The organism is Halarchaeum nitratireducens (assembly GCF_017874695.1).
Lineage (GTDB): Archaea > Halobacteriota > Halobacteria > Halobacteriales > Halobacteriaceae > Halarchaeum > Halarchaeum nitratireducens.
In genome coordinates, this window is the sequence record NZ_JAGIKY010000014.1 from 1 (window position 1) to 57,671 (window position 57,671).

Sequence of the window (57,671 nt, forward strand, 5' to 3'; positions counted from 1 at the left end):
AGACGCTCAAAAGATCCACAAGCGACGACCAATCTTACAAGAGACGCTCGCTACCGCTACACAACCGAGGTGTGAGGCTTAACTAAAGACGGATGTGGAGACAACTATCTCAACACGCTATACACTGGCTCACTTAACGCGCTTGGACCAGATGGCACACTTGATGACTTCGAAAATCCAACGAGTCTCCGGGAGATAATTAGTGAGAATGAAGCCGATGACCTCTGGTTAGGTTTCTCGGTAGCTGAACGAGAGAACAAAGTCTATGAGATGAGTGAAAACGGGAGCAACAACGCGATGCAAATCGCAGACATGATCCTCGCTAACGATGGTTTGACTCGTCGCCTCATCGATTTCCGGGAACTCGTTCAGGCTGGAGATCGTGAACAAATAGATGACGAGATGCTCTCCTTTGCAGAAACCTTAGCAGAGACGTACGATGAGCAACGAGATAACCAGTGGGCTGAATGGGTATTTGGGGACAACGCGAAGCAATATCTTCGCGACGTGGCCCTTCAAGTTCTCCTCTATGATACGATTTCTCGTCCGATATTCCTACGCCGATTCCCTGAAGAAGCAACTGATGATTCATCTGAGAACCTCGCAGAGATTCGAAATACATTCGAAGAGTACCTGTTCGACCTTGATTCGGACACAACGAAGAAGGAAAACATCTACCGAATCGTACGCAACATGACCCAATACGAAGAAACTGGGACAAGTATTCCGGCAGGTGATGATGATTCTATCGTTTGGAGTCAGGCCCCCACTAAATCACAAATAGGGAATCTACTCGATGTACGGACTCCAACGCGAATTCTTGATTCGATGGTGGATGGAACGGCGGACTGTGAAGGCGGTATACTTGTGAAACAAGGAGACAAGTACGCAGTGCCCTCACCTGTCGCAGCGAGACTGGGTGAATTCCTCCGAGATCTCCCCGAAGATGTAGAAGTGGGGGAGACACAAGATACGTTCCAATCTTTTTAGGAAACTGTGATCGAGTAGGCCTATATCCGTAACTTAAAACGGGATGACGGCGCTACTCAGAATAGATGAGTAACGAAGAGCACGCCGATGCGGGGTCATATGTTTATACCCAACATGGGGATATTGAGATGATTCAACGTGGAGATAGTGTCTACCCAGATTTCCGGTTCGAAGATAACCCGGGGATGAGTGAGGTCCCTGGTGGGGAACTTGGGTATCCCATCGGCCCGGTTCCCAAAGGCGAGGACGTGGAGTATGCATTCCCCGGAGAGCCCGATGAGTATCCTGAAATGGATTTCCGTCGTTTAGCAAACGAACTTGACGACGGACGGACTATTCCAAATACCACATACCTCACGCACGGGATTCACAAGCACCCCGCTATATTCATCCCCCAGATCCCGAGTTACATCATTCGACGGTTCACGACACAAGAGAATGAGGATGGTGAACGTCCCCTTGTCCTGGACCCCTTCTCAGGTTCAGGAACGACGGGGCTGGAGGCGAAAGTCAATGGGCGTGATTATCTTGGTGTTGAAATTAATCCCCTCTCCAGACTCGTTTCTGAAGTTGCCACGTCACCAATTCCACCATCTGCTCTTGACGCGGCTGAAGATCACCTTGTTAAACTTCTCAAGGACACAGATGACCGCCTCTACGAGGAGTATGACGCTGAATTCCTTGATAGGACGGGGAAGGAGCATTGGTTTGAGCCCGATGCAATTAAAGGCCTGACACGAGTGCGTAAGGCACTGGCAGAGTTCAAGGAAAGCGACGAATTCGACCCATTCGAATCACTCTCCGAGCAGGAGCAAGCCGCTATTGACGACCTTGGTCGCGAAGGGCTACGTACCCGAATCAACCGTTGGCTTACACTCCTCATCGCAAACACTGTCTTCGAGGTTTCCAACGCGGATCCCGGCGTATCCAAGGCGTACAAATCGAAGAAGATGCGGCGTAAAATCGAGGAGGGTGACCATCCCCCCGATATACTGGAAACTCATCAGGAACAGATAGCCGAAACAAAGGGAGACCTCATCGAACTCTGGAACGACATTTACGGCACAAATTACAGCGGCGGAACAATTCAACGCACGCTTGGGGGATTCAATAATAGCCAAGACCAGCCATCTAGCAAGCCACTCGACGAGAACAACGCGCACGCCGCCAAAGTAGATATTCGGCTGGGTGATGCCCGTACTTTCGACTTCTCTGAATACAAGGAGCAAGTGGATCTTGCGGTGACCTCGCCACCCTACATCAACGCGATGAATTACTACCGTGGGTCCAAACTTCGCCTCTTCTGGCTCTACGACTTCCTTGAGGATGACGAGAAGTTCGACGCCACAGACTTGCGCAAATCGATCGTGGGGACCAATTCGGTATCAATGAGTGAAGTTAACCGCGAGCTCCCTGCAACACTTCAGAGCGTTTGGACCGGGAGTGCCGAGGAGTTCAACGAGACACGGCTCGAATATCTGGACGACGATATTGAGGCAATACACGCGCTTGATCATAACGAGGCCGAACGGAAAGCGTATGTCACGTGGAAATTCTTCGCAGAGGATATGCTGCAAAACCTATCGCGGGTATACGAGCACCTGAAACCCGGTGGATACTACTTCTTCGTCATCGGGGAGAACACGATTGGAGAGCGTCTCATCCACTCCCACAAATACATCGCGGACATCGCTCAGAACCTCGGCAAGTTCGAAGGCACGGGTGGGGATTTCGATGAAGACGAAGGATTCCGACTCGTTGCATCGGCGTGGGATTCTATCACCAACCGTGACCTCTTCCAAGGCCGTAAGCATGAGGGCGGTGTTATTGAGTGTGAATGGGTCACTATCCTCCAGAAGCCGCGGGAGGAGTAATTTCAGTCGGCTTTTTGCCAAGCTAAAAACCGCCCGATCTCTTTGCTTTTCACCTCTCCCTCGTTTTCAAGCTCTTTGAGACGTCGATACGCTAAGTTTTGGGTACATCCGACTATCTCTGCCACATCACTGGTAGCGAGAAAATCCCCCTCCTCCAAGGCATTAAGAAAGTCTTCGCGTTGGTATTGGGTGGTGAACTTTCCGGTCTCTTCATCTCTCTCACGCCCCATCATATAAGGCTTCAGTCGTCTACAGTATTAAACCGTTGAAGAATACACGAATGCTCTATGATAGATCTAATTCCTGTTGAAGCCCTTCTAGCTCCAATTCAGCTGTTTTCTTGTCATCTATTCCGGTAATAACCATCTTGCCGGAAGAGAAAACAAGGACCGTACAGCTACTGCTATCTGGCCTGTAGACGAGTCCTGGAAATTGCTCTGGTTCATACTCTGTCTTTTCCAGTCCTAAGCTGATAACTAACTGATTGAGATTTACGCCCTCTTGCCCCTTCAATTCTGCCGTGCATACGATATTTTGTACCTGAAACGGATCTATAATCTCCTTGGAAGGAGGGTTTGGGCTTGATATGATCCCCAACTCGGCGAGAGCAGACAATAACTCGCTCTTGGCATATTCTAATTTATTGTATGAATCGACACCTGTGAACATGTATACTCCGCTGGGTGCTAAGATGCTGAGAGTTTCTTGATCCGCGAAGTGAATTAGAAGTCTATTGCCGCTACGACGACTGTGTTCCGCGCTCTCAATTCCTTTCGCGTTGGGAAGATCTTCTGCAACGTTTGCCAAATCCAGTTCGACATCGAATTTACCTGAAGCAACTATATTCGCTATTTCTACCTCGGAGATTCGGTTTTCCTGTATTGTCTCATCCATTGATGAGACGTTGAACTTCAAGGGACAATACCGTTTTCCATGGAGTGAGGGCCTTTGATGTATGATTTTATCGGTGGGCTGAACTTCTATAGCGGTTCGGTTGCAAATACTCCATTCAGCATATACTGAATGGACAGAGTTAACTTGCTCCATTATCTATATGCTGAATGGATTCCATGCCTGGATACGATGTACATTTCACATCGTCGGAGGAAATGAGTGAGTTAGCGGAAGAAAGCGTCCAGACGATAGTTACCTCGCCACCCTACTATCAAGAGAAAAATTACGGCAGCCACGAAACTAATTTGGAAAACAGAGAATCATACGAAGAATATAAAGAGGGGTTAAAATCGGTCCTTGAGGAATGCTTTAGAGTTCTAAAACCAGACGGGAAGCTGTGTCTGAATTTGATGGATCCCTATACGACGGTCGATAATCACGATCGTTTTCAGCGTCTTCCGCTCACACAGGAAATGACTCTGTTTTTAGAGGAACTTGGAATAGATTATATGGAGACGGTTCGTTGGTGTAAAAAGAGATTCGGGAACAGTGGAACCGTCTTTGGTAGCTATCCACATCCAACAAATCTCTATTTTGCAGGGAGCTACGAGAATCTGCTAATATTCAGGAAATGGGTAAGTGAGGAGTACTATTCAAAGCGGGAGCTTCCAGACAAAGAGGTCAAGGAGGCCTCCAAGGTTACGAAAGAGGAGTGGAGAGAGTGGACTGATCCAACTTGGCAATTCGACGGTGTGGACACCAATGATGATCACCCGGCAAAATTCCCGTACGAACTTCCTTACCGTTGCATTAGGATGTTCTCGTTCGAAGGAGATACTGTCCTTGATCCGTTTTGCGGAAGCGGTACTGCTCTGAAAGCAGCTGTGGATACAGGCCGAAAAGCAGTTGGCTACGAGGTCGAGGAGAAGTACAAAGATACGATTGAAGAGAAATTAAGCCAGACTACTCTTCCACAGCACCAATAGATTATCAATATCTGGCTTGCGTTTTATATTGATCTCAGTGATTTTAGCGTGGTCCGCAACCAGTCACCTGCTGATCTTCTACACAAAGTAGGACACTCCTAAGCTGTCAGTCTCGCCAAGAGTGAAGTGAGACCGATATCTTGGTAGGGAGTGTTCGATGGATTCAACGCTTCTCACCGGCCCGAAACACGCCCGATTGGAACGACGGGCATTTCAGCGGGCTGATGACATTGCCACCGACTCGCTGGGGAGTATTCTCTACATAACGCGGAACGACGCTCGCCGGAGTATGGTCGAGGACCGCTGGGCCGCGTCCCACGAACCCCTCCGTCTTCGTGCCGAGACGCTCGACGCGGTCGTTCGGGAGTGGTACGAGGATCTCCACGGCCCAGTCCAGCCACTCTCCGGGCAGCTGAACCGCCGGTTGGCGGAGTACGCGCTTGACAGAACGACAGCCGAAACAGATGGCGCTCTTGCTGGCGAACCGGCCTCGGCCGCCCTCGCTGATTCGTTCAGTAGCCGCTTCTCACTCTTCGACGACGCCGGCGTCGGGACCCCCGACGCATTGGCAGCAGAGTTTGAGGGCTCCGTTCTCGAGGACCGTATCGCGAAAGCCACTGTCGACGCGTACCGCCACTACCGCGATCTCCACGCCGACTACGTCGACGAATGGGTCTGCACCCGGGGGGAAATGTTCAACGCAGTCGCGACGGCGGAGCAGTCACTATCTGCGTTCTCGCCGGAACTGGATGTCATCATCCTTTCCGGGTATCACGAGTTCCGTCCTGTCGAACGCCGACTCATCGAACGTCTTGTCGACGAACTTCCGATGTTCGCACTGCTGCCGCTCCACCAGGATGGCCGGAGCGGAGTCGACGCCGTTGCGGAGGACGCCTTGGAGGTCTACGACGCACTTGACTTTGAGACAGTAGAACTCGAGCCCGTCGACGAGTCAGGGCGGGCCTTTGGAACGATCACCGAGTCGCTCTACCGCCCGGACCCGGACACTGTCCCTGCTCCAGACGCGCTCCGGTGGCGTGAACTCCCGACGCCCGAGCGCGAAATTCGCTTCGTCGCTCGCGAGCTCCGGACTGAGTTGGCCAATGGTCGCGATCCCGACGACCTGGCTGTCGTCGTCCCGGGGACTGAGGCCTATTCGGGGTACGTCGAGGACACGTTCGATACGTTCGACATCCCGCACGTCACGACCGCCGCCTCACAGTTGAACCGGACGTTCACCGGGAGCGTCGTCCACGATCTCCTGAACCTCGCCGAACCCGAGCCCCGTGCTGAGGACCTCACGTCCCTGTTAGCGAATCCACTGGTTGACGTCGTCGACACCGACCAAGCCAACTCCGTCACGGCAGCTGCTCGCCGGCGTGACACGGTTTCTGTGTCACCCCTGCTCGATGACGTCGACGACCAGGCGGCGGCACTGATCGAGGAGCTGCTGGCCACGCTAGAGACGCTCCGAACAGGCGACGTCGAGGACGCAACCGAAACGCTCCGACGACTGTTGGATGACCGATTCGACCTGGAGGCGGCGACGGAGGACTACGCCAGCGGCGCCGAGCAAGCCGTCGAACAGCGAGCCTACGACCTCGTAGACGAGGTTCTCTCCTCGTTCGAGTCGCTGGCGGCGGTCAATAGCGATCTCTCTCCGTTGGCACTGTTCACCCGTGCGTTCGATGGCGTGCCGATTCGGGTTCCACAGCGCGCTGCTGGCGGCCACGTTGAGGTGATGGGGCTGCTCGACGCCCGGATGCGCTCGTTCGAGAAGGTGTTCCTCGTGGGCCTGACGAGCGAGCATTTCCCGGTAACGCCGGAACGCCCGGCCTTCTTCGAGGAGATGACCGACGCTCATCCGCGGTTCGACACTGGCGACGAGCGCCTCCGGGGGCGCTATCTCTTCGCGACGCTCCTCGCGAACGTCGACGAACTCACGATCACCACACCAGAGACGGGCGACGACGAATCCGCCGTCGTCCGGTCACCGGTGCTCGACGAACTCCAGCGCGTGACCGGCATCGAACCCGAAGATGGCGTCGACGACCGCGTGGGCTCCCGCGAGGACCTACAGCGGCATGTCGCTGCAACGGCCGACCGGCGTGCGGCAGTCAGCCGCGCCGGCGACCGAGGTGATCTCTCCCCCGAGCAGACCAAGCGCACGGATCGGGGACTCCACTGTGCGGACAACAGGGGAACGACTGGCCTCTCCGAACACGACGGCGTGTTGGATCCCGAGACGGTCGATGAGGTATACCCTCTGTCGGAGCGGGAACCCTACAGCGCGAGTCGAATCGAGCGATACGTCGAGTGTGGGTTCAAGTTCTACGCCGACGAAGTGCTCGGAATCGAGGATCCCGACGACGTCGAGGTCGTCCCTACGCCCCTCGAAACCGGATCGTACGTCCACGACGTCCTCGAACGGTTTTTCGCGGATCTGCAGGACGAAACCGAAGATGGTGTCGACCTCACCGAGTTCGACCGGGACGACCTGGCGATACACCTTCGCGAGATTGCCGTCGAAGAACTCCGGGATGCTGACTTCGAGTACGACGGCCTGTTCTACGAACGGTGGAAGGCGGAGCTGTTCGCGGGCCTGGGTGACGGCGAGAGTGCTCCGTACGAGGCCGGGAGCAAACCCCACGACGCACCGGAACAGGGGTTGTTCGCTACCTTCCTCGACAACGAACTCTCGCGGGACGGCGCCGCCCGCCCACACCTGTTCGAAGCCCCGTTCGGCGAGGGGCTGCCCGACTCGGATGCTGGGCCGTTCACGGTTGAGCGACCGGACGGCTCGACTGTCTCGATTCGGGGATACATAGACCGCGTTGACGTGGGTTTGGATGGCGAACAACCGACGCTCACGCTCTACGACTACAAGACTGGACGGGCACCGTATATGACGAAGACGACCGGCGGCACGAAGTTCCAGCTCCCCATCTATCTGCTCGCTGCCGCCGAAGTCGTCGACGGTGATATCTTCGAACAGGGCTCGCTCTCGGCGACGTACTATCAGGTTCGACCGCCCAACGACATCAAGGTTCCACGCGGTGTCGAGTCGAAGTTCGATTCCGAGGTCGAACTCCGTCGCTTCCTGAACGATGTCGTCCCGGAGTGGCTAGGCCAGATCGACGAGGCGATCGGCAACGGACGGTTCCACACGACGCTTCTGTCGGCCAGCGGAGCGAACTGCCGATACTGTGACTACCGTCGGGCGTGCGATGTCCGCCATCACCGCAAGCGGGAGTTCGTCGACGAGGTTCACAAGGACGACGCAGCGTATGTTCCGCTCCGTGTTCGCGACGACGAGGACATCGAGACGGTGATGAGCGGTAGGTCAGCCAACGATTAGCTTGGATGGCTTTCAGCGTGGACTCCCGCTCTAACCGAATCTGGTACGGACTGTAAGCCGTTCGCGTTCAACATCCCGCTGTTCAAGCGCACACCTACGGGTGCGCCTCCTTCGCCCCCAGTCTGGTTGCGAAGGAGTCGATAGCCGATGTTCTTCGCCGCGTTGTAGTCTGCATGGTTCTCGTATCCACAGGACTGACAGCGAAAGGTGTCCTGCGATTGGCGGTTTGACTCGTCTGTGAAGCCGCACGATGAACACCGTCGAGACGTGTTCTTCGGGTTTACCTGCTCAACCTGAACTCCTCGTTCCTCGGCCTTGTATGAAACGTAGTTGAACAACTGACGGAATGCCCATTCGTGGAACCGTCGAGCCTTTGGAATACGATTTCGTATGTCGGTCAGATTCTCAAACGCAATTACCGTACATCCGTTCGAGATCGCTTCTTCGAGCAGCTCGTTTGCTACGCGATGAAGTGATTGCTCGAACCGACCTGTCTTCTTTCGGCCGACCGCTTGAACGTTTTCGTGGGCCCACCTCGTTCCACACTCCTGTAGAGATTTCTGACGCTCAACGTACTCCCGTCGCCAATGGTTCAACTCGTCAGCAGACCAGAAGACGCCCGTCGAGGTGACGGCGATATTCTCGACCCCGAGGTCCACGCCGAGAACCGTTCCGTTCTCGTCGGGTTCAGGTGTTTCCACGTCCGCCTTTGTTCGGATGTGGAGGTAGAAGTCACCCCGCCGGTAGTGGAGTGTTGCACCGGTCTGTTCCCACTCGTCGTCTTGTAAGTACTCTGTGTGAGGAGTGTCTCGGTCCTCGTCAGGGAGGACATAGTTGGCCGTGATGCGCCCGTCGACGGTGGACAACGAAGCGTGGTCGTTGTGGAACGTGGCGTTGCGCTGATTGTAATCACAAAATCGTGAGGTGAATGTCGGCAACGAGGCGTACTCACCTTTGGACCACTTGCCAACCACACTTTGAATCGCGTCGATAGCACAGTCACGGGCTGATTGGACGTGGTTGCTGTGAAGCCGGGTCTTTTCACGTACGTCGTCGTACGTTTGCTCGTGCAGGATCGATGAGCGAGTCTCGGCCCACTCCCCATCCCATGCTGCGTCCACGACGTAGTTCGCTGCCCACAGGAACTCGTCAATCGTCTCGTGAAGGAGGCCGGCCTGCTCGTCGGTCACATCAAGTTTGACCTGGACGGTCCGGCGGACCTCCATACTACCAATTGCGTCTCTATGATGAATAAGAAATACGGTCCAGCAAGAAAATGGTAGAGCAATATGACTGGTAACCCGCTGTCTTACACCTTCTCCATCTATGACTGATGCCTCCGAGGAGATTCAGCTCACAGAGGAACAGGAGGACGCGCTCGTCCAGGGCCGGAACGTCGCGATCACTGCCGGCGCCGGGACGGGGAAGACGACAACGCTCACCGAGCGGTACGTGACGATACTGGCCGAGAACCCGTCGCTCACGCCGGAGAACATCGTCACGATTACTTTCACGCGAAAGGCTGCTGCCGAACTGACCGAGCGCGTTCGGGAGGAGGTGTACGACCGGCTCGAGGCTGTCGACTCACCAGAGGCCTACCACCGCTGGCGAAACGTCCTCGACGACCTGGAGGATGGCTACGTCCACACCATTCACGCGTTCTGTACGCGGCTCTTGCGAGAACGGGCCGTCGAGGCTCCGGTCCCGCTCGGCTTCGACGTGCTCGACGAAGACGGCGCTGCGACACTCCAACGCGAAGTCGTGACGGAGTTCCTCGAACGCAACCAGGACAATGACGACGTCGCGCTCCTCGCTCAGCTTTGGGGTCGTGACCAGCTGGTCGATGTACTCGCTGGATTACTCGATGAGCGCCCACAGAGCGAGGCGGTCCTCGAGGAGTGGCGTGATGCGGAGGTCGACGACTACGTCGATGTCTGCTGGGAGGTCGTCTGTGATCTCGACGCAGCCGACGCTCGACAGACGCTGTATGCGGACGGACTCCTTGAGCAGCTACGCACGGTCGCGGACCGCGTCGACCGCGAGGCCGATATCGCCGACGAGGACGGCCTTCGGGCCTACCGGACCTTTACCGAGGTCGTGATGACACTCCCTGCCGACCCGGAGGAAAGCGATCCCCGCGACTGTCAGCGGGCCATCCTCGAGCTGTACGAGGCCTGTGAGAAGAAGAACGGCGGCCTGTACAGCAGTTCGGGGTACGTCGTCGGTGACCGGGACGATTGGGGTGAGTACGGTGACGTCTATGACGACCTGAAAGACACCATCGACACGGTCATCGATGCCGTCGAACCGCACGCGGATGCAGTCGAGACGACGCCAGGGGAACTGGAAGCGAATAGCGCTCACTACGCGCTGGCTCTGATGCGGGTCTTCGACGACGTCCTCGCAACCTACACCGACGAAAAGGACCGCCGGGATACGCTCGACTTCCCCGACGTGATCGAGACAACCCTCGAGTTCTTGCGAGCGAACGATGCCGTCACGGAGCGGCTCCGAGAGCAGTTTGCGGCCGTGATGGTCGACGAGTTCCAGGACACGGACCCGCGACAGTGGGAGTTGGTCAAGCTCCTCACGGGCGTCGACGAGCAGACGGCGTCGAACGTCTTCCTGGTCGGCGACGAGAAACAGAGCATCTACGGATTCCGTGGGGCCGACGTGACGACGTTCGGGACGGCGCGAGCGGAACTCCAGACCGTCAACGAAGCCCGTGGGGTCGACGACGTCCCCGACAGCGACGCCGAGAGTCCGACCGCGCTCGAACTCTCCGGGAACTTCCGAACGCTAGACGAGCCGCTGTCGTTCCTGAACGAGCTCTTCGAGTACCTGTTCCAACCAGAAGGTGACACCCACGAACCCCACGAAGCGCCACCCCAGGCGCTGACCACACAACGCGACCGTATCGAGGACATCGAGGGGCTCACTGGCAGCGTCGAGTATCTCGCTGTGCCCGACGACGCCGACACGGCGGCGGAACTCTTCGGCGATGACCATCCGGTCGCCGAAGGCGCGCTCGACCACACCATCGAGGCCGAAGCGCAAGCGCTCGCTGCCCGACTGACCCACCTGTTCGACGATCCACCGACCGTCCAAGACCCCGACACAGGTGCTCATCGCGACGCCACGCCGGACGACACGGCAATCCTCCTCCGCCGGCGAACTCATCTGGATCGGTATCAGCGCGCCCTCGAGGAGTACGATATCCCCTACACTGTCGTTGGGGGTGTCGGGTTCTACGATACGCCCGAGGTCCAGGCGCTGACGAACCTACTCCGGGTACTTGGCGATCCGCAGGACGACGTCTCTCTCTATGGGGTACTTCGGTCGCCGCTGTTCGGCTTCACCGATGACCGCCTCGCACCGGCAGTTGCCGAGGCTGATTCAGTGTGGGACGCGCTGGCCGAGACGGACGATCCACAGCTCTCGGACGCGTTCAACCTCCTCACGACGTGGCGGATGCTTAGCGGCTGCGCGACGCTGTCTGAGGATGGCGTCCTCCCGTGGAACCGTCTGTTGTCCCGAGTGATCGACGACACGGGGTATCTGGCGAGTGTGAGTGCTGACGAACGCGGTCAGCAGGCCGTCGCGAACGTCGAGAAGTTCCGCGACCAGGTTCGCACTTGGAGCGAGAACGGTGTTCACACTGCTGCCGGGTTGCTCCATCGGATTGATCGCCAAGCCGAGATCGATCCCCGAGAGGGGGAGGCCGACATTCCCGGTGATGTTGAGGGAGTTCGGATAATGACGATTCACGCCGCGAAGGGACTCGAGTTCCCAATCGTCACTGTTCCCGATCTCGGAAGTGACCTCAATTTCGGGCGGTCCGTCGATGACCACGGCTATGTCCGCCTCGTCGAGGGGACGACTGATGCTCCACCGATTCCTGCCGTGGGTGGTCCCCACCCCAACGATGCGTTCTCAATCGAGAAGACGGCAGTCCACGAATATGCTAATCGTCGCTCGCTCCCGCAAGAGCGTGCGGAATCCAAACGACTGCTCTACGTGGCCTGTACCCGAACTCGGGACCACCTGCTGCTGTGTGGAACACACGACATCGATATCGATGAGTCTGGCCACATCGAACTCGGTGAGCCAGATGATTTCGACGACGCCAGTCGATGGCGGGATTGGCTCCAGCCCATTCTGTTTGACGACCATGAGCTAGTCGCTGAGACGTTTCACGATGGAGCTACAGACGCTCGAATTGGTGATGCCCAATACACCATTCAGGCGCCACCTCGGCCGGTTGAATGGCAATCTGAGGCTCCGACTGAAGAGTTAGACCCTGCGATTACTGTCCCTTCCCCGCCGGAACGTCAGGCTGCCGTTCGCGTTGCCGCGACGACCCTCGTCAGTGCTGTTGCGGATGCCTCCGAAGACGGACACAGCTACACGTCGGGGGATGGGACAGTCGGATTGAGTCCCACCACCTTTGGAACTGTTGTCCATCGGCTCAATGAGCTCCGTCCCCCACGAGAAGAGTGGCCCTCGTTTATTCGTCAATTGAGTCGTATGGGGAGCGAGGAACCGACGGATGACGATCTCCAAGCGGCCGTGAGCCATGCCCAGGATGCGATCCGGTTCGTCGATGAAACTGAGGCGGACCTCCCACTCGAAGCGACCTATGACGAGTACTCAGTTGTCGCTCGTCTTGATGATTCCCGCATAGTGGGTGATATTGACCGTCTTCTGGTCACTCCTGATGCGTATCATATCATCGACTACAAGACGAACGATCTGTCGTCGACGACGACTGATACCCTCGCTGACCACTATCGGCCGCAAATGCTTGCCTACGCTCTCGCGCTCTTCCAGCACGATCCCGCCCGGCAGGTACGTGCTTCACTCCGGTTTACCGATGTTGGGGTGGAAGAACGGTTTGAGTGGCAACGGAGTGAACTGGCTGATATCGAATCTGAACTTCGCTCTATGTTGGAGCTCGTCTCCTGAGCCACATTTACTGATTCTATCAAAACTATTCTAGAGTAGTGAACTATTCTGGAATAGCGTGTAGCTTTGGAATAGAATACTATTCGGACTATTCACCACAGAGTTAAGTTGAGAGGGGTTGATACTGCTGAATAGTATGAGTGGCTCAGATAGCAAGAATAGCATAGATAGAACGAATAGCCCAAATAGCCCATATGATTCGGTACAGACCGATGGGAACTCTCGGGCTGTTTCGGTGTGTATGCTGAAGGGAGGCGTCGGCAAATCGACGATTGCGGTCAACCTCGCCCGACAACTGGCCGCACACGAACACGATGTCCTCCTCATCGATCTTGACCCGAACGGCCACGCGTCCGTGGGGCTGGGGTTTAACGACCAATACCACAACACCGAGGAAACCATCGGCGACGTCTTCTTCAACGATGCTGACCCGACTTCAGTTGTCTACGATACCAGCTATGGGTTCGATATCCTCCCGTCCAGCGAAGACTTAGAACAGGTCGAGCGGGAGATCGTCGTCGGCGACGTATTCCAACCCTCTGCGCTGCTCAAACGGGAAGTCGTCGACCCACTCCTTGGGGACACGTACGATTATATCGTCACAGATTCGCCGGCGTACCGTTCCCGACTCACGGACAACGCGCTCGTCGCGACGGCGAACTTGGTGCTTCCGCTCGCCCCGGGGAACGAGGCGATGGCCGGCTTGGAGCGAACCATCGAGCGACAGATCTCACCGCTTCGGCAGCATATGGACGTCGACGTTCTGTCACTGGTTCCGAACATGTTGAGCGGCCGTATCGACCAGCAGACTCAAGATCGACAGCTCCTCGAACGTCTCAACTCGCACGATAACCTCCAGGACCGCATCCCGAACTTTGCGCGGATTACGGACTGGGAGGCTGTCGACGCCGGCGATCTCAAACCCTCACCGGGCATCCGTGACCGTACCAGCATCACGAAGGCCTATGGCGAGCGCAAACCCCTGCTGGACTACGACCCTGACTGTGACCAGTTGCAGTGTTTCGACGAGTTGGCGCACATCGTCGAGGCAGGTGAGGTGGTCCGCCATGTCTGACGACGATCCGTTTGCCGACCTCGGGGAGACACTCGAAGATGAACCGGACGACGAACCCCAGGATACGGATGACGCGTCTGAATCGGGAGGCGACGAGGAGACGCCCTCTCAGGAACCCGTCGAACGACAAAACCCGATGACCGATTCAGCGTTCAGCTATGAGGCCGCTAAACAGCGGCCTTTCTACGCCCGGGAGGCTACGATCGAGGACTTCGATTCCTGGCTGAAGTATGAACTGGAACGCGAGCTCAACCAGCAGGGCTACCAGAACATCGTCGTTCGGGAAATGACTGATGCTCTTCTCCGAACCGTCGTGGAGGAAGATCTCGTAGACGAAGTGGCCGAACGATTCGAACAAGCTCGCGAATCTGCTTCTTCAGAATCGACTGAATAGCGTACTATTCCAAAATAGAAAGCTATTCTACAATACCCCAACAGCAACCTCAGAATAGTCTGATTCCGCCTCTATACGGTGAACTCAGTTGAGACCGCCGGCTCACAGTAGTTGAGATTGGTCGTCTCAATGCATATGGCATTCTGGCGAAGTTCATAAATAGTATGAAGACGTAGTCTGGGATAGAACGATGGCTCGAATCACCGGCTCCTACCCAGATGACCTCGACCTCCTCATTGAGGGAGCTGTCGAGGCTGGTGTGTTCGGGGGAAAGAGCGACGCGTTGCGCGAGTTCGTGCGTGAATACTTCGAGGACCACGAGAACGAACGTATTGCAGCTGCGGTCGCCCTCTACGAACGCGAGCGGATCACACTCGGTGATGCCGCCAGACTCGCTGATGTCGACCGCTGGACGATGCGTGACATCCTCCGTGAGCATGGTGTTGAACTCCGCCTCGGACTCGTTGACGAAGACGACGCAGCCTACGAGGTAGAGGCAGCACGTGAACTCGAATTCGATGATGAGGACTCGCCTGATGAGGAGTCACGTGCTAAATGACAGGTAACGATCTCCCAGCGAACCCGAGCGTCTTGAACACGACTGTCCTCTCGAATTTTGCGTACATCGATCAGCTGTGGGTAGTTGCTTCCCTCTCTGGAATCTGTACGGTACCAGTCGTCCGTGAGGAGCTCGAACACGGCGTTGATAACCACTCATATCTCCAGGAAGCACTCGATATGCTTGATGACGAGATCCCGGTCGCGCCGATCTCGGATACTGTCGCAAACAGAGAAGCCGTTGTTGGTGGGCATCTCGACCCCGGGGAAGCACAGGCGTTCGCCCTCGCCGACGCACACGACGGTCGACTGCTGACAGACGACGGAGATGCCCGGTCGTTTGCGAAAGACCAGGGTGTGACCGTTGTCGGGTCAGTTGGCGTTCTGTTGGCTGCAATCGATGCTGGGAAGATCGATGAAGCGACTGCTGACGGGTGGCTGTCGACGTGGATCGATGAGATCGGTTACTACGTCCCGTATCGGACGATTTCCGAGTATCGATGACGGGCTTGCTTGTGTTCGAAACGCCTGATTAGTGTGCCCGTGAACACGTCTATTACCAATGAGTGAAGCCGACAGACGACTATCCGAAGAGAGTGAGCAACGGTTTCTAGACCTGTACGCCCATCTGTTGGTGTATGTCAACGACCGATTCGAGGTCATCGAAGAGATTGAAACGGTCGCTGATCTTGAACAGCACTATACTGACGAGCTTCTCCCGCTCCGAAACACGCTGTACAACGAGTCGACGACGGACCTGATAGAAGACTTTGTTGAAGAGAATCCTCCCGACCTGTCGGAGACTGATCTCGAACAGGTCGCAGCGTGGACTGACTTCGTCGCCGGAGAGTTCGTCGTCGTCCGCTATCGCGAGGACGACGCGATCTTCCTCGATTGGACAGAACCGCCGAAAGCATACGCAGTCCGCCCGGCTCGACTTCCGTTCGCCGAGGTGTGGGACGAGTCCGCACTTCCAGTCCCAGTTTCGAGTGTCGTCCTATTGCCGTTCGAGGACCAGATCGTCTACGACGGGTGGATCGGGGTCAAGAACATCATCTTCGGGGGCTCGCTCAGCACTGACATCGACGACGAGTATGAGGAGGCCAAACATCGCTTCGGCATAATCGACTCGCTTCCAGCACCCGAGGAAGCCGAAAAGACGGATGCTGAGAAGTTGCGCTTCTACATGAAGAACAAGCGCAACCGAGAGCGATACGCGTCGGAGATCGAGCAGTTACGGGAGAAAACCGACAAACTGGAGCGGATTTACCATCAAGAGATGGGGAAGGCCCGAGCTCGAAGTTTGGGTCGCGAACTGCGCGAGTTGGAACTCAACGAAGCCTATGTAGCGATCTACGATGATCGGATCATCACCAGTGCCCCCTCCGAATCCGAGGTTCGCGAGCTACTCGAAGAGATTATGCCCGCTGGGAAGGCTGACCACCCCTACATCTACCACTTCGATCCCTGACCGAGAGTCCACAGCCTACGAATGGAGTTGCGTGACAGTCGATGCGATTTCGCTCTTGGTCGGTTCGCTTGAGAACTCGAACACGCTGTCCCCGACACCGAAGGCGTACCTCTGGTAGGGGACGTCGACGTGAATCCAGCATTCGACATCGCTGTCTGTCCCCTTATACTCGGCTTCACCTGTATTCTCTCCGTGCTTCAGCACATCGAGCAGGTACTCTTCGATATGTGGCGCATTCGCGATCCGCAAGAGATGGTCGGCAGCGACGTTGTCCAACACGTCTGCTGGGGTTCCGTATCCGTCGCCGACGAGATAGAACTTGCCGTCGTACTCGTGTGACTCGATCTGAACACGGAGTGCGTACGTCTCAGCCATATCGGTATTTCCGAAGAGCCACGTATCAGACTGTCTGTTGAAGAGATGACCCGCTAGTGGCCGTGTCGTGAACAAGATTTAGTCGGAATGGCACGCAACCACTGTATATGTCTTTCACCGCCAGCTGGCACACGCTTCTCGAGGAACTCGACGACCTCCCCGAGAGTGCGACGCTCATCACGTCACTCTCCCATCAGCGATTTCGTATTACTGACGTGCAGGACGCTCGCGTCATCATTCAGTTCGAAGACAGCAACGAGACGCGGCCACTCCAGCGCGACCAGTTCGAAACGCTCTATCGACGAATTGAGGACGCCCCCGACGGGTTTGACCTTGATCGTCTCCCGCCGGATGCCGACCCATACCCGGCGGTGTGGAGTGTCCATCCACGATTCGAGGTTGATGAGGACGCTGGCATCATCACACAATCAGCGGTTGCGACGGCAACGCAGGTGATGGGTGCAGAGCAGGAACCAACGGACGAGGAACGAACTGAACCCGACGGACTTGATGTCTACTCGGATGCGCTCCTCCTCATTGACGCACTCGAACGTCACGATGTGACTGATCTCTCTGAACTGGAGACGGACGCGTTGGTGAATCTCTACACTCTGCTTTCGGATGTCCAGCGAGATGCTAACGAATTCCGCAAGGAGATCGCGGATGTCCTCCTCGCTCGGCTCCATCACGACCGTCCGGTTTCCGGGCAGTATGGCTCCGTCCAACGGACGAGTCGCCGTAACCGCTCGCTCAAAGACGATGAGGAGGTACTGGAACGCCTCGAGAACGCTGGCATCGACCGCGAACGTGTGCTGAGCGTCGACCGCTCGAAAGTCGATGAAGCGCTTGAAGTCACCACGCTCTCCGAATCCGATGTGTATGAGGTCGAAGAAAGCGAATACGTTCGCAAAGCAGAGGTCGATGAAGATGTCAAAGAGTCCCGATTGCAGGGGTTGAAAGACCGCCTTGCTGCCAGCGAGGACGACGAGGCGAACCAGCTCCGAGAGGAGATCGAGGACCTCGAGCAGCGTATCGACGACCTCACCAGCTTCCGCACAGGTACGGAGATGCAAGGATGACTGCCTACCGCTTTCGCGTCAAGTTCGCCCCCGACCCCACGTCGCTGTGGCGGGATATCGTCGTTGGTGCGGACAGAACGATCGCCGAGTTTCAGTCGGCGATCAACCCTGCGGTCGGACTCGATCAGGGCCACCTCTGGTTCGTCGGGGAGGATGAAGACTACTGGGACAGCGCCGTCAAATACCAGTGTCCGCAGGAGTACGAGGAGTCGCTTGGTGGTGATCCGGTATTGCGTACGGAACGGATTGAGAACGCTGACGAGGTGACGATCAGCGAGATGACTCGCCAGCTCGGCCTCGAACAGTATGACCGTATCTGCTACCTCTATGACTACGGCGACGAATGGCGGTTCTACGCAATCTTGAAAGAGATTCTCAGCGATGATCCGAGCGACAAACCACCCGAGGGTATGAAAGAGAAAGGCGAGTCCATCGACGACCAGTACGACGCACCAGGAGCCGCTGAAAGCGATTCGCCTCTCCCTGACCCACTCTATTCAGTGCTCCCTGAAACTGCTGTCCCTGTTACGGATCTGCGTGAGTTGGAGAAGCGAAATGGTATCGTCCACGTCATACCACTGCTCAGTCTCGAAACCGGATTCGGGGCGGTCTGCGAGCGGTTCGCGATTCAGTTCGAAGAGAGGGGATACGTCCTCGAAAACTTTCAGCCGGGGTGGCAGGTCGTCGAGGAAGTCGACGGGGTAGACAAGACGGAGGAAGAACTCCTCGCGGCCCTTGCGGACGCAGTACGTGGATGGCACGCTGAAATCGCGGAGATATCGGGGGCGATGACAGGGCAGCATTTCGACGAGGAGACTGTCGAAGCGATGCACGTCGAACTGGAAGCAGAACTCGAGCGCATAGGATACGGCCACCTGTAGGCTGCTCTCTTGACTGTCTGCCGAAGAGAACGAGTTCTTGGCTGTGAAATGTCCAGCGTCTCGTAGTGGCACCAACCTGTGAGTCTCGCCGGAGTGTCTTTCGTGGGATCGCCCGAAAATCGCACGTCGCGTGGCCGAAGTACGACTCGACACCGTTGTATGACCGAGGTTCGCTAGCCGGACTGGAGTCGGACGTTCGTACTGTTTCGGAAGCGTGGTTCGATCATGACGCCCATACCTCCGTTGAGCTGTTCGTCTGTACGGTTCCGCTGGCCTACTTTCGATTCAACCCTCACGATCGCTACGCGAACTCGACACGCTATGAGATGGCCACGCTCTTTCGCCTGTTCGTGCTGAAAGAACTCCACGGGTGGGACCACGAGACAGCACTCGTTGAGTACCTCAAACGTCGTTCTGACATCCGTGAGCAACTGAGTATCGAGTCGATTCCCGATCAGTCGACGCTGTGGCGAAGTTGGCACACACGCTTCACGGAAAATCTCCGAGAGACTATCGAAACGGTTGCTCGAACGATCCTCATCACCGCTCAGAACGCGGGCATCACGGTCCCGCGTGAACCGGATCGAACGCTCCGGCACCACGATACTGAATCCGGTCAGCCGGCGCCAGACGATGGAGACGTTCTCGACCAGGCGAGCAAGATCACCGACCACGTCAGCCACATCATCTTCCCCGCGTTCTCGCTTAATCGTGGTGAGGGCTGTGAGATCCACGAGAATGCGTTTTGGGACTTGCAAACGTATCTGGGATTGCGAGAGAATCTCGCCGCGAACGAGGGAGCTCGCAGTTTCATCCACGAGTCGACTCGTGACCGGACTCCGATGGGACACGCGCACCGTGACCATCTTCGTGATCTCTCGATCGAACAGATTCGAGAGATGTATCGGCAAGCGGTGGGTCGCCTCTTAGAAGAGGTCGCAGCGACGGAGGCGTTCTATCGTGCCGGGATCGTAGCGATCGATATCACTGAAGCCGATCCCTTCACAGGTGACCGAACGGGCCACGAAGACGAGATTATCGGGACGAAGGAGAAGACCGACGAATACGCCTACCAGTGGGCGACAGTCCAGCTAGTCGGCAACGCTGTCCCACTCGTCCTCGATGCTCGTCCCGTGCGGAAAGGCGTTACACGCAAGGAAATCGTCGAAGACCTGCTTGACTCTGCGGAGGACCTCGTTCACGTCGATAACGTGCTGATGGATCGAGAGTTCGACAGCCAGCACGTCTTGGAGATGCTCAGCCAGCGCGGGCTCTCGTACGTCGTGCCGAAACGAATGCAGACCAGCGAGAAAGCCCAGGCCAAGCGCCTTCTGCAACGTGATAAGGATCGGTATGAGACCAGCCGGAAGTTGCATCTCGGCGATAACAAGTGGCACCACACGACGCTGATCTACCGTCGAAAGGAGAACTCCGAGCATAACGATTACCGACAGTATTCGGTGTTTATGACGAATCGGAGGAGTGGCCACCTCACCGAGTATGGGTATCGGTGGGAGATCGAGAGTGGGTACAAGTCGATCAAGCGATTTATGGCCGCAACCACGTCGAAGCATTTCGGCCTACGGTTCTTCTACTTCGCGTTCGCGTGTCTCCTGTACTCGATCTGGCGAGCGGTGGATCTGCTCGTACAGGTTGAGTTGACCGGTGAGTACGAGCATTCGCCCATCGTCACAGCCGACAACACACTGACGCTGTTGAAGAAAGAAACGGGAATCGGATAGTGAGGGGACTCTCCCCGTGGTAGCGCGGCGTCTGAGTGGCTACACTATCCGAAGCCTCGGAAATGCCCCGGGTTAGTTTCCAGTTCAACAAGAACACGCGTTTCGAGAGCGATCTGAGGCAGATTCCGTTCGTCAAATCGGTCGAAACTACGCATCACAGGCCCGCTAAACCCACTGTAGTCTCAACTCCACGGCCCGACAGAAGATGAGACCGGCCTTCTCAATGCATACGGTTCTCGGACTGGTTTGTGGCTATGGACAAGGTGATCCTTCGACATTTTCGTCGATTTTACTTCTAATCACAGAAAGCCGGGAAGCTACCCATTCCAAGGCGACCAGTACATCGCGCTGACGTTGACATTAAAGTCGTAAACGTGCTAATACTGGTCTAACCGCCAAAATGCTCTCTACTCACTCCACGTGAGCTGGCCAACGGTTGGAAACTCAACCTTCGCTGTTTGGGGTGGGTTGTAGTATCGGGACTTAATCTCGTAGTATCCGAATTCCGGAGGGATACGAGCGCACGCCTTTGCCAGATTTTCGTCCGCTGTGTGAGTGATCACACGGATTCGAGCATTCGCATCGAACAATCGAACTGCCAACGCGACCACCGCCGCGTCCTGCCAGTTGTTCGTCTCTGGATACTTGCTCTGCTGGTTGAGAAACTCATCTGCAACGAACCGTGCTTTCTCAACCGGTCCAGCACTACTCTCGAATCCCGCTGTACGATCACCTGGTAGCGGTGTGGCTACCCGAAGCCACCCTTCTTCGATAGCCGTATCGAGGTATGGATTCGTCGGTGAGTCGGCACTCCCGGTATCCGCCAGCTCGTGGTAGACCGCTGCTGGCACCCAAACTTCAGTTCCAGCTTCCTCTACGGCACTCTTGAGCGATTGTAGGTGTGGACTGGGGTGCTTCCCCAAGTTCCGAAACATCACCGTGTCCGCAATGTTCGCAGTATACATCCTCGCTCGGTTCACTTATCGGCGTATTCCTCGAGGAGATCGCCCCCCTCCGCATCGAACTCATCCGGTGTGTACGTCGTCGGGGTCGAATCGTCATCACCGAGGTCGAGAACCGAATAGAGCGCTTCGACGAGATCATACGTAGTTCCAGGAGAGAGATCTGTGAGGCTCGCGATTTGCCGGATTGTGACCTCGCCCTCACTGTGTGCGTTCACGAGATCGTATGCGAGCGCGAACGTGACGATGCCGTAGTCTTCGAGGACTCGTTCGATCGCTGGGTACTCGTTTTTCTGGGCGATTACCTCGATGATTTTGGGAGTGATCGAGACTTCCGTCTCACGGACCGTCAACGTTAGCTCGAACTCCTGAGCGGTGTATACGGCAGTCCCGGTCTCGTCGCCAACCTTGCTGATCAGGCCCGCCTGCTCCAGTTTATGCAAGTAGTCGTACACCGTCTTTTTGGAGACGGTCGTTGTTTCGACGAGTTCGGGACCTGTTGCAGTCTCTGCCTGTCTAATCGATGTATAGAGGTCCGCGAGGGACGGGTTCTCAAGTAATTCTGCGAACGTCGGAATTCCAGTGATGGTTCCTGGAGTGTCCCCCGCGTTTCGCACGTGTTCTGTATCGTAACTCATCTTGTGTAGAGTTACGAAACTGGAAACCATAAATGTTTGCCACGGAACCGGGTCACTGTAGTGTTTACAAACGGGCCCGACCGCAGAGGATAGCTTTGTTACGTGCCTTAATTACACACTACTCTCGCCCACAACGCCCATTAAGTAGAGACGCGAACTTATCACTGGTATCTCTGTCAATTTACGTCATATAGCAGCGCAATGCTGAATACAGACACATAGCGACCCCTGAATATTATCATTTCAAGAATAGTTAGGATGGGGGAGAGTCGATACAACAGTATTGTTTTCCCATCTCTTGTACAAACCCGACTAATGACGGCGCAGGACTCCACGCAGACTGAAGACCGAAAAGACGACCACCTTCAAATCGTCCAAGAGCGGGACGTCGAAACGACAGGCACGGGCTTCGACGACGTCCACCTCGTCCACAACGCGCTTCCGGAACTCGATTACGACGCGATCGACCCCTCCATCGACTTCCTGGGTCACGACCTCTCTGCCCCAATCTTCATCGAGAGCATGACTGGCGGGCACCACAACACGACGGAGATCAATCGGGCGCTGGCCCGGGCCGCCAGCGAAACCGGTATCGCCATGGGTCTCGGTAGCCAGCGAGCAGGCCTCGAACTCGACGACGAACGCGTCCTCGAATCGTACACCGTCGTCCGCGATGCCGCACCCGATGCGTTCATCTACGGGAACCTCGGCGCTGCACAGCTCCGAGAGTACGACATCGAAATGGTCGAGCAGGCAGTCGAGATGATCGACGCCGACGCGCTCGCGGTCCACCTGAACTTCCTCCAGGAAGCCACCCAACCAGAAGGCGACGTCGATGGCCGGAACTGTGTAGCTGCGATCGAACGAGTGTCCGAGGCACTCTCGGTGCCGATTATCGTCAAGGAAACGGGCAACGGCATCTCCGGGGAGACTGCCCGAGAGCTAACTGCGGCAGGCGTTGACGCTCTCGACGTCGCTGGCAAAGGCGGAACGACGTGGTCCGGGATCGAAGCCTATCGCGCAGCAGCCGCGAACGCGCCGCGACAGAAACAAATCGGCACCCTGTTCCGAGAATGGGGCATTCCAACCGCTGCAAGCACGATCGAGTGTGTTGCCGAACACGACTGCGTCATTGCGAGTGGTGGTGTCCGAACGGGATTGGACGTGGCAAAAGCGATTGCCCTGGGTGCCCGCGCCGGCGGGTTGGCGAAACCATTCCTGAAACCAGCTACAGACGGGCCAGACGCTGTCATCGAACGCGTCGGGGACCTGATCGCCGAGCTGCGAACAGCGATGTTCGTCACCGGCTCGGGGTCGATCGACGAGCTCCAGCAGGTGGAGTACGTGTTGCACGGAAAGACGCGCGAGTACGTGGAACAACGAACCAGTAGCGAGTAGTCCCGGATTCCCCAGTCTCAGCAGGACGGATAGAACAACAGCGGGAAAGAGAGAGCCGACTCCGATATCTGTCCAACCTGTACTTACCGGCTGTTATGCCTCTATCAGTGAGTGAAGAATCTGAAGTAGGAACTATTGATACGAGCTTACGCGATGTTCAGTTGCACGTCGGCTTCCGGCCCACTCAGCGTCACGAGATTGTCTAATTCGATACATGCCGGGCAGAACGGAAGGTCGTCAGTATCACCATCCCAATCGAGCTCATCCCAGCCATACGATTCACCACAGCTCGAACAACTCCAATCGTAGGTTCCGTACTCAGCAGCGAATTCAGGATACTGGTGGGCCAGTGTCGGCGTAAGCCGTGCACCACGGTCCACGTGGCCGTCTAAGTACTCGCGGAGGTTCTGCCGATCGTACCCATCAAACACGGGGAGAAGTCCCTCAATACCGATGTCAGTGTACGGTGTGTCGGCCTGTCCACAGCGGTGCTTGAACGAGCAGTAGTTACACTCCCACTCCCGCTCAGGCGTTGCTGGTGGTAACTCTCCGGCCTGTTCATACTCTGTCTGTGCTCGCATCCAGTCTACGACACGCTCCCAGACGTCCGGGTCGAACTCAACATGGAACGGCTTGATATCCAGCGTCGTCCGGCTCCCGTACACGATCATCCCCTCCGTAATTGAATGGTCGTACTCCTGGTCAAGCGCGTACAGGTACGCGTACAATTGTGCGCGGTGATGTGGCTTCGGCCCGGAGAGATGGTCAAGCGACGTCGTGGTCTTGATTTCAGTCACGAACAGCGGTTCTGCATCCGCAGTTACGATTGCCGGGTCAGTAGACCCACGGATCGTGTGCTGCGTTCCCTCGGCCTCGATTTCGGCGTCGATCCACAGCGAGTTCGTCACGTACGTGTCCGGGGTTGTGATACTCTGTAGGAACGGGACGACAACCTGTTCCTCGAACTCGCTTCCAATCCAGAACAAGCCCTGTGGTGGTGTTCCCTCTCGTGGGGCGTTCTGGCGGGCGTAGCTGGCTTTTCGATGGCACTCCAGCAATCTACTTGGGGAGTGTCGCTCTGGATCCTTCGCGGGCGAGGGGCCGTTGAAGTACGCCTGTCCTTCGAGGATGTTGGTCTGGAATTGCTGTTCGCTGTACCACTCCGTGAACGCCCGGTTCGTGATCCGGTCCTGCACGACTTGCTGGGCGTCAAATCCAGTATTCGATGGTGAGGATGCCGGGCCGAGACCAGCGTCTCTTGATGGGTCGCTCATCACACTGAGAATGACGACACGAGCACCCATAGGAAGACGCGTGTCGTTTCCGAAATCCTCGCTAATCAGGAGACTAGAATTGGGTACTGAAGGGGTGTTAGGCGTGTGAGCGGTAGGTTCGGGCTTTCGTATTCCCTTCCGCGGAGATGAGATTGTAGTGCTCTAGTTTGGAGAGGTAGTTCCGCACCATCCGTTTGGTCTTCGGGTCGTCAGCCTGCTCGCAGTACGCGTCATAGAGGTCCTGTGGAGTGATTTCACCCTGGTCGATGATGATGTCGTAGAGCAATTCTTGGTGGGTTGTGAGCCGATCGACGGTTTGCTGCTTGATTTCCGATTTCGCTTCCGGAGTCACCTCTTCGATGATATCTGCCGTGATACGGTCACTGCCGCGCCCGGTACGTGCTGCGCGGCGGAGGATTCCGATGGCGACGCGAGCATCACCGCCGGCGTTCGCGGCGATGAGTTGGAGGTGAGAGTCATTGATGACAGCCTCTTCTAATCCCCACTGGACGCGGTCATGGAGGATGGAGGTGAGTTCGTTTTCGTGGTAGGGGTCGAAGTGGATGCGTTCACAGTCGGTGAGGCGGCTATTGAGTCGTTGGTCGATGGACGCGAACAGGTCTTCCTCGTCGTTAGCGATGAGGATCATCGTGATGTGGGGGATGCGGTAGAGGTCGTACAGTAGCGACTTGTCCTCCAGTTGATCCACTTCATCTAGGATAACGACGTATGGGGTGTCGTCTGCGGTGCGGAGGCGTTCAAGCAGGACGTCAGTGGGTGTGGATTGGCGGTGGATATCGACGGTTTTCCCGATGCCATCGAGCAGTCGGTGGAGAGCCTGGAAGCGGCTGTGGTCCTCCCAGCAGTTGACGTACTGGTAGTTGAGATCGACGACCTCGCCGCGGAGTTGTTCGACGAGGAATTGTGCGATACAGGTTTTCCCGACGCCTGACGGCCCGTACAGGAGCGCTGGGTCGGCGCGTTCGCCTTTTGTGAGTGGGTTGAGGACGCTGGAGAGGTAGTTGACTTCCGCGTCCCGGTGTTGTACCTCGCGTGGGATGAATTCTGGCTGGAGTACTCGTGCGTCGGTGATCATGGGTTTGCGTCGACGCAGTCTGCCAGCATTATAATTGGAAGGGTGTGGTTTCCGAATCTTCCGAATCACCACTCCCGAGTAACTGATTGGGCGTGGCTACCGGTGGTTGGCAGTCCTTCGGCTGAATCTGCCCTGATTATACCGGCACGTAGGTACTTACCGAAACTACTCCGCATTAGGGCGGGTTCTTACCAGTGAATTCGGCGTGAAACAGCCGCTCAGTCGGTGGGAGAGTCTACCGCCCAATTCAACGAGAGAGTAGTGGCAAAAAAGGTATATCACGAAGGGTAGTTGTTTCTACTATGAGCCCTCCCCTCTCACGTCGTCGGCTTCTCGCACTGGGCGGTTCAGCCGGGGCAACCGCCCTCGCTGGATGCCTTGATTCTATCACAGGAAGTGAACAGGAGGTCTGCTCTTCAGGCTATCGTGACGTCGGAGACGTGTTCACGAAGCGGTCGATCGTGGACTATCTTCGGTATGCATCGTTGACGGTGCCACAATCTATTGCGGCAGGTGAGCAATTCGTGGCGACACTCACAAACGAGTCCACTGACCCACTCACCACACTGGGAAAAACTCGATATATGATTCAGCGGTTAAGCCCTGACGGCACGTGGCGAAATACCATCGGCGTGCCCAAAGACTACGAGTGGTCGCCGTCGCAACGAGTGCTGGAACCCGGCGAAGAACTCCGCTGGGAAATGACACTCAGTGCCAACGAATTTTCAGGCCCGTTCCAACGGTGTACAATACACACACAAGCCACGTACCGGTTCATCTACTGGGGGTTCTCCGAACATGATGCAGGCATCGCACTCGCCGCTCCATTTCAGGTCGTTGAATAACGGCGAGTATGATACACTCAGAGGCTGCACTTACCGACTGTTTCAGCTCTCACTCTGAATAACAGTAGTTGACGATACGGTTTCTTTATTCAGAGTGCTGGGTGAAACAGCCGGTTAGTTCAGGCGGCCAACAAAACATATGTTTGTCTGCGATAGTTGGCTTAAATGTGAATCGGACGAGACAGCAGAGGATAGGTTCAGTATTCCTGGTCCTACCGTCGGTCTTCATGGTAGTTGTTGGCGCACTTGAAGGGCTCTGGATAGCAGTTGTTCTTGGTGGGGTGGCCGGGCTCCTGGGAGTCACGCTCTACGTCGGTATCGGCCGGTACGAAACGGAACTCGAACAGTTCTACGCGACACAAATCGATTACGCGAGCCCACCGGCGTTCGCCTACACACTCTCTCAGACGGTCGCGTTCACGGTGGCATTCTGCTGCGCACTCTACGTCGCTCTGACCTTCGACCTGGTCGCACCCGTCTCGGAATGGGTTCCCGCGACGGACAGTCTGGTGGTCCTCGGCGGCGCTGTTCTGGGGCTTGCGCTCGGAGCCGGCTACCCACCGTTGATGCAACGGCAGGACCTCGTTCCGCTGCTGAGCGTCGGACGGTGGGCGAGCGAACTGGACGGCGGGCTCTTCGTCACTGCGTATGCCGTACTCCTGTTCGGTTCCGACCCGCTATCCGGCGTCGTCTTCGGAGTTACGTACGTCGGCAGTCGAATCGCCGTCCTTGGCGGCATCCGCGCCAGCGCCCGCACTGACCGGAATAGTGCGTGATACGCTTTCGCGGCGGAGACCATTAGTTCGACATTTTCCCACTGAAACAGCGGTTAGGTAGGCATACCTACTTACCGATTTAGCCGTTTCAGTTTCAGGTGCCTTTCTGAATAAAGAAATCGCGCTAGCAACTACTGATAAAGAAACCGTATTGGGAACTACTGTTATATATCATTCATAGGCAGTCTCTATTTCACTAATTATCCGAAAGATATCGAATAGGCAGAGAGCGGTGTGGTGGAATCCGGCCACTCCATAGTGGAGTTGCCCGTGTGAGACACGGTTCCTGAGATTTGTTCCAGCAGGATCCACGTACCGGTAGTTGAGATACGAGACGACATTCTCGTCAACGGTGCCACGCATCTGACGGAGTAACCCACCTAGAGTACGCTGTTCACTTTCTCTGGATTCAAACTTCGTCACCGGAACATCGTGGTGTTCAAGCGTTCTCGCAATCACACCTTCAAGCCTTGCAACACCGACATGCAGCGCCTCAGCGTATCGATGAGAGAAAAATGCAATTACGAGATCGGTTAGGAATGCTTGGTCATCAATACTCAACCAGTGGGCATCCCAGATTAGCCGATAGAAATGATGCTCCGCAAGGATACCACGCGAAATCAGCCGGTATAACAGCGAGCTAAGGAGTTTACCTGAGAACTGGGCCATTACACTATAATTGGCTGGGCGCTGGTCCAGTTCCTCTTGTGGGTCACGGATAGCAACAGTATCGCCTTCCGGTGAAATGGTAGTACGCGTAATGACCTCGCTGATGATTGACCCCTCCGCAATTTCGCGGGACGTCTCCAAATCTGGCAGGAACGGCTTCTGAGTTAGCAGGAACTTGAAGGCAGACGATGGGTCAAACTGGTTACTCCACCCCTCATAGGTTTCGACCAGTGATTCAATCGCCTCTTCCAGTTCCTCAATATCTTCTTCGTCCGGTTCATGCGTAACTTCGGTCATCTCATCCTGGAAGGCAGCTCGATTCGCAGCCCGAACTTCACGTTTCCATTCCGCAACTCGGCGATCATCAACGAACGCCTCACACCGCTCAATAGCAGTAGATAAAACCGATGCACGAACCATGCGACTCCGCTGCCCCTTCTCCTCCGCTTCAGCCTCGAACGAATCAGCGATAGCTGCCTTTTCCGCGCTCGCATCCTCTCCAAGATAGACTTTCAAATCGATGAGATCCTCAAGAAAACCGCGCTCATTCTGATACGCATCCTGCTGCCGAGCATACTCAACTCGCTCCTGAAGATAGTCGATGACACGCTGGAGAACTGGTTCCGGGGCAATATGCCGATGTCCTTGAATGGTAGCAACGAGCCGGCCGACATTACCAAGATGTACGTCTTGGCCACCGTATTCCGTTTCCAAAACAGAAACTGCTGTTTCAAGCCACTGCCTAAGCTCCTCCTCGTGGTTCAGTTCACCGTATAGCGTGATGAGCTCTGAAAGACAGAATACAGCGACCCCAGACCATCCGTTTTCGATAGCAGCTTCAAACCCCTCTTGATAGCTTTGGAGCGCGGGCTGTGCACCTTCTGTGTAGGCGTCTCCATCCGCGAGTTCCCAGTACGCGTGGAAGTAGACGGCTTCGAGTAGCGGGCTGGCATTCAGGTCACCCAGACGCTCTTCGACGATGTCCGGCGATTTGATAGAGCCTGATCGGGCCTGCGAGAGGAGGTTTCGGAGAGAGATGGCGAGATGATAATCGCTCTCAGGATCATCCTTGCTCTATTCAGATTATCTAGGATTCTCGTCATTCTTACCCAATTACGTACCTACGCTTGCTTAGCACCCCGGATAAATGTTATTTAATTGTCGGTTTGTACAGGCGTACCCTCCGAACTTCTGAACTTCCCTGACTTCGGAGTGTAACTCAGAGTTTTGCCGTCGACGTCGAGAATATCGGCGAATCGGGTACTTGGGCGCTATCGAACCCCTTGCAGATCGCGGATGAGCGAGATTCGGCGCGAAAATCCGGTCTGACTGAGGAGAATCGGTGAGTCAGCCGATAGCTGCCGCTCTGGAGTCGTCGAACTCGCCGGTGTCGCGCCCCTTAATCAGGTTCGTCTTGGAGGTGAATCGCGAGCCAGTCCGCCAGCTCCCCCGCAGAAATCGCTGGCGTGTAGTCAGTAATTTCTCGCGTAACGGTGGCCTTCAGGAGGACGTCGGCGAGCCGCCAGACGTTGTACATGAGGATACCGAACACGAAGTAGTACACTCGTAACTCGTGCTCCGTCGACGAGGTCCGCGCGAGGAACTCCTGTTTGATCGCGCGGTACTCGTTCTCGATACACCACCGATTCGCGTAGTGTTCTACCCACGCTTCCGCGTCCTCTGGAGCGATCGAACGGTTCGTGATGAACGTCTGCGTCTCCCCGTCGTTCCCGGGAACGTAGAGCAAGCGTGACTCGTGTGAGCCCCGTGCAGTATCGACTTTCGTTCTCTCCACGGCAACATCCTTCCCGTCCTGCTCCATTCGCTCGGCGACCTCGAGCTCGCTCGAGTGCTCGATCTTCGGCAGGAGGTAGTCGACACCGAGATCATCCAGCACCTGGTAAACGTCGAGTGACTCAAACCCCCGATCGGCAAGCACCAGATCGATGTTCACGAACTCTTTGGCGCGTTTCACGAGCTCTCGAACGGTTCGGTGGTAGTGGTGGCTCGGGTTTTCGTCCCATGCCGAACTCTCGATGACCGGCGCGTACGCGAGAATCACCGGCATACTCTTCCCGACCAGCGAGAGCGTCGCGAACTTGTACGCCCGCCGCCCTGGGTCTTTCGTCCCGTTTACCTCCGAGGGGAGGTCGTCGTCGGCGTGGAACTCCCACGTCGTGATGTCTATCGCCGCCGTCACCGGACGCTGGAGGATTTGGATATCGTTGGCAACGCTGAGCAGGTTCTCTATCGACTGCGTGAAGCCTGCCTGAATCGCGTCCCTGGAGAACTTGTTGACGGTACGCAGATGGGTGTCGCCGTGGGGTGTGTAGTCTTTGCCGAAGAAGTTCTCCATCCGTGACTGACCCGTCGGCGTTCCACACCCGCCCATTGCCATGAGCGCTTGTAGCTCGTCGAACCGGCTGTCGGGGTACTTCACGTTCTCCGCTCGCCCAGTATCGAACGCCCCGAATACCGTGTCTCTGGCAAGTCGGACGTGCTTCCGAATCTGGTCCTTGGAGAACTCGCCGACGTGCCGCTCACGAAGGTCGGAGTCGTTCTCTTCGACGTGTCGTGGTTGGCGAAGGTCAAGCGCGCCGTCGTTCTCGTAGGCGGCGTCGACGAGACGCTCACTCACCGAGAGGATGCTCCGTTTAGCAGTATCGGAGAGGTGGTCGTCCCACGCGTCCGTCAGCGTCTGGCGCGTCGGAGCCGTGTTGTACTTCCCGAATTTAGCCGGGTCGAAGCCAAGGCGGACTGCCCGTGCTTCCGTCGAGAGATACTCGTAGAGCCCCTTCCAGGAGAAGCCGCCAAGTTCGCGGCAGAGGATTGCTCGCACTATCGGTTCTACGTCGTACTCCCGGTGTTCGAAGAAACTGTGGTCCTCTTTCTGGAGTATTGGTTTCGTATTCAGACCCTGTACGAGTTCGATAAGGTTTGATGCGGCTGTGAGCCCGTCGTGAGCATCGTCGGCGATCAGTTTCGGGGCAACCTGCTCAGCCACCTCAACCAACCTCGGACAATTGAAACATCCATTTCCTAGTTTGAATCGAAAGCATGTCGCACCACTCCAGGTGCTAAAACCCGTTAAACAATCCGATATGCGACACGTCATTTCAATCTATCAAACTTCGCTGTCAAAGTCTTGGACAGCGTCTGAGATTTCCGTTCACCAAGTTTGAAAAACAAATTATGTTTCTAATATATTGCCGGAATAAACTGCGTAACGATGCTTCAGTAGCGTCTGTGAGAAAATCCCAGTAAGCATAGATATCTCAGTGATTGAAGCGATTTGTTTGTCATTGTCTCAGCGGGTGAGGTCAGATCGTGACCCGTTTTTAGGCGAGATATTCGATGATACGATGACTTCTCTACGCATACTCTTCCAATTATTTCAAGTCTAGTCCGTATAATCAAACGACTGGGTCCGTTCCAGAACTATTTATCCCGGTATCAACGATTCGACTCTCGTTTGATCGACGCGCGCTGTCCTTTCTCGATCGGTGCGCCGACAGTGTTACCCCATTCGACCCACGAACCGTAGTAGTTCCGGACGTCTCCGTAGCCGAGGAGTTCGTGGAGCACGAACCACGTGAGTGCGGATCGCTCGCCGATTCGACAGTACGTAATCACCGCTTCCTCTTCGTCGATTCCGTGTTCACCGTAGATCTCGCGGAGTTTGTTCTCGGGCTTGAAACAGCCTGTTTCCTCGACGACCTGGTTCCACGGGATGTTCCGGGCACCGGGGATGTGTCCACCACGTTGGACGCCCTCGTTCCACCCGGGTGGTGCGAGTATCTCCCCTCGATACTCCTCCGGCGTTCGGACGTCCACGAGCGTCGTCTCCCGGTCGAGCGAGGCCATCACGTCCGGTTGATCCGCGCGAATGTCGCGTCGTCGGTCAGCGACCGTGTATGACTGCGGCGTGAAATCCGGGACGTCGTCGGTGAGCGGCGCGTCGCGTTCCTTCCAGAAGTCCCGTCCACCGTCGAGGAGACGCACGTCTTCGTGGCCGTAGTACGTGAAGAGCCAGTAGGCGTGCGCTGCAAACCAGTTTCGCATATCTCCGTAGACGACCACTGTCGACTCCGGTGTGATCCCGAACCCGCCGAGCAGGTCTTCAAACGCCGCTTCGGTCGGAACGTCGAACGTCGTCGAATCTTGGAGATCTGTCTTCCAGTCGACTTTGCTCGCTCCCGGGATATGCCCGGCGTCGTAGTTACTGGGGTCGATGTCAACCTCCAATATTCGAAGTGACGGGTCGTCTCGGCGGGCGTCGTCGAGACGGTCGACGAGCCAACCCACGGAGACGACGGCATCGGTGGTGGTGGGGGTTGTCATACGAGCTAGTTCGTCGGGGAGTGCATTAATCTCCTGTTGTCGCACACCGATCGGTCATTCGAGCCACTGCGTCCCAGTCTCGCCGTCGACGTACAGGTGGACGAGTTTCGACTCTGCCTGTCGGAGTCGGTAGGAGAGCGTGGACCGCGGAATCTCGAGATCGGTCGCGATCTCGTCGAGCGTCGTCTCTCGCGGTGGGTCGTAGTAGCCGGCGTTCACTGCTGCATGAAGAGCGTCCGCTTGCTCGTCGGGGAGTGCCACCCCGGTCAGTTCGTCGCGTCGCCACTCCGTCGCGTCCTGAAGGTGGCCCATTCGGAAGGAGAGGCCGTCACGGAGGCGTGCGCCGAGTTCGTCGTAGAAGATTCCGATCTTCTCGTCGGAGCGCATGAGGACGCGCCACCAACACGTCGATTCTCGACGGCGCGTCTCGAAGATCAATCCGCCCGGAAGATGTGCGCCCGCGAGCGTGTGAACTGACTCACACTCGCAGATATCGGCGAGGTACGAGTAGAGAACGAGTTCGTTCGTCGTGCGCTCGACGACGTCGTGGTGGCGGGCCGCGACGCATCGACGGTCGGTGATCGCCTCCCCACAGGCGTCATCGTCGAACCGAACCGCTTCGAGGTCGTCCAGGGCGGCCCCGGGGCCCGTCGCGTGTTCCATCCGCCAGAAGGCGTCCTCGTCGACGACGGCATCGAGTGAGTGCGCGCTCGCTCGCGGGTGCTCGATGAAAACGTCCATGACGGGGTCGGCCCCGTGTTCGTATTCGATGGCGAATGTGAGCTCCCGCATCATCCCGGTTTCGTTGTCGTTCGACAAAAATTGTTCGTGATGCGGTCAGAAGAGTGCTTGCACGACGACGAGCATGACAGTCGCGACGACGAGGAGACCGGTGAGCACGACGAGGATCGGCTTATATCCCGTCGAACGGAGCTCGTCGACTTGGAATTCAAGGCCGAGCCCGGCGAAGGCGAGCAGGAAGGTCCAGTCGGAGAGATGTGTGAGTGAATCGATCTGTGCGCCGCTCAGGAGGCCGAGGTTCGCGACGACCATGACGACGAGGAAGCCGACGACGAACTTCGGGAAGGTGTCCCAGAGGAACCGCCAGCTGACGGTGGCCGTCCCCCCGTCGGCTGCCACACTACTCTCATTCCCATCGTCGCTCGCGCGCTTTCGGGCGTAGTAGACGGCGTAGGCGACGGCGACGAGCCCGATGAGGGCGTTTCGGGTGAGCTTGACGAGGAGCGCCCACTGGCCGGCCGACTGCGAATAGGCGAATCCGGCGGCGGTGACGGGACCGGTGCTGAACATGGTGAGACCCGCCCAGATTCCGAAGACGGTGTTCGAGAGACCGAGGAGGTGACCTACGACGGGATAGACGAAGAGCGTCGTCGAGTCGAAGAGGAGGATCGTCGCGGCGGCGAACGCGACGTTCGAGTCGTCGGTGTGAATACTCTCAGCGATGGCGACGACGGCGGAGACGCCACAGATGCCGGAGCCGGCAGCGAGAAGCGATCCGGTCTCCTCGTCGATGGCGAAGACGAATCGTGCGACGAGTTCGACGACGAGCGTCGTCGTGATGACAGTTGCTGCGACGAGCAGGAGGATGGTGGGTCCGGCGGTGAGGACGCGGTCGAGCGCGATGCGTGCACCCATGACGACGATCCCGATTTCGAGCCAGACCTTGTGCGTGCCGACGGCGCTCCGCGCCCAGTCGGGGACCCCGTAGAGGTTCCCCACGAGAAGGCCGAGGAGGATGGTGAGAATCAGGTGATTGACGGGGATGACGGTCGCGATGAGACGGCCGGCGAGCCCGATAGCGAGCAGTAACAGGAGTCCCGGGATGAGCGTTCGCTTCATCTGCTCACCACGGGATTGTAACGCCAGCATAGACGAGTGTGAGCGCTAAGAGGCCGAGAATCACCGCTTGCCAGCCGCTTTCAAGTTTCATCCACCACTGCGTGAGTCCAGCATAGATGTCCGTAGTATCGTTCACTGTACCATCTCTCGGACTGCGATTAGAATAAATCCTTGTTTGTCGAAGGACAATATTTGTCGAAGGACAATATTTGGTGGAGAATGCATGGGAAGACGAATTATGATGTCTCTCCGTAATTCGTGTTCTAGATTAGAAATTCGACAGGTTTCGATCGAGAGACTCCATTAATCCAGCAAGACCACTCTCGGTAAACGACTGAGATCGCGGCGAGAGAACGTCGTTCAACCGTATCCTCTAATTAGACCGGGTTGGGTTATTTTCAGTGTCCCAAATAATTGAATATGGTTATATAATTGGATTTCAATCTTCAGTAACACTCCAGAAGAACGTTCGTGTTGCCTAATTCCGCGGTTATAACGACCCAGATGGTGGGAGGTTATCGTTTACAGAAACCCACCCTCCGAAGTTGGGAGACGATAGGACGAAAATTTGATATATCGATATATAATTCATAGACTAACAGATGGTTTTGGCCGCGGTAGAGTGTTGTTTAGTTGTCCAGACGTGACGTCAACGCACAACAAAAACTAATATCTCAAATTATATCGCGCTACTCTCATAGAGTCGTACCCTTAGGATTACCAGGCCACCGAGCGAATCGGTTACGACGCTGTTCCTGTAAGAGAACAAGCCACCGTCGTGGCGCCAAAGAACGATGCAGGCGAAGGGTAGTGTGGTGGCACACTATACTTATGGACGTTGCACTCCTCGTCTCTCGTATGAGTGAGTGCGTCGATTCAGAAAGCACGGTTTCGGGGAATCAGGCGAACATCCCTGCCCGCATCCGCCGCGAGCTCGACATTGACGACGGCGACAGGCTCCGCTGGCAGGTCGAAGACAACGGAGCGTTGCGGGTCGAAGTCGTCCAGCAGCGCAACGGAACGTTCAGCGACTTCGACGGTTACGAGGGCGAGGAAGAGACTGACGTGGTAGTTGACCACGACGCTTGGGGCGTCGACGTCGAGTAGATGCCGCGCGCACTCATCGACACGAGCGTGCTCTTCGCGGCCGCATATCGACGCGACAGTCATCACGACGCCGCCCTCCCGATCCTCCGGGGCGTCGATACTGCGGAGCTTCCGGAGGCAGTCGTCCTCGACTACGTGCTCGCCGAGGCGTTGAACGGACTCACGACGCATGCGAGCCACAACGCGGCGACGGATTTCCTCGACCGCATCGAGGAGAACGCCCGCTTCCACCTCGAGTCGTTGTCCAGTGACGCATTCGCGACCGCGAAGGCGCTCTTTCGGCAGTACGAACGCTTCTCGTTCGTCGACGCGTGCATCGTCGCCTACATGCAGACTGAGGGACTCGGCTACCTCTACGCGTTCGACGACGATTTCGACGCCGCTGCCGACGTCTACCGCCTCGACACCGCGACCAACCCCTATCAGCCCGAATAGCCAATGGGGGCAATCTATGCCCGCTTCGACGACCTCGACGATTCTGTCGCAGCCATGACGGAGCGGTACGACTGACTGAAGAGCTTCGGTAACCGCGAGGTCGACTTACCTCGCTTTTCTCTCGTTGCGCGAGACGGAACGGTGTCCGAATAAATGAAACGCGAGAGAAGACGAACCTCCCCACCTATATTTTAGACAATTCTGAAATAGCCAATTCTGAATTAGGCTATTCAAGAGTATTTTAGCGGTCGGGCACGCCGGGTGCCTATGGAGCGTTTCGTGGACCGCGATGAGGAGCTCTCGCGACTGCGTGAGTGCTACGAATCCGATCGGGGGGAACTGGCAGTCATCTATGGTCGGCGCCGTCTCGGTAAGACCCAGCTCGCCCAACATTCACTTCGGGATCGAGACGACGCCGTTGTCTACCAAGGGACCGAGACCACTGCCCAGTTCCAACTCGACGAGTTCATCGACGTCGCCTCGTGGCGCCGTCTGGGAGCGCTTCGTCCGTGGTCTTACCACTCATACGTCCGAATACACGCTCGTCGTCATTATCTTTCCTCGATCAGCCGTTGATTACGGAGAAAACGGCGTGCTCGGTGGTATGGCGTTCTAAGGGCACGATTCTGAGTGGATAGAGCGATACAATCTATTCGCTTAATTTTTGTGGTGCGTTGTTGTCTGGACCAGACAACTAAACAACAGAGAATGGGGCGATCTACTAGGTATCTAGGAAATCCTATATTAATATACGAAATTCGACGGCGCGCCCCGAGTGTTCGGGGGAAACACTCACGGCGCTGGGCGTAGAGGCGACCGTATGGAGTCCTCCACGCAGGTGACGCGTGTCGCGGACACGCGCTGTGAGACGGGCGAAGGACCGATCTGGCATCCCGACGAGGGCGTGCTCTTCTGGTGTGACATCCCGAGCGGTCGACTCCTCCGGTACGACCCGAAGCGAGACCGACACGAATGCGTGCTCGACGGCGACGACGCGCTGAGCGGAGTCACGATACAGGAGGACGGCGCGTTGCTCTTGTTCCGTGCGGGCGGTCGCGTCGAGCGCTTCGACGGCGGTTCCCCCTCGACCGTCGCGACGGTCGGCGACGCCGCGGGCACCCGGTTCAACGACGTCGTCGCGGACCCGAAGGGCCGGGTGTTCGCGGGCACCATGCCGACCGGCAATCGCCTCGGGCGGCTGTACCGATTCGACACCGACGGTTCGATCGAGCACGTCGAGGGGGCGTACGACATCCCGAACGGGATGGGGTACACCACGGCGCGTGACGCGATGTACGTGACCGAGTCGAACGCGAAGACCGTCTACCGGTTCGACTACGACCCGGAGACCGGGGCGCTCACGCGGCGTCGGACCTTCTTGGACGTGCGCGGCGAGGCGGGGATCCCGGACGGGATGGCCGTGGACGCGGACGGTGACGTCTGGTCCGCCCGGTGGAACGGGTCGGCGGTCGTCCGCTACGACGCGTCCGCGACCGAGCGCGAGCGCGTTCGGTTTCCCGCGGCGAAGGTCTCGAGCGTCGCCTTCGGCGGACCGGACTATCGAGACGTCTACGTCACGACCGCCGGCGGCGACGACCGCGCGAGCGAGGGCGACGGTGCGGGCGCGCTCTTCCGGTTCCCGGCGCCGTCTGGCGTTCGCGGGACGGCGCCGTTCCGATCGGCGTTCCCGACGGACTGACGCTGTCACCGAGAGCGCGCGGTCCCCGTAATTTATGCTGATCGTCCGTGATACGACAGACGATGGCGACGTATCCCCTCTTGGAGCGCGACAGTCGGGAGTGGCAGACCGTCCACGACGGCACCGTTCGCTTCGCCCTCGTCGGCGTCGGATGGTGGACGCAGGAGTTCGTCCTTCCCGCGATCGAGGCGTCCGAGCTATGCACGACGACGGCGGTCGTCACGAGTTCGGCGGCGAAAGCGGAGCGCGTCCGCGAGTCGTACGACTCGATCGATCACGGCCTGACGTACGACGAGTTCGCGGACGGGACGGCCGCCGAGGCCTACGACGCGGTGTACGTCTGCACGCCGAACGCGACGCACCTCGAACACGTCGAGTCGGCCGTCGACCTCGGGAAGGACGTTCTCTGCGAGAAGCCCATGGAGGCGACGCGGGAACGCGCGGAGGCCGTCGTTGAGGCCGCGTCGGGCACTGACGTGACGCTCATGGTCGCCTACCGGATGCACACCGAACCCGCGGTCCGCCACGCGCGGGACCTCATCCGGAATGGGGTCATCGGTGAGCCGACGGTGCTCAACGGCGAGAACTCACAGCCGCTCTTGGAGATGATTCCCGACGCCGACCAATGGCGTCTGAATCCCGACCTCACCGGGTACGGAGCTTCGGTGATGGATCTCGGGATCTATCCGCTGAACACGGCACGCTTCCTCCTCGATGCCGATCCAATCGCCGTGCAGTCGATGATGCGCTCGGCGCGCGAGGAGTTCGAGGACGTCCCCGATGAACACGCCGCGTTCTCCGTCGAGTACGACGACGGGACGCTCGGATCGTTCACGTCGAGTCAGAACGGGAGCGACGAGACCCGCCTCGAAGTCGTGGGAACCGAGGGACGCATCGAACTACACCCCGCGTTCCACATGGAAACCGGGCTGACAGTCGCTCGGGACGGAACGACCGTCAGCGTCGAGACCGAGCAGGTCGATCAGATGGAGTACGAGTTCGATTACTTCGCGAACCAGGCGCTCGCTGGCGAACCGGTCTACGCGGACGGCGAGCACGGTCTCGTCGACATGTACGCGCTCGAAGCGATCTACGAGGCCGCCGAGACGGGGCAAACGACGTCGGTTCGGCGTCCATAGTTCATCGACGTCGCAGAGCGCCGTCCCACCGTTTCACACCGGGACGTCGTCTTCTGCGTCGCTCGTCGATCCAGCCACGGAAACGGAATCCGGGTCCGACGAACGCACCTCACTCGGAACTTCGGAGACGTCGAAGACCGGGGTGGTCGTCCGAGCGTCGAGGTCCTCGGCGCGGACGAGTGGCGAGTCGTAGCGCGGGGACGGTCATCAGTCGTTCTGAAATCCAGAATGTTTATTCATGTGAGTGCGTAGTCAAACGTATGGGAGCGAAACACACGGTTCGGACGACCGCGAAGACGCTCACCCTCGTGGAGGAGCTCCGCAACAGGGGCGCCTGTGGCGTGACCGAGCTGGCCGACGAACTCGACATGGGAAAGAGCGCGGTACACAACCACTTGACGACGCTCAAGGAACACGGCTACGTCCTCCAAGACGGCGACGAGTACCGACTCGGACTGAAATTTCTCGAGATCGGTGGCCACACCAGGAAGTCGATGGACTTCTACCGCATCGCCGAACCCGAAGTGAAGTCGCTCGCGGACGAGACCGGCGAGCTCGCTAACCTCCTCGTCGAGGAGCGCGGCGTCGGCGTCTACCTCATGCGCTCGAAGGGAGAGGACGCCGTCGATCTCGACACCTATGCGGGCCGCCGGACGTATCTTCACACGACCGGACTGGGAAAGGCGATCCTCGCACACCTCCCTGAGGCACGCGTCGACGAGATCGTCGAGCGCCACGGACTCGAACGCCGGACAGCGCGGAGCATCGGGACTCGAGGAGAACTCGACGAGGCGCTCGACGAGGTTCGCGAGCGCGGGTACGCGATCGACGACGGGGAACGCCTCGAAGGCCTCCGGTGTATCGCGGCCCCGGTCACGCAGTCCACCGGCGACGTCGTCGGGGCCATCAGCCTCTCCGCCCCCGCGAGCCGGGTCAGCGACGAGGAGTTGGAGGGGCGACTCGCCGAGCGCGTGCTGAGCGCGGCGAACGTGATCGAACTCAACCTCAACTACTAGCGTCGAAAATAGAGAACAGTTCGGACCCCGTTTCGCCGTCGCACAGATAGTGTTTACACTAGTATTATCGTAAACCATCGGTCCAGCGTCCGCGTGGGCCGTTCTCTCCTTCAGAACGGTCCGGTGGGTCGGCCGACATCGCGGAGTACACGCGTGTTATCGACGCCCTCCGCGGTGTGAACGCGATCGCGCGAGCGATCCGTCGTCGTCGGTCCCACGGCGTATCGACCCGCCGACCGAGCCGTTCCGCTCGCGGCGGTACTATTTTATCACCCTCGGTGTATCGTACCCGTATGCGATACTACCGCCTCCCACGCACAGCGCAGAGTACCGCAACGGCCTCTCTCGTTGCCGTCGACACGTCGGGCGACGCCCACGACCTCACGACGGCGTCGCCCGACCTGGGCTCGTTCACCGAGCTCGCTCGGGCGGCCAACGCGAGCGACCGATCGATCGACGCCATCGCGCGGGATCGACTCGGTGACGCCGACCCGCTCGATCCGACGACCCTCCGCGGTGAGTCCCTTCGGCCGGTCGTGCCGGACGAGGTGTGGGCGGCGGGCGTCACGTATCAGATCAGCGAGGAGGCGCGAAAGGCGGAGAGTGGAAAGCCGGAGGTCTACATCGACGTCTACGAGAGCGAGCGGCCGGAAGTCTTCTTCAAGGCGACGCCGTCGCGGACCGTCGGCCCGAACGACGCGATCGGCGTCCGCGCGGACTCCGCGTGGGACGTCCCCGAACCCGAACTCGGGGTCGTGCTCCACCGGGGAAGCGTCGTCGGATATACGGTCGGAAACGACGTTTCGAGCCGGGAGATCGAGGGTGAGAACCCGCTCTACCTCCCGCAGGCGAAGGTGTACGACCGGTGTTGTTCGATCGGCCCGTGCGTCGCGACCGGTGAAACTGTCGAGGACCCCCACGACCTCACGATGACGCTCGCGATCGAACGCGACGGCGATCGAGTGTACGAGGGGTCGACGTCGACGAGCGAGATGGCGACGACGTGTGAAACGCTCGTCGAGTACCTCAGCCGGCACAACGACCTCCCCGAGACCGTGGTGCTCCTCACGGGGACGGCGCTCGTGCCGCCGGACGGGTTCACACTCACAGAGGGCGACGAAGTGCGTATCGACATCGAGAACATCGGACAGTTGGTCAACCGAACGATCTCCGTCTGAACTCGCGGCTCCGACGAGCTCCACGGCCCGGTGAAAAGGCCGTACTGAGACGCCCGAAAAGGGAGCGAAGCGAGACACCGATTTCAGCCCGCTGCCGGCGAGGTTTGAGAAGTGAGCAGGTCGATGCGTGTCTCGTCCAAAGATGTGCGCAGACTCGTCCACTCCTCGAACTGACTCAACTAGGCAGTGTCCGTGAAGACTATCTGTCGGGAGTGGGATGTGTCGCGCATGGAAGTCGACCTCGACAGCTTCAGCGGACGTGACTGGGAGACGCCCACTGACGCCGCTCCGGTCCGGTTCGCCATGGTCGGGCTCGGGTGGTGGACGCGCGAGCAGTCGATCCCTGCCGTCGAAAACGCGGAGCACTGCACGACGACCGCTCTGGTCAGTTCCAGCACGGAGAAGGCCGAGGACGTCGCGGCCGACCTGAAGGGTATCGAAGCGACACTCACGTACGACGAGTACGCCGACGGCGTGGCGAGCGACGCGTACGATGCGGTGTACGTCTGCACGCCGAACGGCTTCCACCGCGAGCACGTCGAGGCCGCGGCCGCACACGGCAAGGCGGTCCTCTGCGAGAAACCCTTAGAGGCGACCGTCGAGGACGCGCAGGCGACCGTCGATGCTTGCCGCGAGGCAGGCGTCCCGTTGATGGTCGCGTACCGGCTCCAGACCGAGCCGGTGGCTCGCCGCGCCCGGGAGCTGATTCGGGACGGCGCCATCGGGGACGTCGTCTCGATAGTCGGGCACATGTCGGACACGATTCTCGACTCCGTCGACGAGACCAGTTGGCGGTTCGACCGCGACTTGGCGGGCGGGACGACGCTCAACGACATCGGGATCTACCCGCTGAACACGATCCGGTTCATCCTAGAGGAGGATCCACAGGCGGTGTACGCACGGACGGAGTCCGAGCAACCCGCCTACGATGGGACTGACGAACACGGGGCCTTCCAACTCGAGTTCCCCGACGGCAAGCTCGCCTCGTGTACGATCTCCCACAGCGCGACGGTGACGTCGAGCCTCCGGTTCGTCGGTACCGAGGGCGAGCTGAGCATCGAGGGACTGTTCTTCCCGAACACCCAGAAAGTGCTCCGGGTATCCGGGCCGGACATCGGGGGCGAGGTCCGTCCGGAGCCGGTCGACCAGATGCGCGAGGAGTTCGACTACTTCGCCAATCGCCTCCAGCGCGGCCTCGACCCCGAACCCGACGGCGAACACGGTATGGTCGATATGCGCGCCATCCGTGCCCTTTACGAGTCCGCCGAGAGCGGGCGGCGCGTCGAACTCGACCCGTAACCGAGACGCCGGGCACTAGCTTACGACACGGCCGCAGCGGGGTGCCGACGTACGGGCGGGATTCGAGATGAGTGAGCCGTGGTCTCGCTCAACGTCGCCGCTGCACTGGGGACACGTCCAACGCACGCCACGTTTTCTTTCGGCAATCAGCTAAATGCTCGTCGGTCGTCAGTCTAGGACGAGCGGGTCGTGGAACGACACCGACTCGTCGTATCCGACGGCCTCGTAGGTGGTGGTCGGCCACCGGCCGGTCGTTGTGGCGACCTCGATGCCGCGCTCGGTGACCAGCGCCGTATCCTCGCATTTCGCGCCCTGCACGGTCGGGTTCCACGCGAACGGCATCGGGAGCGCTACGCGGTTCTCGGCGTCCGGCGTCGCAATCCACTCCCGGGTCGCATACCCGATGGCGCCGCCCTGATGGTGGGCGCGCCACTCGCTTTCGAACCCGACCGCCGCGTACGCATCCGAGAGTGCGTCGAAGACCTCGCCGGCCGACCCGACGGACGAACCGACCTCCCGCGTCGCCGCGAACGCTGTCGCCGCGACCCGACCGGCGGCGTCGTGGCGCTCCTGGAGCCACGCCGGTGCGTCGAAGGCGACCGTCCGCGTCACGGCGACGTCGTGGCCGCCCCGTTCCGCTACGACCGTCAGGTGGGCGAAGTCGCCGAGGGGCGCGCCGCTGGGCGTGTAGTGGCGGTAGCGCTGCGAGCGGTCGCCGCCGCCGACCAGCACGACCGGGGTGCGGAAGCCGCGTTCGAACAGCGCCTGCGAGAGCGCACCGGCGGCCGCCCGCTCGGTCGTCTCGCTGGTGAGGTCTCGGGCGACGGCCTCGACGGCTGCGGTCGTCTCTTCGCAGGCATCCCGGTACCGGTCGCGCTCCACGGGCGGCATCGGCGAACGTACGCGCGTCGGGTCGAGCTCCTCGACGCCCGCGATGGCCACGTCCGCGGCGGCCACGCCGTCGTGGTGTGAGGCGACGGCCTCCCGGAGCGAGGCGTCGTGCCACTCGAACTCCGTCACCTCGGGAGCGGTGTCCGCGGCGTCGAGTCCGGGAAGCTCCTCGTCGAGGAGGCGGCCGCGTTCGTTGTTCGGCGCGAGCACGCGCACGCCGTCGTGCCCGACGCCGACCGCCCCGACACCCACGTCGCTGGTCATGTCGACGACCGGGTCGCCACCGGTCAGCCACCCGTAGTTCGCTGGCCGACAGAGCCACAGCTCGTCAAGATCGCGCTCGGCGAGTACAGCTCGAAGTCGTTCGAGCTTCGTCGTGGTCGCGTACGCCATAGGTCACCATGCGCACGCTGGCGACTAAAACACACGGCCTTCTTCCAACGAACTATCCCGGTTCCGGTGTGTGCGCCACACACATCGAAACCGGTGGCGGAGGACGCGTGACTCGACGGATGGTAGCGAGTGTTGCGCTCGTGTCGCTAGTCAGAGCTTGTTCAGTTTCAGTGGCCGCTCGGCGTACTGAATCTGGGTCAGCGTCTCGTTCATCGCGGTCGACGTCATTTCGAGGAGGTGTTTGCCATTTGGCGACGGGAGAATCGGAGTCGTCCACCCGACGAAGATTCGGCCGCCGAGTTCGCCCGATGTCCGGAACGACAGCGGCGCCTCGACGGCTGTCCAGTCCCCACTTCCGTCGAGGTTCGTGTTGGCAAGGACGACCTCGCCGTTCCCCTCTGCGGGTTGATGGTTCTCGTCAACCAACTGTTTGCCGGAGACCAGTACCGTCCCGTCCGGGCCGCCCCGCGGCGTCCACGTGACGTACGGACCGTTGACTAACCGTCGACCGTCGGCGGTAACGACCTGCTGGCCGAGGTCGGTCGGGTCACCCCAATCGCGGCCGTTCGGGGATGTCTTCACACGTATCTCACCGTTCACCTCGTTGGAGCCGACGACCTCGTAGGCAATCATATAGGTACCGTCCGGGAGTTCGACGACGACCGGCATGCCGGGCCGGTCGACCCCGTTCGGCACCGCGGCCACGAACTGCTCGTCGCCCCACGTCTGCCCGCCGTCCGCGGACGCCTTGAGTCCAACGAGCTGATTGTAGTCGTCGTCGCTGCCTTGCCGCTCGTCCGCGAAGTAACAGATGAGATGGCCGTCCGCGTCGAGCTGGAGCTCCGGTTCCCAGACTGGGCTGTTGCCAGCCTGTGGAACTGCCGTCCCGCTGGTGACGACAGTGCTGACGTACTCCCATGACTCGCCGTGATCAGTGCTGGCGTAGAGGTCGATACTGGAGTCGCCGAGCGTCCCGATTTCGCCCTCTGGGATGTCGCTAGGGTCGTCGAGAATCGGAATCGAATTCCCAGCGGCGAGTACGGTTCCCGCCGGCCACGGCCCGACCTCCTCGGGAAGTTCGTAGAGGGTGGGCTGATACCGCATCCCCCAGTCCTTTCCGCTCTGGTCGTAAATCTCGGAGAACTTCGACCACGTCTGGCCACCGTTCGTGCTCCGGTATACCGGGAAGAACGGCTCCGCGCCGCCGCTCATCGACGGGTAGTACTCGAAGGTCGCTAGCAGCGTGTCGTTGCCGCCGGGTGCGTGTTCAAGGCGCTCGACGCGGGGGTACATCGCGCCGGGCGCCGGTGCGCCCTCGGGCGGTGCGTACAGCGTCTCCCCACTGTGTTTGGTGCCGGGGTCGGTGGTCGCCGCATGAACGGATCCCGTCGCGCCGACGCTGGCAGCGCCGAGGAGCCCGAGTACCCGGAGGTAGTCTCTACGTGTCGCGCCGTCGCCGAGAGTGGGTTTATTCATGCATTCATCACCGCAACACTATCGTCGGCAGGAAATTGTAACAATCTTTCGCAAGTGTTATCGGTGTGATCGCCGCTCCGTGGGAAGCGTGCTCACGTCGATTCTCGGGCGCGGTTGACGACTAGCTGTCTGAGCACCTTAACGTGCAGGCTGACCGCGGCAATCTCGAACGAACCACGAAAAACGGAGTCGTCGCGTGGGAAGAGTCGTAGGACGACTCGTTACTCGACGGAGATGCCGGCGACCGTCGACGGCGCGAGGTCCACGGTCAGCACGTCGCCGTCCACGTCCACGCCGAGGTCGTCGGCCGCGAACTCGTCGGCGTTCGACGCGCCGGCTTCGAGGCCCGGGTCCTGCCCCTCGAACAGCACTTGTGCGGCCACGTCGGCGTCGCCGGCGTCCGCACCCTCGATGGCGACCTCGACGGTATGGCCGTCGCGGCAGTCCAGATTCGTGACTGTCACGTACGTCTCGCCGTCCTCGGCGACCGAGGCGGACGCGCCGACGAACGGCAGGTCGTCGTCCCCGTGCTCGACCTCGCGGGACGGCGTGTCCACGGTCGTCGTGAGCGCGTCGTTGCCCTTGTGGGGCGCGTAGAGGTCGAACACGCGGTAGGTCGGGCGCGCCCACGCCTCGTCGCCGTCGGTCTCCACGAGACACTGGAGGACGTTGACCGTCTGCGCGATGTTCGACATCGTCATCACGTCGCTGTGATGGTTGAAGATGTCGAGGACTGCGGCCGCCGACAGCGCGTCGATGACGGTGCCGGGCTGTTCGAGGCCGTTCTCCGCGACCGCCTCGGTGTGCCACGCGCCCCACTCGTCGATGATGACGCCGATGTCCCGCGTCGTCGCCACGGCGTTGATGGCCGAGGCGATGCGCTCGATGTGGTAGTCCATTTCGAGGGCCTCCACGAGGAACTGATCGTACTTCTCCTCGCCGGCCTCCGCGATGGACATCGTGCGGCCGTAGTAGTGGTGCAGCGTGAGGTGATCAAGCGGGAACTCGACGCCCCAGTTCGTGTTCCCGATCTCCTCCATGAAACGGTGGTTCCACTCGTGGTTCTCGAACCCGCAGGCGATGAGCTCGAGATCGTGGTCGAGCATCAGGTTGTCCATCGACCCGACGTAGGTAGCGAACCGGCGGTACTCGCGGGCGTACTGTTCGGGGGTCATCTGGCCGCCGCATCCCCAGTTCTCGTTTCCGAGCCCCCAGTACTTGACGCCGTAGGGTTCCTCGTGGCCGTTCGCGCGGCGGCGGTCGGCGAGCTCGGTGTCGCCGTCGTAGTTACAGTACTCGACCCAGTCGGCGGCCTCCTGCGGGTCGCCCGAGCCGACGTTCGCGGCGAGATACGGCTCGGTGCCGACGCGCTCGCAGAACTCCAAGAACTCGTCGGTTCCGAAGGCGTTCGACTCCTCGGGCACGTCCTCGCGGCCCTGCGCCCAGAAGAGATTGCGCCGACGGGGGCGGTCCTCCCGCGAGCCGACGCCGTCCTCCCAGTGGTAGTCGTCGGCGAAACAGCCGCCCGGCCACCGGAGAACGGGGATTTCGAGATCGGCGAGCAGTCCGAGGACGTCCTCGCGGAACCCGTCCTCGTCGGCGGTGTCGTCGGTCCACAGGCCGTCGTAGACGCAGCGGCCGAGGTGTTCGGAGAAGTGGCCGTGGAGTTCCGGTTCGATGCGGTCGATACGCGCCTCTGGGTGGACGGTAACGCGGGCGTTTGCCATGCAATTCCATGGTTGGAATATCGATGATTATAAATCAATGGGTTGATCGAACGGCCGACGACAGCTGCGGGACCGACGGCGCCGTCCGACGGTTAGGGGAACCGAGCGCTACCGGGAGTTCACGTTGGCTTCGATGACGGTGATGGTCCGCAAGGCGATCACAATCGGTAGCTGTGCGCTCGGTGACCTCCAAGAAATCGCGCTCGTCGAGGATGTCGTGGATCCCCTCGGCGGATGACTCCACGAGAATCGCCTTCCTCGCGGAGGTCGTCGAGAGGGTGACGTGCTCGCCGACCTGGTGGGCCATCTTCTAAATCTCGGGCTCGACCACGTCGCAGGCGGGGTCTCGCTTTCGGGCGTACCCGCCGATTTCGAGAATCGTGTACCTACGCGGTGCCGTCGTCGTCGCTGGTCACGAACTCCTCGTCTTCCAGCGTCCGGTGGTGGTCGAACACCGTACTCGCGGGCAGGTCCACGTACTCGGTGAGCGCTGAGACGCCAGTTTGATGTGCTCTTGGAGCACCTCGACGACGCGCCGAACGTCGACCGCGAACCGTAACCGGACTGCCGAGCTCCCCCGTCGCTCCCTGCTGGGACAATGTTTATGCGTGACTGCGTTCAGGTGACGGTATGGCGTTCGATACCATACTGGTAGGCATCGGACCGGGCGACTGGGACCGAACGACCCGCGTCGCGGCCGAGACCATCACGGTCGCAGAACCGACCGACGCCACGGTCGTGTTGCTGCACGTGTTCTCCGAGGACGAGTTTGAGGACACCGCTCGGAAGTTGGAGTTCGACCCGTCGAGGGAGGACGTCGACCCAGGCACCGTTGCGCGCCGGGACATGGTGATTCACGATCTCGTGGACGCGTTTGAGGACGCCGGCGTCGAGTACGCGATTCGCGGCGCAATCGGCGACCCGGCGGAGGAGATCGTCCGAGTCGCGGAGGCGGAGGGCGCCGACCGGGTGTTCGTTGGCGGGCGGAGCCGTAGCCCCACCGGGAAGGCGGTCTTCGGGAGCATCGCCCAGTCGGTACTGCTGTCGTCGCCGTGTCCGGTCACGTTCGTCCGCCGCGAGACCGACACGTGACGACGCACTCTTCACGTGAGACTGCCGACACGCCGCTCATCGAGAACGCGTCGGTCACGTCGCGTGTCGGCCGACGACGGCGACGTGGAAGGTGAACAGCAGGAACGGGAAGACCAGACAGACGGTGACGGTGAACAGGGCGCTGACGGCGAACAGGCCGAGGCTGACGAACCCGACGAGCACCGTGTCGAAGGGACGGGAGACGGTCCACGAGTACCCGCCGGTGACCGCCTCGTACGCCGACGCGCCCTCGGAGAGGCGAACGAACGCGACGACGAGGACGACGGCGAGATGCGCGGTCACGTAGCCCACGACGACGGCGAGCGCGCCGGCTTGGACGCCGCCAGTCTGGAAGTACTGGGTGGCGTAGGCGGTAGTGACGACGGTGAACGCGACGAACACGCCGCTGAGGAGCGCCGCGTTGTGCCAGTTGGCGGCCAGCGCCTCGCGGATCTCGCTGCGGTCGACGTGGCCGTGGTCGCGCAGCGACTGGATGGCGGCGTACGCGGCGAGCGTCGCCGGACCGACGGTGACGACCGGGAGTGACGCCACGAACCACCCGAGACTGACGACGACCGCGGCGACGCTGTGGTGGTACGCCGACCGAAACGCGTCGCCGAGGCCGGCGTGGACCGATCGCACGTCGTCTGCCGTGTTCATCGCGTCACCCGCGTCGGCTGGTCGGTGCGCGGCGCACCGTCGGAGTCGCGTCGAGCGTGCATGTTGTCAACACGCGTGTTGGTCGTAATGAGTGTTGTCCCCGACGTGGGCGGCGGGAAGTGGGGATCCGGGGGTCACCCGGTGGTGCCGGTGCCCTGAATCTGGACGGCGCGGACGATCTCACCTTGGAAAAAAAGGTAAACGATGAACAGAGGCAGCGACGCCAGCACGGTCACGGCCATGTGGAGGCCGGGCGTCGTGAGGTTACCCTGATAGAGGTTCACGAGCCCGATGGGGAGCGTGTACGCCGCTTGGTCCGAGAGGACGATGAGCGGCCACAGGAACGCGTTCCAGTTGTAGACGAACATGAACAGCGCCAGCGACGCCAGAATCGGACGCGCGAGCGGCAGGACGATGCGCGAGTAAATCTGGAACGTCGAGAACCCGTCGAGGCGCGCGGCTTCCTCGTACTCGTCGGGGATGTCCCTGAAGAACTGGTAGAGGAGGAACACGCCAAGCGGGCTCGCTACCGCGGGCAGAATCACCCCCCAGTAGGAGTTCACCAGCCCGAGGTCCGAGACGACCGTGTACAGCGGGACGATGTTCATGTAGTACGGGACCATGAAGCTCGCGAGGATGACGCCCATCACGACGGACTGGCCGGGCCAGTCCAGCCGCGTCAGTGAGAACGCTATCATCGAGTCGATGACGAGGATGATGAGCGTCGCGCCGCCGGCGATGATGAACGTGTTTATCGTCCACTGCACGAACAGCGACTGCGTGAGGATGTGTCGGTAGTACTCGAAGGTGATCTCGGGCGGAATCCAGAACGGCTTCGGACTCGTCAGGAACCGCCGCGGCTGGAACGACCGCGAGATCGTGTACAGGTACGGGACCGCCATGAGGATGGCAGTGCCGTACAGCACCGCGTGGGTCCCCAGTGAGCGCAGCGACACGTCGTCGAGCAGGCCGGACCGCTCGTGTTCGGCGTCAGTCATTGGTTCCGATCACCTTGAAGTTGATGACCGCGATGAGCACCAGAATCATCACGAGCACGTACCCGATTGCCGCGCCGTAGCCGTACTGCTGTTGGGAGAACGCGCTCCGGTAGAGGTAGTACACCAGCGTGTCAGTCGAGTCTCGGGGGCCGCCACCCGTCAGGACGTACGGCTGGGCGAACACTTGGAACTGGAGGATGAACTGAATGATGACTACGAACAGGATGGAGTTGCGCATCTGCGGTAGCGTGACGTCCTTGAACGCGCGCCACGTGCTCGCGCCGTCGAGGCGTGCGGCCTCGTAGAGGCGCTCGGGAATGCCCTGTCGGGCCGCGAGGAAGATGACGAAGTTGAACCCCACGAGCCACCACACCGTCATGAACGCCAGCGCCGGCATCGCTAAGTCCGTCGACGTCAGCCAGCCGGGCGGACTGTCCATGACGTACCCGAGGTAGTAGTTGATGAGGCCGTATCCCTCGGAGTACACCTCCGACCAGATGAGCGTGACGACGGCGACGGTGAGGATGTACGGGCTGAAGTAGATGGCCCGCAAGATGCGCTTGCCCTTCACGTTCTTGTTGACGCCGAGCGCCAGTCCGAGCCCGACGAGTACGAGTAACGGGACCGAGAGCGCGACGAAGTACACCGTCCCCTGCATCGCGTTCCAGAACACGGGGTCGTGTAACAGCTGGACGTAGTTCTGGACGCCGATGAACTCCGACTGCGAGGGAACGAACGGGTCCCAGTCGAAGAGGCTCATGTACAGCCCCTTCAGCGCCGGCCAGACGAGGAACACCGAGAACACCGCCAGATACGGGAGCGACCATGCCACGCCCTCGACGGTCTCCTTGCGGACGCCGAAGACGGTCTGGCGGGCGTGGTCAGATTCCTTGGTGAAGCGGTTTCGTAGTCCCATCTCTCACTCTTTGATGCCGTTACTGATGGTCGAGACGCCGTCTTCGAGAGCCGCCTGCGGATTCTCGTAGTTGTGGCCCCATAGGTCGCGCAGCCACTGGTACCAGTCTTGAGAGGTCGGGTCGCCGTTGGGTACCTTCGGTTGGTAGAAGTACACGTCGTTCTCGGCCATTTCGAGGTACTTCGAGAGGGTCTTGTCGTAGAACGGGGAGTTCTGGAACACCTCGGATTCGCGGATGTCGGCGGCGGCGGGCAGGTGGCCGGCGCGCGCTCCCCACTCGGGGTTTTCGGTGGTCATCCAGTGGGCGGCCTTCGCGGCGAGCTCAGATTTGCGCTGGCCGCGACTCTGACTCCGGGGGAGGACGACCGTGTGGCCGTCCGCCCAGACCGCCTCTTGGCTCCGGTTCGGCGCGACGTTCGGCTTGAAGAACCCCCAGTTGAGGTCCTCGACATCCGATAGCGAGGCGACGTACCACGTGCCGTTCATCGTCATCCCGAGGTTCCCGTTCGAGAATGCGTTGGTGCCCCAGTCGGCCTCGGTCGTTTGCGGCGACCAGCCCATGTCGCCGGTCATGTCCCAGAACAACTGAGAGGTGTTCTGGCCGGCCTGGTTGTTGAACGACGGGTTCCAGTCGCTGTCGAAGAGGGTACCACCCTGCTGTTTGACGAGGCTGCTCCACGTCCGCCACGAGCCGAACCCATCGTTGGCCGGGGATTGGCTGAATGCCGCGTTGTCAGTCTGGTCGACGATGGCGTTACCGGCGGTCTGGAACTCCTCCCAGTTGGTCGGCGGCGATTCGGGATCGAGACCCGCGGACTCGAAGACGTCCTTGTTGTAGTAACCGCCGAGCGGGTGGAGATCCATCGGGAGGGCGCGCGTCTCGCCCTCGACGGTGACGAGGTCCCAGTGGTTGTCGAGGTAGTCACTCTCGATGTCGCTCGTCTCGAGATAGTCCCCGATGGGGTCGATGACGTTGTTCCACGAGCGCAGGTACGCCGCGTGCATGATGGCCATGTCGGGCCCGCTACCGCTGGTCAGCGCAGTGTAGAGTTTGTTGTAGTACTGAGCCCACGGCGTGCGTTGGCGGTTGATCGTTACCTCCTCCTCGACGTCGAGGGGCTGTTCGTCGTTGAACTTCTGGACGATGTCCTTCATCACGGGGCCCTCGCCGCCGCTGAACAGTTCCCAGAACGTGATCGTGTACGAGTCGGATCCGCCACCGCCGCCCGAGGACCCGTCGCCGCCCATGCAGCCGGCGAGTGCGATGCTCCCGGTCACCCCGGCAGCGGCGATGAATCTACGGCGCGTACTCGTGGATAGTCGGTCGCCAGTCATGATTGTCCCGGTTAATCATGGTCGACTGCACCATGATAAATGTTAGGTAGGGAACTGCTCAAAACCGCGCCTGCGGATCGAACTCCGCGTTCGCGGTCGCGACGTAGTCCCCCGAGTGGACGACACGGCGACCGAGCAGCGTCGTCGGGGGCCACAGACCATCCGAAGAACTATTATACAGTGTTAATAACCACTTCCCATGAGTCGCGTTAGCATCGAAAACGTATCGAAGCTCTACGACGGCAGCGGTGACGGCGAGGGGAAAATCGTCGCCGTAGATGGGGTCACCCTCGACATCGAGGACGGCGAGTTCCTCACTATCGTCGGTCCCTCGGGGTCGGGGAAATCGACGCTCTTGCGGATGGTCGCGGGGTTGGAGGACATCAGCTCCGGGACGATTCGCATCGGCGACCGCGTCGTCAACGACATCCAGCCCCAAGATCGGGGCGTGGCGATGGTGTTCCAGAACTACGCGCTGTACCCTCACATGTCCACGCGGAAGAACATGGCCTACGGCCTGAAGCTGACCTCCGACCTCTCGGACGACGAGGTCCAACAGCGCGTCGAGGAGGCCGCCGAGATGATGGGCATCGAGGACCAACTCGGCAAGAAGCCGGGAAGCCTCTCGGGCGGCCAACAGCAGCGCGTGGCGACGGGTCGCGCCATCGTCCGCGACCCCGAGGTCTTCCTGATGGACGAGCCGCTCTCGAATCTCGACGCGAAGCTCCGAGCGCACATGCGCACGGAGATTCAACGCATCCACGAGGAACTCGGCACCACGTTCATCTACGTGACGCACGACCAAGAGGAGGCGATGACGATGTCCGACCGCGTCGCCATCCTCAACCACGGCGAAGTCCAACAGATCGGAACGCCCGACGAGATATACAACGAGCCGAAGAATCTCTTCGTCGCGGACTTCGTGGGCAGTCCGGCGATGAACACCTTCGACGTGACTTTCGACGGGACGACGCTGACGGCCACGGACTTCGAGTACGAGCTCTCGTCGACGCGCGCCGAGCGGGTGCGCGAGCGCGCCGGCGACGACGCGTCGCTCGTGCTCGGGATTCGACCGGAGGACATTCATATCGCCGAGGCGGACGCCGAGAACGCCATCGAGACGATACTCGACGTGCGGGAGCCCGTCGGGTCGGACAACTACCTCTACCTCGAAATGGAGGGCGTCGAGGAGTGCCGGGTGCGCGTCCCCGGTGACGTGAAGCCCCGCGAGGGCGAGGCCCTCACCGTCTCCTTCGACGAGGACGACATCCACCTCTTTCGGGCGTCCGACGGCGAGAACATCCTCGCCGAGGAACGCGGCCAGCACGAAGTCACCGCGTGAACGGCACTCGGCGGTAACGGGTCGTGAACAGATGCTCGCGCGGTCGACGCTGCGCCCTACATAGAAGTCGAACAGGCATGCGTTCGTTCGCGGACCACGACTTGCGGGAGACTACCGACGGCGCGCTGCGGCCCGCGCTCGTCTGTCTCGGGTGAGGGGCCATCGACGTCGGCGTCGCGGATCGCGCGTTCTACTCGGAGCGGTCGTCAGTCGTTCTGAAATATAGAATCTTTATTCATTCGGGTACGTAGACAAACGTAGGGGAGCGAAACACACGGTACGGACGACCGCGAAAGACGGGACCGGCGAACTCGCTACCCTCCTCGCCAAGGAGTGCGGCGAACATGATCGAGGTCGACCCCAACCATTAGCGTCGAAAATAGAGAACAGCGTGGACCCCGTTTCGCCGTCGTACAGAGGTATTTTACATTAATATCTTTGTAAGCCTTCGGCCCAACATCCGTGTGGTTTGTTCTGTATTTCAGAACGGATCGGTGAGTCGGCCGTCACCGCGGGTGCAGGCGTGCCATCGCCGCCCTGTACGGTGTGAACGCAATCGCACGATCGATCCGCCGTCGTCGGCCCCATAGCGTATCGGCCCGCCACCCGACCGTCCTGCCCGCGGTGATATTATCTTGTCATCCTCAGTGTATTATACGCACATGATACCACTACCGCCCACGAACGGCCTAGAGTACCGTAGCGACGTCTCCTGATGCCGTCGACGCGTCGGACGACGCCTATGACCTCACGACGACGCGCGACGGTAGACGGGTGTACGAGAGGACGGCGTCAACGAGTGAGATGACAACATGATTGGAGATACTCGTCGGGTGCCTCGACCAGCACAACGACCTCCAGAGAGTGGTGTTGCTCAGGGGGACGGGGGCTCGTACCGTCAGACAGTTTCACGCTCACCGGGGATGACGAGGTCAGAATCGACATCAAGAACATGGGACGCCTGGTCAGTTGGACGGTCCCAGTCTAACGCGGTCTGGACGCGACGCGCCAGCGGGCTGGCCAGCGACGTATCCCCCAAGATCGAGAGATATGACACCACAAGTACTATATGCGTCTACCGCGGCGAATGTAACGAACGATGGCGAACGACATCCCATCCACCGATTTCATTACGAACAGGCGCAAAGTTATGGCCAGTCTCGGTGCGCTCGGCGCGAGCGCGCTCGCCGGTTGCGGCGGGAGTTCCGGCGGCGGCGAAAACAATAGCGGCGGGTCCGGTAGTCAGAGTAGTGGATCAGGATCATCCGGCGGAACCCTCGAAGTTCTCCACGGGTGGACCGGGGGAGACGGTAGCAACGCGATCGAGGCGCTCAAGCAAGAATTCAAAAACACGCACCCCGAGGTCAAGACCAATATCAAGGCGGTCGGCGGGAGCGCGAACGTCAGCCTGAACGCAACGGTGACGCGCCGGCTCGCGAATAACAACCCGATGAGTTCCTTCGCCAACTGGCCAGGGAAGAACCTCCAGCGGTACGAGGGCGCACTCATGGACCTCGAAGAAGACGTCTGGGACGCAAACGGTCTGAAGGACAAGATATTCGACCCGGCGGTCGAGAAATGTAAGTTCAACGGGATAATGCCGACGGTTCCCATCGGCTCCCACCGGCTGAACAACCTCTTCTACAACGTCCACGTCTTCGAGGAGGCGGGCGTGAACGCCGAAGACCTCACAGACCCTTCATCGCTCGTTGACGCGCTCGAAAAGATCCAGAAGAACACGGACGCCGTCGGGATGGCACAGGCGATGAAGGCGCCATTCACGAACCTCCAGCTGTTCACGGAGATTCTCATGGGGCAGGCCGGCGTGGAGTCGTATATGAACTTCATCAACGGGAACCCCAACCGGAGCGACATCGCCGACGCCCTCGAGACTGAAAAGACCATCCTAGAGAACTACATCAACAACGACTCTTCCTCGATCAACTACACCACGGCGAACTCGAAGGTGATGTCCGGGAAGGCGGGCTGTATTCACGAGGGGAACTGGATGTACGGGATGTACCGCGCCGACGAGAGCTTCAAGTACAAAGAGGACTGGGACTGGATCCCTTTCCCCGGGACGGAGGGGTTGTACGTCTTCCACCTCGACTCCTTCATCGCGACGGCGAACAACCCGTCCCCGGACACGACGAAAACGTGGGAGAAGTTCGTCGGGTCGAAGAAGGCCCAAGTGACGTTCAACAACCCGAAGGGGTCGGTACCGCCGCGCAACGATATCGACCCGGAGAAGCTCACGCCGTTCCTGAAGATGACCTACAAGGACCTCCTCTCGGCGGACCAGCTCCCGCCGACGACGGCTCATGGACTCGCTGTCTCCCCGAAGACGCTCGGCGACCTCAAGAGCGCGTTCGGGAACGACTTCATGGGGCCATTCCACGTCGACAAGACGGCGGACGCGCTCGTCTCCGCGGTGAGCAGCTGAGACCGTTCTCCCACGACAATACATGGTCACACAGAACCCGACCGATCACGCGGGCCGGACGGATGAGAGGCCGTTCTCGGAGCGGCTCCAGCACTTCGTCAACGGGACGTTCGTCCGATCACTCCCGTTCTGGGGGATCCCGTTCCTTCTCATGGGGAGCGCCGTCTATGCCGGAATCGGCTGGAACGTTCTCATCTCGCTGACCGACTACGAGGGGTTGGCGTCCGCGAGCTACTCTCATCTCGACTTCGAGATGTACGCGCGGGCCTTCGGCAGCTCGACATTCTGGACGGCCGCGCAGAACACGTTTGTCCTGCTCGTCGCGTTCACTGTCATCTGCCTTGTCCTCGGGCTAGCGCTGGCGGTGCTCCTCGACCGGAACATCCGGTACTCCGAGTCCATCCAAACGATATACGTCCTCCCGATGGCGCTCTCGTTCGTCATCACCGCCCAGCTCTGGCTGTGGATGTACAATCCGGATAGCGGCCTCGTGAACCTCGCCATCAAGACGCTCGGGCTCTCTTCGATCGACTTCCTCGGGAATCCGAAGTTCGCGCTCGCTGCGGTGATCTTCGCCCTCGTCTGGCAGTTCAGCGGCTACGCGATGGTCGTCTACCTCGCGGGACTCCGATCCATCCCTACGTCTCAGTTCGAGGCCGGGAAGATAGACGGCGCGAGCACCGCGCGGATCTATCTCCGGGTCATCATCCCACAACTTCGCGCGTCCTCGGTCAGCGCTGCGGTAGTGTTGATGGTGTTCGCGTTGAAGGCGTTCACCTTCCTCTATTCACTCACGGGCGTGTTCCGGCCGCCGAACGGGACTGACATCCTCGCGACGCTGATGGTGCGACGTGCGTTCAAGTACACGGAGTGGGCGTACGGCGCGGCCATCGCCACGATGTTGCTGTTGTTGGCGCTCGGCGTCATCGCACCGTACCTCTACTACCAGCACAAACACGGGAGTCTCTGAGATGTCTGTTTCCACACCAACGACCGACGACCTCGTCGACTGGTACACCGATCTGACGTGGACACGCGCGGCGCTATACGCGCTCGTCCTGCTCGGCGTCGTGTTCTTCCTCGCGCCGCTCGAGACGGGGTTGATGACGGCGTTCAAGTCGGACGCCGCGGTTATCCGCACGCTCCCGTTCCTGCCGCCGTTCGGGGACGGGTTCACGCTTGACAACGCGCAGTTCGCGTGGAACCACCTCAGCGGTCCACTCCTCAACTCGCTCGTGATGTCCATCCCGGCGACGCTGTTCACCGTGCTGTTCGCGAGCATGGCAGCGTACGGGCTGACGATGGTGGACTGGCGCGGCCAACTCGCCGTGCTCAGCCTGTTCATGGTGGGCGTGTTCGTCCCTTATCAGGCCGTGCTCGTGCCGCTCGCGCGGTTCTGGAACAACATCCTGCCGCTCGGGAAGATGGTCGCGCCGTACGTCGCATCGCTCCCGTACTTCACGGAGAACCATGCGGTGCTCGTGCCGCTGATCATCACGCACGTCGCATACGGCATCCCGATCATCACGGTGTTGTTCCGGTCGTACATGCAGACGCTCCCGACATCGCTCGTCGAATCCGCGATGATAGATGGTGCGAGCGTGACGAAGATCTACTACCGCATCATCGTCCCGCTCTGCAAGCCGATGTTCGCCGTCGTCTTCATCTACCAGTTCACGCAGATTTACAACGAATTCCTGTTTTCGCTGACGCTCATCGGGAATGCATCGAGTTCAGCGGCGACGGTGACGCTCGTCCTGCCGAGTCTCGGTGCGTCCGTTAGCGGGATGGACTTCGGGGTTCGGATGTCGGCGTCGCTCCTCGCAGCGATTCCGACAGTCATCATCTACGTCGCGTTCGCCGAACAGTTCGCCAAAGGACTCGCAACCGAAGCCTGAAACTATGGGAGAGATCAACCTATCCAACCTGACGAAACGATTCGGCGACGTTGTCGCCGTGAACGACCTCGATCTGGAAATCGAGGACGGGGAGTTTCTCGTCCTCGTCGGCCCATCCGGCTGCGG

Annotated in this window: 50 protein-coding genes and 1 pseudogene (1 of these 51 running past the window's edge); 30 read left to right on the plus strand and 21 right to left on the minus strand. The window is 59.4% G+C overall.

The window, feature by feature from the left end; translation table 11 throughout:
* Positions 1–297: 297 nt before the first annotated feature.
* Positions 298–990, plus strand: coding sequence for a hypothetical protein (locus J2754_RS12960; protein WP_211087665.1), 693 nt, complete (start codon positions 298–300; stop codon positions 988–990).
* Between the two features lie 65 nt (positions 991–1,055).
* Complete coding sequence (locus J2754_RS12965; protein ID WP_211087666.1) at positions 1,056–2,864, plus strand: DNA methyltransferase; 1,809 nt, start codon at positions 1,056–1,058, stop codon at positions 2,862–2,864.
* 2 nt (positions 2,865–2,866) lie between these two features.
* Here J2754_RS12965 and J2754_RS12970 read toward each other — a convergent pair whose 3' ends face one another.
* Positions 2,867–3,097, minus strand: coding sequence for a helix-turn-helix domain-containing protein (locus tag J2754_RS12970; protein WP_211087667.1), 231 nt, complete (start codon positions 3,095–3,097; stop codon positions 2,867–2,869).
* A gap of 52 nt (positions 3,098–3,149) precedes the next feature.
* Positions 3,150–3,758 carry a TATA-box-binding protein gene (locus J2754_RS16235; RefSeq protein WP_245333031.1) on the minus strand — a complete coding sequence of 203 codons (609 nt, stop codon included), beginning with the start codon at positions 3,756–3,758 and terminating at the stop codon, positions 3,150–3,152.
* A 167-nt stretch (positions 3,759–3,925) separates the two neighbouring features.
* Here J2754_RS16235 and J2754_RS12980 point away from each other — a divergent pair, with 167 nt between their 5' ends.
* Together J2754_RS12980 and J2754_RS12985 are read left to right on the plus strand one after the other, a co-directional pair.
* The gene (locus tag J2754_RS12980) at positions 3,926–4,744 is read left to right on the plus strand and encodes a DNA-methyltransferase (RefSeq protein WP_211087668.1); all 819 of its coding nucleotides are present in this window, start codon (positions 3,926–3,928) and stop codon (positions 4,742–4,744) included.
* Between the two features lie 289 nt (positions 4,745–5,033).
* Complete coding sequence (locus tag J2754_RS12985) at positions 5,034–8,102, plus strand: PD-(D/E)XK nuclease family protein (RefSeq protein WP_211087669.1); 3,069 nt, start codon at positions 5,034–5,036, stop codon at positions 8,100–8,102.
* Here J2754_RS12985 and J2754_RS12990 read toward each other — a convergent pair.
* Positions 8,099–9,328, minus strand: coding sequence for an RNA-guided endonuclease InsQ/TnpB family protein (locus tag J2754_RS12990; RefSeq protein WP_211087670.1), 1,230 nt, complete (start codon positions 9,326–9,328; stop codon positions 8,099–8,101). The two genes, J2754_RS12985 and J2754_RS12990, sit on opposite strands and share 4 nt — an antisense overlap.
* A gap of 100 nt (positions 9,329–9,428) precedes the next feature.
* On the opposite strand from J2754_RS12990, the gene J2754_RS12995 reads away from it, so the two are divergent.
* The 6 genes from J2754_RS12995 to J2754_RS13020 all read left to right on the plus strand — a co-directional run bounded on the left by J2754_RS12995 (position 9,429) and on the right by J2754_RS13020 (position 16,565).
* Complete coding sequence (locus J2754_RS12995; protein WP_211087671.1) at positions 9,429–13,067, plus strand: UvrD-helicase domain-containing protein; 3,639 nt, start codon at positions 9,429–9,431, stop codon at positions 13,065–13,067.
* A gap of 136 nt (positions 13,068–13,203) precedes the next feature.
* The gene (locus J2754_RS13000) at positions 13,204–14,142 is read left to right on the plus strand and encodes a ParA family protein (protein ID WP_098727777.1); all 939 of its coding nucleotides are present in this window, start codon (positions 13,204–13,206) and stop codon (positions 14,140–14,142) included.
* A complete protein-coding gene (locus tag J2754_RS13005; RefSeq protein ID WP_007344000.1) occupies positions 14,135–14,536 on the plus strand; it encodes a DUF7970 domain-containing protein in 402 nt (133 codons plus the stop codon). Before J2754_RS13000 ends, J2754_RS13005 begins: the two co-directional genes overlap by 8 nt.
* Positions 14,537–14,726: 190 nt before the next feature.
* Positions 14,727–15,095: a UPF0175 family protein gene (locus tag J2754_RS13010; protein WP_074796939.1), complete on the plus strand. Its 369-nt coding sequence runs from the start codon at positions 14,727–14,729 to the stop codon at positions 15,093–15,095.
* A complete protein-coding gene (locus tag J2754_RS13015) occupies positions 15,092–15,598 on the plus strand; it encodes a PIN domain-containing protein (protein WP_211087672.1) in 507 nt (168 codons plus the stop codon). The genes J2754_RS13010 and J2754_RS13015 overlap by 4 nt, the downstream gene beginning before the upstream one ends.
* A gap of 58 nt (positions 15,599–15,656) precedes the next feature.
* The gene (locus tag J2754_RS13020; RefSeq protein WP_211087673.1) at positions 15,657–16,565 is read left to right on the plus strand and encodes a hypothetical protein; all 909 of its coding nucleotides are present in this window, start codon (positions 15,657–15,659) and stop codon (positions 16,563–16,565) included.
* 15 nt (positions 16,566–16,580) lie between these two features.
* Here J2754_RS13020 and J2754_RS13025 read toward each other — a convergent pair whose 3' ends face one another.
* Positions 16,581–16,940 carry a hypothetical protein gene (locus J2754_RS13025; protein ID WP_089649979.1) on the minus strand — a complete coding sequence of 120 codons (360 nt, stop codon included), beginning with the start codon at positions 16,938–16,940 and terminating at the stop codon, positions 16,581–16,583.
* A gap of 107 nt (positions 16,941–17,047) precedes the next feature.
* Here J2754_RS13025 and J2754_RS13030 point away from each other — a divergent pair, with 107 nt between their 5' ends.
* The 3 genes from J2754_RS13030 (at position 17,048) to J2754_RS13040 (ending at position 20,642) form a co-directional block, all read left to right on the plus strand.
* Positions 17,048–18,019, plus strand: coding sequence for a DUF7983 family protein (locus J2754_RS13030; RefSeq protein WP_089649980.1), 972 nt, complete (start codon positions 17,048–17,050; stop codon positions 18,017–18,019).
* The gene (locus tag J2754_RS13035) at positions 18,016–18,900 is read left to right on the plus strand and encodes a DUF7964 domain-containing protein (protein ID WP_089649981.1); all 885 of its coding nucleotides are present in this window, start codon (positions 18,016–18,018) and stop codon (positions 18,898–18,900) included. Before J2754_RS13030 ends, J2754_RS13035 begins: the two co-directional genes overlap by 4 nt.
* Positions 18,901–18,965: 65 nt before the next feature.
* Positions 18,966–20,642: a transposase gene (locus J2754_RS13040; RefSeq protein WP_089649982.1), complete on the plus strand. Its 1,677-nt coding sequence runs from the start codon at positions 18,966–18,968 to the stop codon at positions 20,640–20,642.
* 407 nt (positions 20,643–21,049) lie between these two features.
* Here J2754_RS13040 and J2754_RS13045 read toward each other — a convergent pair whose 3' ends face one another.
* Both J2754_RS13045 and J2754_RS13050 read right to left on the minus strand, forming a co-directional pair.
* Positions 21,050–21,607 carry a PIN domain-containing protein gene (locus J2754_RS13045; RefSeq protein WP_211087674.1) on the minus strand — a complete coding sequence of 186 codons (558 nt, stop codon included), beginning with the start codon at positions 21,605–21,607 and terminating at the stop codon, positions 21,050–21,052.
* Between the two features lie 11 nt (positions 21,608–21,618).
* Positions 21,619–22,272 carry a winged helix-turn-helix domain-containing protein gene (locus J2754_RS13050; RefSeq protein WP_010890434.1) on the minus strand — a complete coding sequence of 218 codons (654 nt, stop codon included), beginning with the start codon at positions 22,270–22,272 and terminating at the stop codon, positions 21,619–21,621.
* 285 nt (positions 22,273–22,557) lie between these two features.
* On the opposite strand from J2754_RS13050, the gene fni reads away from it, so the two are divergent.
* Positions 22,558–23,640 carry a type 2 isopentenyl-diphosphate Delta-isomerase gene (gene fni / locus J2754_RS13055; protein ID WP_010904022.1) on the plus strand — a complete coding sequence of 361 codons (1,083 nt, stop codon included), beginning with the start codon at positions 22,558–22,560 and terminating at the stop codon, positions 23,638–23,640.
* A 146-nt stretch (positions 23,641–23,786) separates the two neighbouring features.
* On the opposite strand, the gene J2754_RS13060 is transcribed toward fni, so the two are convergent.
* Complete coding sequence (locus J2754_RS13060; RefSeq protein WP_245333035.1) at positions 23,787–24,914, minus strand: CRISPR-associated protein Cas4; 1,128 nt, start codon at positions 24,912–24,914, stop codon at positions 23,787–23,789.
* Between the two features lie 97 nt (positions 24,915–25,011).
* Positions 25,012–26,010: a Cdc6/Cdc18 family protein gene (locus tag J2754_RS13065; RefSeq protein WP_211087675.1), complete on the minus strand. Its 999-nt coding sequence runs from the start codon at positions 26,008–26,010 to the stop codon at positions 25,012–25,014.
* Positions 26,011–26,312: 302 nt separating this feature from the next.
* Between J2754_RS13065 and J2754_RS13070 the strand changes: the two genes are divergently transcribed.
* Entirely contained in the window at positions 26,313–26,855 is a 543-nt protein-coding gene (locus J2754_RS13070) for a hypothetical protein (RefSeq protein WP_211087676.1), read from the plus strand.
* A 167-nt stretch (positions 26,856–27,022) separates the two neighbouring features.
* Positions 27,023–27,631, plus strand: coding sequence for a DUF8100 family protein (locus J2754_RS13075; protein WP_211087677.1), 609 nt, complete (start codon positions 27,023–27,025; stop codon positions 27,629–27,631).
* Between the two features lie 171 nt (positions 27,632–27,802).
* On the opposite strand, the gene J2754_RS13080 is transcribed toward J2754_RS13075, so the two are convergent.
* The 6 genes from J2754_RS13080 to J2754_RS16505 form a co-directional block, all read right to left on the minus strand.
* Entirely contained in the window at positions 27,803–29,014 is a 1,212-nt protein-coding gene (locus J2754_RS13080; RefSeq protein WP_211087678.1) for a DUF4209 domain-containing protein, read from the minus strand.
* A 685-nt stretch (positions 29,015–29,699) separates the two neighbouring features.
* Positions 29,700–31,304: a transposase gene (locus tag J2754_RS16655; protein WP_211087679.1), complete on the minus strand. Its 1,605-nt coding sequence runs from the start codon at positions 31,302–31,304 to the stop codon at positions 29,700–29,702.
* A gap of 449 nt (positions 31,305–31,753) precedes the next feature.
* Positions 31,754–32,641, minus strand: a complete 888-nt coding sequence (locus J2754_RS13090; protein ID WP_211087680.1) for a sulfurtransferase — start codon at positions 32,639–32,641, stop codon at positions 31,754–31,756.
* Positions 32,642–32,695: 54 nt separating this feature from the next.
* On the minus strand, positions 32,696–33,433 hold the full coding sequence (locus tag J2754_RS13095; RefSeq protein ID WP_211087681.1) for a helix-turn-helix domain-containing protein: 738 nt from the start codon (positions 33,431–33,433) through the stop codon (positions 32,696–32,698).
* Between the two features lie 45 nt (positions 33,434–33,478).
* Positions 33,479–34,501 carry a YeiH family protein gene (locus J2754_RS13100; protein ID WP_211087682.1) on the minus strand — a complete coding sequence of 341 codons (1,023 nt, stop codon included), beginning with the start codon at positions 34,499–34,501 and terminating at the stop codon, positions 33,479–33,481.
* Between the two features lie 4 nt (positions 34,502–34,505).
* Positions 34,506–34,637, minus strand: a complete 132-nt coding sequence (locus J2754_RS16505) for a hypothetical protein (protein WP_269070310.1) — start codon at positions 34,635–34,637, stop codon at positions 34,506–34,508.
* A 722-nt stretch (positions 34,638–35,359) separates the two neighbouring features.
* On the opposite strand from J2754_RS16505, the gene J2754_RS13105 reads away from it, so the two are divergent.
* From J2754_RS13105 to gfo6 (J2754_RS13140), 8 genes and pseudogenes are all read left to right on the plus strand, one after another.
* A complete protein-coding gene (locus J2754_RS13105; RefSeq protein WP_188879780.1) occupies positions 35,360–35,608 on the plus strand; it encodes an AbrB/MazE/SpoVT family DNA-binding domain-containing protein in 249 nt (82 codons plus the stop codon).
* Positions 35,609–36,043 carry a type II toxin-antitoxin system VapC family toxin gene (locus J2754_RS13110; protein WP_188879781.1) on the plus strand — a complete coding sequence of 145 codons (435 nt, stop codon included), beginning with the start codon at positions 35,609–35,611 and terminating at the stop codon, positions 36,041–36,043.
* Between the two features lie 267 nt (positions 36,044–36,310).
* Positions 36,311–36,526: pseudogene (locus J2754_RS13115) on the plus strand (ATP-binding protein); the annotation flags it as partial.
* A 337-nt stretch (positions 36,527–36,863) separates the two neighbouring features.
* Positions 36,864–37,742 (plus strand): SMP-30/gluconolactonase/LRE family protein, encoded by an 879-nt coding sequence (locus tag J2754_RS13120; RefSeq protein ID WP_211087683.1) that lies wholly within the window; start codon positions 36,864–36,866, stop codon positions 37,740–37,742.
* A gap of 62 nt (positions 37,743–37,804) precedes the next feature.
* On the plus strand, positions 37,805–38,881 hold the full coding sequence (gene gfo6 / locus J2754_RS13125) for a D-xylose 1-dehydrogenase Gfo6 (RefSeq protein WP_211087684.1): 1,077 nt from the start codon (positions 37,805–37,807) through the stop codon (positions 38,879–38,881).
* Positions 38,882–39,141: 260 nt separating this feature from the next.
* Complete coding sequence (locus J2754_RS13130; RefSeq protein ID WP_188878963.1) at positions 39,142–39,897, plus strand: IclR family transcriptional regulator; 756 nt, start codon at positions 39,142–39,144, stop codon at positions 39,895–39,897.
* A gap of 293 nt (positions 39,898–40,190) precedes the next feature.
* The gene (locus J2754_RS13135; protein WP_188878964.1) at positions 40,191–41,075 is read left to right on the plus strand and encodes a fumarylacetoacetate hydrolase family protein; all 885 of its coding nucleotides are present in this window, start codon (positions 40,191–40,193) and stop codon (positions 41,073–41,075) included.
* Positions 41,076–41,303: 228 nt separating this feature from the next.
* Positions 41,304–42,374 carry a D-xylose 1-dehydrogenase Gfo6 gene (gene gfo6, locus J2754_RS13140; protein WP_211087685.1) on the plus strand — a complete coding sequence of 357 codons (1,071 nt, stop codon included), beginning with the start codon at positions 41,304–41,306 and terminating at the stop codon, positions 42,372–42,374.
* Positions 42,375–42,542: 168 nt separating this feature from the next.
* Here the strand turns inward: gfo6 (J2754_RS13140) and J2754_RS13145 are convergent, their stop codons facing one another.
* From J2754_RS13145 to J2754_RS13155, 3 genes are all read right to left on the minus strand, one after another.
* Positions 42,543–43,658 carry a M24 family metallopeptidase gene (locus J2754_RS13145; RefSeq protein WP_211087686.1) on the minus strand — a complete coding sequence of 372 codons (1,116 nt, stop codon included), beginning with the start codon at positions 43,656–43,658 and terminating at the stop codon, positions 42,543–42,545.
* Between the two features lie 150 nt (positions 43,659–43,808).
* On the minus strand, positions 43,809–45,134 hold the full coding sequence (locus J2754_RS13150) for a sialidase family protein (RefSeq protein WP_188878968.1): 1,326 nt from the start codon (positions 45,132–45,134) through the stop codon (positions 43,809–43,811).
* 221 nt (positions 45,135–45,355) lie between these two features.
* Positions 45,356–46,861, minus strand: coding sequence for an alpha-N-arabinofuranosidase (locus tag J2754_RS13155; protein ID WP_188878969.1), 1,506 nt, complete (start codon positions 46,859–46,861; stop codon positions 45,356–45,358).
* Between the two features lie 630 nt (positions 46,862–47,491).
* On the opposite strand from J2754_RS13155, the gene J2754_RS13160 reads away from it, so the two are divergent.
* Positions 47,492–47,953 carry a universal stress protein gene (locus J2754_RS13160; protein WP_188878972.1) on the plus strand — a complete coding sequence of 154 codons (462 nt, stop codon included), beginning with the start codon at positions 47,492–47,494 and terminating at the stop codon, positions 47,951–47,953.
* A gap of 54 nt (positions 47,954–48,007) precedes the next feature.
* Here the strand turns inward: J2754_RS13160 and J2754_RS13165 are convergent, their stop codons facing one another.
* The 4 genes from J2754_RS13165 to J2754_RS13180 all read right to left on the minus strand — a co-directional run bounded on the left by J2754_RS13165 (position 48,008) and on the right by J2754_RS13180 (position 51,862).
* Positions 48,008–48,613 carry a hypothetical protein gene (locus tag J2754_RS13165; protein ID WP_211087687.1) on the minus strand — a complete coding sequence of 202 codons (606 nt, stop codon included), beginning with the start codon at positions 48,611–48,613 and terminating at the stop codon, positions 48,008–48,010.
* A 134-nt stretch (positions 48,614–48,747) separates the two neighbouring features.
* Entirely contained in the window at positions 48,748–49,611 is an 864-nt protein-coding gene (locus J2754_RS13170; protein WP_211087688.1) for a carbohydrate ABC transporter permease, read from the minus strand.
* Positions 49,604–50,527, minus strand: a complete 924-nt coding sequence (locus J2754_RS13175) for a carbohydrate ABC transporter permease (protein WP_211087689.1) — start codon at positions 50,525–50,527, stop codon at positions 49,604–49,606. Before J2754_RS13175 ends, J2754_RS13170 begins: the two co-directional genes overlap by 8 nt.
* 3 nt (positions 50,528–50,530) lie before the next feature.
* Positions 50,531–51,862 carry an ABC transporter substrate-binding protein gene (locus tag J2754_RS13180; protein ID WP_211087690.1) on the minus strand — a complete coding sequence of 444 codons (1,332 nt, stop codon included), beginning with the start codon at positions 51,860–51,862 and terminating at the stop codon, positions 50,531–50,533.
* Between the two features lie 199 nt (positions 51,863–52,061).
* Here J2754_RS13180 and J2754_RS13185 point away from each other — a divergent pair, with 199 nt between their 5' ends.
* The 5 genes from J2754_RS13185 to J2754_RS13205 all read left to right on the plus strand — a co-directional run.
* The gene (locus J2754_RS13185) at positions 52,062–53,204 is read left to right on the plus strand and encodes an ABC transporter ATP-binding protein (protein ID WP_211087691.1); all 1,143 of its coding nucleotides are present in this window, start codon (positions 52,062–52,064) and stop codon (positions 53,202–53,204) included.
* 1,150 nt (positions 53,205–54,354) lie between these two features.
* Positions 54,355–55,647 (plus strand): ABC transporter substrate-binding protein, encoded by a 1,293-nt coding sequence (locus tag J2754_RS13190; protein WP_211087740.1) that lies wholly within the window; start codon positions 54,355–54,357, stop codon positions 55,645–55,647.
* A gap of 22 nt (positions 55,648–55,669) precedes the next feature.
* Positions 55,670–56,617: a carbohydrate ABC transporter permease gene (locus J2754_RS13195; protein WP_211087692.1), complete on the plus strand. Its 948-nt coding sequence runs from the start codon at positions 55,670–55,672 to the stop codon at positions 56,615–56,617.
* Between the two features lies 1 nt (position 56,618).
* A complete protein-coding gene (locus J2754_RS13200; RefSeq protein WP_211087693.1) occupies positions 56,619–57,545 on the plus strand; it encodes a carbohydrate ABC transporter permease in 927 nt (308 codons plus the stop codon).
* A gap of 4 nt (positions 57,546–57,549) precedes the next feature.
* A protein-coding gene (locus J2754_RS13205; protein WP_188878983.1) for an ABC transporter ATP-binding protein crosses the window boundary here: on the plus strand, positions 57,550–57,671 show its start. Its footprint extends 1,033 nt past the window's final position; only the first 122 of its 1,155 coding nucleotides appear in the window; its start codon is at positions 57,550–57,552; its stop codon lies off the right edge, out of view.

Excerpts from the sequence above, each read along its gene's own strand:
- J2754_RS12970 (WP_211087667.1), bottom strand. The coding sequence starts at position 3,097 with ATGATGGGGCGTGAGAGAGATGAAGAGACCGGAAAGTTCACCACCCAA.
- J2754_RS12995 (WP_211087671.1), top strand. The coding sequence starts at position 9,429 with ATGACTGATGCCTCCGAGGAGATTCAGCTCACAGAGGAACAGGAGGAC.
- J2754_RS13105 (WP_188879780.1), top strand. The coding sequence starts at position 35,360 with ATGAGTGAGTGCGTCGATTCAGAAAGCACGGTTTCGGGGAATCAGGCG.
- J2754_RS13145 (WP_211087686.1), bottom strand. The coding sequence starts at position 43,658 with ATGGCGTACGCGACCACGACGAAGCTCGAACGACTTCGAGCTGTACTC.
- J2754_RS12960 (WP_211087665.1), top strand. The coding sequence starts at position 298 with ATGCAAATCGCAGACATGATCCTCGCTAACGATGGTTTGACTCGTCGC.
- gfo6 (WP_211087685.1), top strand. The coding sequence starts at position 41,304 with ATGGAAGTCGACCTCGACAGCTTCAGCGGACGTGACTGGGAGACGCCC.
- J2754_RS13190 (WP_211087740.1), top strand. The coding sequence starts at position 54,355 with ATGGCCAGTCTCGGTGCGCTCGGCGCGAGCGCGCTCGCCGGTTGCGGC.
- J2754_RS13095 (WP_211087681.1), bottom strand. The coding sequence starts at position 33,433 with ATGCGGGAGCTCACATTCGCCATCGAATACGAACACGGGGCCGACCCC.
- J2754_RS13030 (WP_089649980.1), top strand. The coding sequence starts at position 17,048 with ATGTCTTTCACCGCCAGCTGGCACACGCTTCTCGAGGAACTCGACGAC.
- J2754_RS13120 (WP_211087683.1), top strand. The coding sequence starts at position 36,864 with ATGGAGTCCTCCACGCAGGTGACGCGTGTCGCGGACACGCGCTGTGAG.
- J2754_RS13050 (WP_010890434.1), bottom strand. The coding sequence starts at position 22,272 with ATGGTTTCCAGTTTCGTAACTCTACACAAGATGAGTTACGATACAGAA.
- J2754_RS13010 (WP_074796939.1), top strand. The coding sequence starts at position 14,727 with ATGGCTCGAATCACCGGCTCCTACCCAGATGACCTCGACCTCCTCATT.
- J2754_RS13060 (WP_245333035.1), bottom strand. The coding sequence starts at position 24,914 with ATGAGCGACCCATCAAGAGACGCTGGTCTCGGCCCGGCATCCTCACCA.
- J2754_RS13035 (WP_089649981.1), top strand. The coding sequence starts at position 18,016 with ATGACTGCCTACCGCTTTCGCGTCAAGTTCGCCCCCGACCCCACGTCG.
- J2754_RS13100 (WP_211087682.1), bottom strand. The coding sequence starts at position 34,501 with ATGAAGCGAACGCTCATCCCGGGACTCCTGTTACTGCTCGCTATCGGG.
- J2754_RS16235 (WP_245333031.1), bottom strand. The coding sequence starts at position 3,758 with ATGGATGAGACAATACAGGAAAACCGAATCTCCGAGGTAGAAATAGCG.
- J2754_RS13170 (WP_211087688.1), bottom strand. The coding sequence starts at position 49,611 with ATGACTGACGCCGAACACGAGCGGTCCGGCCTGCTCGACGACGTGTCG.
- J2754_RS13005 (WP_007344000.1), top strand. The coding sequence starts at position 14,135 with ATGTCTGACGACGATCCGTTTGCCGACCTCGGGGAGACACTCGAAGAT.
- J2754_RS13045 (WP_211087674.1), bottom strand. The coding sequence starts at position 21,607 with ATGTATACTGCGAACATTGCGGACACGGTGATGTTTCGGAACTTGGGG.
- J2754_RS13130 (WP_188878963.1), top strand. The coding sequence starts at position 39,142 with ATGGGAGCGAAACACACGGTTCGGACGACCGCGAAGACGCTCACCCTC.
- J2754_RS13180 (WP_211087690.1), bottom strand. The coding sequence starts at position 51,862 with ATGACTGGCGACCGACTATCCACGAGTACGCGCCGTAGATTCATCGCC.
- J2754_RS13110 (WP_188879781.1), top strand. The coding sequence starts at position 35,609 with ATGCCGCGCGCACTCATCGACACGAGCGTGCTCTTCGCGGCCGCATAT.
- J2754_RS13195 (WP_211087692.1), top strand. The coding sequence starts at position 55,670 with ATGGTCACACAGAACCCGACCGATCACGCGGGCCGGACGGATGAGAGG.
- J2754_RS12990 (WP_211087670.1), bottom strand. The coding sequence starts at position 9,328 with ATGGAGGTCCGCCGGACCGTCCAGGTCAAACTTGATGTGACCGACGAG.
- J2754_RS13175 (WP_211087689.1), bottom strand. The coding sequence starts at position 50,527 with ATGGGACTACGAAACCGCTTCACCAAGGAATCTGACCACGCCCGCCAG.
- gfo6 (WP_211087684.1), top strand. The coding sequence starts at position 37,805 with ATGGCGACGTATCCCCTCTTGGAGCGCGACAGTCGGGAGTGGCAGACC.
- J2754_RS13025 (WP_089649979.1), bottom strand. The coding sequence starts at position 16,940 with ATGGCTGAGACGTACGCACTCCGTGTTCAGATCGAGTCACACGAGTAC.
- J2754_RS13150 (WP_188878968.1), bottom strand. The coding sequence starts at position 45,134 with ATGAATAAACCCACTCTCGGCGACGGCGCGACACGTAGAGACTACCTC.
- J2754_RS12980 (WP_211087668.1), top strand. The coding sequence starts at position 3,926 with ATGGATTCCATGCCTGGATACGATGTACATTTCACATCGTCGGAGGAA.
- J2754_RS12965 (WP_211087666.1), top strand. The coding sequence starts at position 1,056 with ATGAGTAACGAAGAGCACGCCGATGCGGGGTCATATGTTTATACCCAA.
- J2754_RS13165 (WP_211087687.1), bottom strand. The coding sequence starts at position 48,613 with ATGAACACGGCAGACGACGTGCGATCGGTCCACGCCGGCCTCGGCGAC.
- J2754_RS13070 (WP_211087676.1), top strand. The coding sequence starts at position 26,313 with ATGAGCCCTCCCCTCTCACGTCGTCGGCTTCTCGCACTGGGCGGTTCA.
- J2754_RS13135 (WP_188878964.1), top strand. The coding sequence starts at position 40,191 with ATGCGATACTACCGCCTCCCACGCACAGCGCAGAGTACCGCAACGGCC.
- J2754_RS13000 (WP_098727777.1), top strand. The coding sequence starts at position 13,204 with ATGAGTGGCTCAGATAGCAAGAATAGCATAGATAGAACGAATAGCCCA.
- J2754_RS13090 (WP_211087680.1), bottom strand. The coding sequence starts at position 32,641 with ATGACAACCCCCACCACCACCGATGCCGTCGTCTCCGTGGGTTGGCTC.
- J2754_RS13155 (WP_188878969.1), bottom strand. The coding sequence starts at position 46,861 with ATGGCAAACGCCCGCGTTACCGTCCACCCAGAGGCGCGTATCGACCGC.
- J2754_RS13185 (WP_211087691.1), top strand. The coding sequence starts at position 52,062 with ATGAGTCGCGTTAGCATCGAAAACGTATCGAAGCTCTACGACGGCAGC.
- J2754_RS12985 (WP_211087669.1), top strand. The coding sequence starts at position 5,034 with ATGGTCGAGGACCGCTGGGCCGCGTCCCACGAACCCCTCCGTCTTCGT.
- J2754_RS13200 (WP_211087693.1), top strand. The coding sequence starts at position 56,619 with ATGTCTGTTTCCACACCAACGACCGACGACCTCGTCGACTGGTACACC.
- fni (WP_010904022.1), top strand. The coding sequence starts at position 22,558 with ATGACGGCGCAGGACTCCACGCAGACTGAAGACCGAAAAGACGACCAC.
- J2754_RS13160 (WP_188878972.1), top strand. The coding sequence starts at position 47,492 with ATGGCGTTCGATACCATACTGGTAGGCATCGGACCGGGCGACTGGGAC.
- J2754_RS13015 (WP_211087672.1), top strand. The coding sequence starts at position 15,092 with ATGACAGGTAACGATCTCCCAGCGAACCCGAGCGTCTTGAACACGACT.
- J2754_RS13020 (WP_211087673.1), top strand. The coding sequence starts at position 15,657 with ATGAGTGAAGCCGACAGACGACTATCCGAAGAGAGTGAGCAACGGTTT.
- J2754_RS13065 (WP_211087675.1), bottom strand. The coding sequence starts at position 26,010 with ATGATCACCGACGCACGAGTACTCCAGCCAGAATTCATCCCACGCGAG.